This window comes from Pseudoalteromonas rubra (assembly GCF_000967655.1).
GTDB lineage: Bacteria > Pseudomonadota > Gammaproteobacteria > Enterobacterales > Alteromonadaceae > Pseudoalteromonas > Pseudoalteromonas rubra_A.
The window spans coordinates 115343-173013 of record NZ_JXYA01000002.1 but is presented as its reverse complement, the minus strand read 5'-3'; the positions used below and the strand labels follow the sequence as shown (position 1 = coordinate 173013).

At 47.5% G+C, this 57671-nt stretch carries 45 protein-coding genes (1 of these 45 cut by a window edge); 30 read left to right on the top strand and 15 right to left on the bottom strand.

The annotated features are described in order from the left end of the window. Positions 1–60 precede the first annotated feature (60 nt). A complete protein-coding gene (gene trxB, locus TW77_RS01585; protein WP_046003205.1) occupies positions 61–1014 on the bottom strand; it encodes a thioredoxin-disulfide reductase in 954 nt (317 codons plus the stop codon). Positions 1015–1272: 258 nt separating this feature from the next. On the opposite strand from trxB, the gene pssA reads away from it, so the two are divergent. Beyond that, complete coding sequence (gene pssA, locus TW77_RS01580; RefSeq protein ID WP_046003204.1) at positions 1273–2598, top strand: CDP-diacylglycerol--serine O-phosphatidyltransferase; 1326 nt, start codon at positions 1273–1275, stop codon at positions 2596–2598. A gap of 51 nt (positions 2599–2649) precedes the next feature. Here pssA and asnB read toward each other — a convergent pair whose 3' ends face one another. The 7 genes from asnB to TW77_RS01545 form a co-directional block, all read right to left on the bottom strand. Further along, a complete protein-coding gene (gene asnB, locus TW77_RS01575) occupies positions 2650–4323 on the bottom strand; it encodes an asparagine synthase B (protein WP_046003203.1) in 1674 nt (557 codons plus the stop codon). A gap of 168 nt (positions 4324–4491) precedes the next feature. Beyond that, entirely contained in the window at positions 4492–5154 is a 663-nt protein-coding gene (gene pcp, locus TW77_RS01570; RefSeq protein ID WP_046003202.1) for a pyroglutamyl-peptidase I, read from the bottom strand. Continuing rightward, positions 5147–6166 carry a DUF979 domain-containing protein gene (locus TW77_RS01565; protein WP_046003201.1) on the bottom strand — a complete coding sequence of 340 codons (1020 nt, stop codon included), beginning with the start codon at positions 6164–6166 and terminating at the stop codon, positions 5147–5149. The genes pcp and TW77_RS01565 overlap by 8 nt, the downstream gene beginning before the upstream one ends. Further along, positions 6163–6900, bottom strand: a complete 738-nt coding sequence (locus TW77_RS01560) for a DUF969 domain-containing protein (protein WP_046003200.1) — start codon at positions 6898–6900, stop codon at positions 6163–6165. The genes TW77_RS01565 and TW77_RS01560 overlap by 4 nt, the downstream gene beginning before the upstream one ends. Then, complete coding sequence (locus tag TW77_RS01555; protein ID WP_046003199.1) at positions 6897–7832, bottom strand: biotin-dependent carboxyltransferase family protein; 936 nt, start codon at positions 7830–7832, stop codon at positions 6897–6899. The genes TW77_RS01560 and TW77_RS01555 overlap by 4 nt, the downstream gene beginning before the upstream one ends. Further along, the gene (gene pxpB, locus TW77_RS01550) at positions 7826–8482 is read right to left on the bottom strand and encodes a 5-oxoprolinase subunit PxpB (RefSeq protein ID WP_046003198.1); all 657 of its coding nucleotides are present in this window, start codon (positions 8480–8482) and stop codon (positions 7826–7828) included. Before pxpB ends, TW77_RS01555 begins: the two co-directional genes overlap by 7 nt. 207 nt (positions 8483–8689) lie before the next feature. After that, positions 8690–10204 (bottom strand): leucyl aminopeptidase, encoded by a 1515-nt coding sequence (locus TW77_RS01545; RefSeq protein WP_046003197.1) that lies wholly within the window; start codon positions 10202–10204, stop codon positions 8690–8692. Positions 10205–10452: 248 nt separating this feature from the next. Here TW77_RS01545 and msrA point away from each other — a divergent pair, with 248 nt between their 5' ends. Next, complete coding sequence (msrA, locus tag TW77_RS01540; protein WP_428838735.1) at positions 10453–11688, top strand: peptide-methionine (S)-S-oxide reductase MsrA; 1236 nt, start codon at positions 10453–10455, stop codon at positions 11686–11688. Between the two features lie 35 nt (positions 11689–11723). Here msrA and TW77_RS01535 read toward each other — a convergent pair whose 3' ends face one another. Both TW77_RS01535 and TW77_RS01530 read right to left on the bottom strand, forming a co-directional pair. Continuing rightward, positions 11724–11918, bottom strand: a complete 195-nt coding sequence (locus tag TW77_RS01535; RefSeq protein ID WP_046003195.1) for a hypothetical protein — start codon at positions 11916–11918, stop codon at positions 11724–11726. A gap of 587 nt (positions 11919–12505) precedes the next feature. Continuing rightward, on the bottom strand, positions 12506–13060 hold the full coding sequence (locus TW77_RS01530) for a TetR/AcrR family transcriptional regulator (RefSeq protein WP_052712997.1): 555 nt from the start codon (positions 13058–13060) through the stop codon (positions 12506–12508). Positions 13061–14373: 1313 nt separating this feature from the next. Between TW77_RS01530 and TW77_RS01525 the strand changes: the two genes are divergently transcribed. From TW77_RS01525 to TW77_RS01450, 16 genes are all read left to right on the top strand, one after another. Further along, positions 14374–15675 carry a beta-ketoacyl-[acyl-carrier-protein] synthase family protein gene (locus TW77_RS01525; protein WP_205623839.1) on the top strand — a complete coding sequence of 434 codons (1302 nt, stop codon included), beginning with the start codon at positions 14374–14376 and terminating at the stop codon, positions 15673–15675. 2 nt (positions 15676–15677) lie between these two features. Continuing rightward, positions 15678–16469, top strand: coding sequence for a MaoC/PaaZ C-terminal domain-containing protein (locus TW77_RS01520; protein WP_046003194.1), 792 nt, complete (start codon positions 15678–15680; stop codon positions 16467–16469). Positions 16470–16513: 44 nt separating this feature from the next. Beyond that, positions 16514–16774: an acyl carrier protein gene (locus tag TW77_RS01515; RefSeq protein WP_046003193.1), complete on the top strand. Its 261-nt coding sequence runs from the start codon at positions 16514–16516 to the stop codon at positions 16772–16774. 169 nt (positions 16775–16943) lie between these two features. After that, positions 16944–17840: a diiron oxygenase gene (locus TW77_RS01510; protein ID WP_046003192.1), complete on the top strand. Its 897-nt coding sequence runs from the start codon at positions 16944–16946 to the stop codon at positions 17838–17840. A 14-nt stretch (positions 17841–17854) separates the two neighbouring features. Next, positions 17855–19411 carry a phytoene desaturase family protein gene (locus TW77_RS01505; RefSeq protein WP_205623838.1) on the top strand — a complete coding sequence of 519 codons (1557 nt, stop codon included), beginning with the start codon at positions 17855–17857 and terminating at the stop codon, positions 19409–19411. Then, positions 19404–20240 carry an alpha/beta hydrolase gene (locus tag TW77_RS01500; protein ID WP_046003190.1) on the top strand — a complete coding sequence of 279 codons (837 nt, stop codon included), beginning with the start codon at positions 19404–19406 and terminating at the stop codon, positions 20238–20240. The genes TW77_RS01505 and TW77_RS01500 overlap by 8 nt, the downstream gene beginning before the upstream one ends. An 8-nt stretch (positions 20241–20248) precedes the next feature. After that, positions 20249–21004, top strand: coding sequence for a 3-oxoacyl-ACP reductase FabG (fabG, locus tag TW77_RS01495; protein WP_046003189.1), 756 nt, complete (start codon positions 20249–20251; stop codon positions 21002–21004). 3 nt (positions 21005–21007) lie between these two features. Next, positions 21008–22546 carry a phytoene desaturase family protein gene (locus tag TW77_RS01490; protein WP_046003188.1) on the top strand — a complete coding sequence of 513 codons (1539 nt, stop codon included), beginning with the start codon at positions 21008–21010 and terminating at the stop codon, positions 22544–22546. A gap of 107 nt (positions 22547–22653) precedes the next feature. Continuing rightward, positions 22654–22977 carry a ferredoxin FdxA gene (gene fdxA / locus TW77_RS01485; protein ID WP_046003187.1) on the top strand — a complete coding sequence of 108 codons (324 nt, stop codon included), beginning with the start codon at positions 22654–22656 and terminating at the stop codon, positions 22975–22977. A 38-nt stretch (positions 22978–23015) separates the two neighbouring features. Next, complete coding sequence (locus tag TW77_RS01480; RefSeq protein ID WP_046003186.1) at positions 23016–24665, top strand: phytoene desaturase family protein; 1650 nt, start codon at positions 23016–23018, stop codon at positions 24663–24665. Between the two features lie 20 nt (positions 24666–24685). Next, positions 24686–25684, top strand: a complete 999-nt coding sequence (locus TW77_RS01475) for an efflux RND transporter periplasmic adaptor subunit (protein WP_162197932.1) — start codon at positions 24686–24688, stop codon at positions 25682–25684. 11 nt (positions 25685–25695) lie between these two features. Further along, positions 25696–28770, top strand: coding sequence for an efflux RND transporter permease subunit (locus TW77_RS01470; RefSeq protein WP_046003184.1), 3075 nt, complete (start codon positions 25696–25698; stop codon positions 28768–28770). Beyond that, positions 28770–30632, top strand: a complete 1863-nt coding sequence (locus TW77_RS01465) for a 2-oxoacid:acceptor oxidoreductase subunit alpha (protein WP_046003183.1) — start codon at positions 28770–28772, stop codon at positions 30630–30632. The genes TW77_RS01470 and TW77_RS01465 overlap by 1 nt, the downstream gene beginning before the upstream one ends. A gap of 10 nt (positions 30633–30642) precedes the next feature. Beyond that, a complete protein-coding gene (locus tag TW77_RS01460; protein WP_046003182.1) occupies positions 30643–31674 on the top strand; it encodes a 2-oxoacid:ferredoxin oxidoreductase subunit beta in 1032 nt (343 codons plus the stop codon). 111 nt (positions 31675–31785) lie between these two features. Further along, entirely contained in the window at positions 31786–32712 is a 927-nt protein-coding gene (locus tag TW77_RS01455; protein WP_046003181.1) for an ABC transporter substrate-binding protein, read from the top strand. A gap of 95 nt (positions 32713–32807) precedes the next feature. After that, positions 32808–35111 carry a methyl-accepting chemotaxis protein gene (locus TW77_RS01450; RefSeq protein ID WP_046003180.1) on the top strand — a complete coding sequence of 768 codons (2304 nt, stop codon included), beginning with the start codon at positions 32808–32810 and terminating at the stop codon, positions 35109–35111. A gap of 9 nt (positions 35112–35120) precedes the next feature. Here TW77_RS01450 and TW77_RS01445 read toward each other — a convergent pair whose 3' ends face one another. Continuing rightward, on the bottom strand, positions 35121–36143 hold the full coding sequence (locus TW77_RS01445; protein ID WP_046003179.1) for a LacI family DNA-binding transcriptional regulator: 1023 nt from the start codon (positions 36141–36143) through the stop codon (positions 35121–35123). A gap of 388 nt (positions 36144–36531) precedes the next feature. On the opposite strand from TW77_RS01445, the gene glk reads away from it, so the two are divergent. From glk to TW77_RS01410, 7 genes are all read left to right on the top strand, one after another. After that, entirely contained in the window at positions 36532–37548 is a 1017-nt protein-coding gene (gene glk, locus TW77_RS01440) for a glucokinase (protein WP_046003178.1), read from the top strand. 14 nt (positions 37549–37562) lie between these two features. Then, complete coding sequence (locus TW77_RS01435) at positions 37563–38576, top strand: LacI family DNA-binding transcriptional regulator (RefSeq protein WP_046003177.1); 1014 nt, start codon at positions 37563–37565, stop codon at positions 38574–38576. A 261-nt stretch (positions 38577–38837) separates the two neighbouring features. Next, the gene (gene edd / locus TW77_RS01430; protein ID WP_046003176.1) at positions 38838–40691 is read left to right on the top strand and encodes a phosphogluconate dehydratase; all 1854 of its coding nucleotides are present in this window, start codon (positions 38838–38840) and stop codon (positions 40689–40691) included. Between the two features lie 23 nt (positions 40692–40714). Then, complete coding sequence (locus TW77_RS01425; RefSeq protein WP_046003175.1) at positions 40715–41335, top strand: bifunctional 4-hydroxy-2-oxoglutarate aldolase/2-dehydro-3-deoxy-phosphogluconate aldolase; 621 nt, start codon at positions 40715–40717, stop codon at positions 41333–41335. A 17-nt stretch (positions 41336–41352) separates the two neighbouring features. Further along, on the top strand, positions 41353–42357 hold the full coding sequence (gene gap / locus TW77_RS01420; protein ID WP_046003174.1) for a type I glyceraldehyde-3-phosphate dehydrogenase: 1005 nt from the start codon (positions 41353–41355) through the stop codon (positions 42355–42357). Positions 42358–42562: 205 nt separating this feature from the next. Continuing rightward, entirely contained in the window at positions 42563–43990 is a 1428-nt protein-coding gene (locus TW77_RS01415) for a YfcC family protein (RefSeq protein ID WP_046003173.1), read from the top strand. A gap of 145 nt (positions 43991–44135) precedes the next feature. Continuing rightward, the gene (locus TW77_RS01410) at positions 44136–44411 is read left to right on the top strand and encodes a hypothetical protein (RefSeq protein ID WP_156158572.1); all 276 of its coding nucleotides are present in this window, start codon (positions 44136–44138) and stop codon (positions 44409–44411) included. A 323-nt stretch (positions 44412–44734) separates the two neighbouring features. Here TW77_RS01410 and TW77_RS01405 read toward each other — a convergent pair whose 3' ends face one another. Further along, the gene (locus TW77_RS01405; protein WP_046003171.1) at positions 44735–46951 is read right to left on the bottom strand and encodes a TonB-dependent receptor; all 2217 of its coding nucleotides are present in this window, start codon (positions 46949–46951) and stop codon (positions 44735–44737) included. Positions 46952–47442: 491 nt separating this feature from the next. Between TW77_RS01405 and TW77_RS01400 the strand changes: the two genes are divergently transcribed. After that, on the top strand, positions 47443–48342 hold the full coding sequence (locus TW77_RS01400) for an EamA family transporter (protein WP_046003170.1): 900 nt from the start codon (positions 47443–47445) through the stop codon (positions 48340–48342). Between the two features lie 199 nt (positions 48343–48541). Beyond that, positions 48542–49186, top strand: a complete 645-nt coding sequence (adk, locus tag TW77_RS01395; protein ID WP_010385354.1) for an adenylate kinase — start codon at positions 48542–48544, stop codon at positions 49184–49186. Between the two features lie 223 nt (positions 49187–49409). On the opposite strand, the gene cmoB is transcribed toward adk, so the two are convergent. Further along, positions 49410–50378, bottom strand: coding sequence for a tRNA 5-methoxyuridine(34)/uridine 5-oxyacetic acid(34) synthase CmoB (gene cmoB / locus TW77_RS01390; protein ID WP_046003169.1), 969 nt, complete (start codon positions 50376–50378; stop codon positions 49410–49412). Between the two features lie 10 nt (positions 50379–50388). Next, on the bottom strand, positions 50389–51114 hold the full coding sequence (gene cmoA / locus TW77_RS01385; protein ID WP_046003168.1) for a carboxy-S-adenosyl-L-methionine synthase CmoA: 726 nt from the start codon (positions 51112–51114) through the stop codon (positions 50389–50391). A 125-nt stretch (positions 51115–51239) separates the two neighbouring features. Between cmoA and TW77_RS01380 the strand changes: the two genes are divergently transcribed. Continuing rightward, positions 51240–51926 (top strand): DUF3334 family protein, encoded by a 687-nt coding sequence (locus TW77_RS01380; protein WP_046003167.1) that lies wholly within the window; start codon positions 51240–51242, stop codon positions 51924–51926. Between the two features lie 66 nt (positions 51927–51992). Here the strand turns inward: TW77_RS01380 and TW77_RS01375 are convergent, their stop codons facing one another. Beyond that, positions 51993–55853: a PAS domain-containing hybrid sensor histidine kinase/response regulator gene (locus TW77_RS01375; RefSeq protein ID WP_052712996.1), complete on the bottom strand. Its 3861-nt coding sequence runs from the start codon at positions 55851–55853 to the stop codon at positions 51993–51995. Positions 55854–55961: 108 nt separating this feature from the next. Between TW77_RS01375 and TW77_RS01370 the strand changes: the two genes are divergently transcribed. After that, positions 55962–57074, top strand: coding sequence for a response regulator (locus TW77_RS01370; RefSeq protein ID WP_046003166.1), 1113 nt, complete (start codon positions 55962–55964; stop codon positions 57072–57074). Positions 57075–57253: 179 nt separating this feature from the next. After that, a protein-coding gene (locus tag TW77_RS01365) for an isopenicillin N synthase family dioxygenase (RefSeq protein ID WP_046003165.1) crosses the window boundary here: on the top strand, positions 57254–57671 show its 5' end (the start). 425 nt of this gene lie beyond the right edge of the window; only the first 418 of its 843 coding nucleotides appear in the window; the start codon lies at positions 57254–57256; its stop codon lies beyond the right edge, outside the window.

Genomic DNA, 57671 nt, shown 5'->3' with positions numbered 1-57671 from the left:
TGTGACGTGGGGATTTTGTGATTGAAGACGTGCAAGCAAGCGCACGTCTTCAAACCTTTGTTACTTAAGGTTATCTAAGTAACGCTCAGCATCCAGGGCAGCCATACAGCCCGTGCCTGCTGAGGTAATTGCCTGACGATAAATATGGTCAGACACATCACCTGCGGCGAAGACGCCTTCAACGCTGGTTTGTGTGGCATTGCCGTTCAAGCCTGATTGTACAACCAGGTAGCCGTCTTTCATTTCCAGCTGGCCGGCAAACATGTCGGTATTTGGTTTATGGCCAATGGCAATAAAGACACCAGCAAGGTCAAGCTGCTCGGTCGCATCTGAGTCTGTGTCTTTGATGCGAATGCCAGTTACGCCCATGTCGTCGCCCAGTACTTCATCCAGGGTTTTGTTCAGGTGCAGAACCACGTTGCCATTGTTTGCTTTTTCCATCAGACGGTCAGACAGGATCTTTTCGCTGCGGAACGTATCTCGTCTGTGGATCACGTGGACTTCTTCAGCAATGTTTGACAGGTAAAGGGCTTCTTCAACCGCCGTGTTACCACCGCCAACAACCGCCACTTTTTGTCCGCGATAGAAGAATCCGTCACAGGTTGCACAAGCTGAAACGCCACGACCCTGGAAGTTGGTTTCAGATTCCAGGCCCAGGTACTTAGCAGAAGCGCCTGTCGCAATGATCAACGCATCACAGGTATAAGTCCCCTGATCACCCGTTAGCGTGAAAGGACGCTTAGTGACATCAACTTTATTGATGTGATCAAAAATGATCTCGGTTTCGAAGCGCTCAGCGTGCTCTTTCATTCGGTCCATCAGCGCAGGACCCGTCAGGCCGTGGGCATCGCCAGGCCAGTTTTCTACTTCAGTTGTTGTGGTCAGCTGACCACCTTGCTGCATGCCCGTGATAAGTACTGGGTTCAGGTTTGCACGCGCGGCGTAAACAGCAGCTGTATAGCCAGCAGGGCCGGAGCCCAGGATCAATAGTTTGCAGTGTTTTGCATCACTCATTTAAATAATTCCTACAAGTAAACTTCTATCTTCTCTAGTTAGTGCTGCCGATTCTATGAAATTCAAGCCAGAAGTAAAATAAATTACAAAAATCGATTTTTTATAAATTCATAAGCTGTCAAATATACTGTACTTGCTGACAATTTGTGCCACAAACGCGTAAATGAACGGTATTTCATGACCTGAGAGTTTTTTTTTGCTATGTTCTAGGGAATTTTTCTCTGTCTATTTGACGTTAGTCTGTTTTTAAAGGTAGTTATGGCATTTTGGCAGGATAAACCTGGGTTTGCACTGGAAGCACAAAGTTGCGCAATACTGACTGATGCGAAGCAATATCGCACGCAACTGTTATCGCTCATTCGGGGTGCGCAACATCGCATCTACTTAACCGCATTGTATTTGCAAGACGATGAGGCAGGTCGTGAAATTCTGGCTGCGCTACATGATGTGGCATCGCAGCGGCCGCATTTGCAAATTCACGTACTGGTTGATTTTCATCGCGCCCAGCGAGGGTTAATAGGCGAGGCCAAGTCTGAAGGCAATGCGAAACTGTATTGCGATATGCAAGCTGAGTTTGGCTCTAACGTAAAAGTATATGGCGTGCCGGTTAAGGCAAAAGAGCTGTTTGGGGTGCTGCACCTTAAAGGATTCGTGATCGATGATACCGTATTGTACAGCGGTGCCAGTATCAATAATGTGTATTTGCAGCATGGCGATAAATACCGCCTTGACCGCTATTTTGTGATCCAGAATCCAGCACTGGCGGCCAGCTTTTGTCATTTCCTGGATACTTACTTGTTGTCCAGCGAGGCCGTGCCACGGTTGGATCAGCGTCCACTTAAGCCCTTTTCTGAGCTAAAAGTGGCGCAAAGGCAGCTGATGAAACAGCTTAAAAAAGCAAATTACGACATGAGCGCTGCGAGGGCAACGAATGGCTTAAATGTGCGTGCGTTTTTGGGCTTTGGCCGTCGTACCAACAAACTGAATCGTTTGATTAAGGCGCTGTTTGATACCACAGAGCGTGAGCTGTTGTTATACACGCCTTACTTTAACTTTCCGGCGCCTTTGTTACGCTCATTACGCCGATTGCTCAAAGAGGGTAAAACAGTCACCATTGTCATTGGTGATAAAACGGCGAATGATTTTTACATCGCGCCAGATCAGCCCTTTAGCCGCATTGGTGCTTTACCTTATTTGTACGAAACCATTTTGTACAAGTTCTTGAAATCGCAAAAGCGCTACATCAACTCTGGGCACCTTAATGTGTATCTGTGGCGTGATGGCAATAATTCATTTCATCTCAAGGGCATTAACCGCGATAATCAGGCACATCTGATGACCGGGCATAATCTAAATCCGCGTGCCTGGGGCCTGGATATCGAAAATGGCATTTTGATAGAAGATCCCGAGCAGAAACTGGAGCAGGCGATTAATGCCGAGCGCGAAGCGATTCTGGCCAACTGCACTAAGTTGACCGGTGCGCAGGATCTCGAAACTGTCGAAGACTACCCGCCACCAGTCAAGAAAATCCTGGGCCAGGCAAAGCGGGTAAAAGTGGATTTTATCATCAAAAAATTCATTTAAATCATCTAAATAAAAAGGGCCTTCAGGCCCTTTTTACTTTTCTATTGAAGGTCAGTTTTGGTTGTCATAGGCATGGCTGTGCACATTGGCTGCGCGTCCGGATGGATCGGCATTTTGCTCGAACGATGCATCCCAGGCCAGCGCCTCGGGTGTGGAGCAGGCAACCGATTTACCATGAGGCACGCATTTGGCCGCCGCATCACCGGGAAAGTGAGACTCAAAGATACAGCGGTAGTAGTAGGCCTCTTTGCTGTCGGGTGTGTTGATAGGGAAGCGATACTCGGCGCTGGCGAGCTCCTGGTCGCTGACCTTTTCGTCGACATACTCTTTTAGAGAGTCAATCCAGGAATATCCCACCCCATCGGAGAATTGCTCCTTTTGACGCCACAAGACGTCGTCAGGCAAATAACCATCAAATGCTTCACGGATGATATGCTTTTCAATGCGGCCTTCTTTACACATCTTGTATTCGGGGTTGGTTCGCATGGCAATATCGACAAATTCTTTATCCAGAAAGGGGACCCTGGCTTCGACGCCCCAGGCCGCCATCGACTTGTTGGCACGCAGGCAGTCGAACATATGCAGCTTAGACACTTTACGATTGAGCTCTTCATGGAATTCCTGGCTGTTGGGGGCCTTGTGAAAATACAAATAACCCCCAAACAACTCATCGGCACCTTCCCCTGAAAGCACCATTTTTATTCCCATGGCTTTGATGTAACGCGCCATCAGGTACATTGGGGTAGACGCCCGGATTGTGGTGACGTCATAGGTTTCAAGGTGGTAAATGACTTCCTTGAGGGCATCGATCCCTTGTTGCACCGTAAAGTGAATTGGGTGATGCACGGTACCAATCTGATCGGCAACTTTCTGCGCCGCAGCCAGATCGGGAGAGCCCTCCAGACCGATAGAAAAGGAGTGTAATTTGGGCCACCAGGCTTCTGTGGCGTCGTCATCTTCAATACGCCGCGCTGCAAACTGTTGGGTGATGGCGGAAATAACGGATGAATCCAGGCCTCCGGAGAGTAGTACACCGTATGGCACATCGCACATCAGCTGGCGTTTGACGGCGGCTTCTAAAGCCGCTTTAACCGTGTCCGCAGAGGCGTCGTTGTCCTTCACCGCGTCGAATTGCTGCCAGTCACGCTGGTAATAGGGGCGCAGGGTGCCTTCTTTTGAATACAGATAGTGCCCAGGTGGAAACTCCTCAATCTGATTGCAGATGGGAGTGAGTGCTTTCATTTCGCTGGCAACATAGAAATTACCATGCTGATCGCGGCCGGTGTAAAGCGGGATAATGCCGATATGATCGCGACCGATGAGATAGGCATCCTCTTGTTCATCATACAGACAAAAGGCAAAAATCCCGTTCAGGTCGTCTAAAAATTCCGGGCCTTTTTGCTTGTACAAAGCCAGTAATACTTCACAATCTGACTGCGTCTGGAAGGTAAAGGGAACACTTAGCTGCTGAGCCAGTTCTTTGTGGTTATAGATTTCTCCGTTGACTGCGAGAATATGCGTCCGCTCAGGGTTGTACAAAGGTTGTGCACCACTGGATACGCCAACAATGGCGAGCCGCTCATGCACCAGGATGGCGTTATCACTGGCGTAAACACCGGACCAGTCGGGTCCGCGGTGGCGTAATCGCTTAGACATTTCTATTGCCTGCTCGCGCAGGATGGCCGGATCGGATTTAATCTCCAGCACACCAAAAATTGAACACATAATGACCTCATTCCTGTTAACTATTATTGTCGAGCATGCGCAGTGGCGCTGGCTCGTGCTGTTAGTACTATCAGAAATGAACGGGCAAGTCACATAAAAAACCGTGATTTTACTGAGTAAATATTGCCCTGTTTTGGTGCATAAATGAACCAAAACAGGGCAAGCAGATCAGTGCGTGGTACCTGCAGCAATCTGCAGATCAGTATCATGGGTCAGGGCAGAAGAAATCATCACTTTGAGCGCGTCAATCACCTGCGGGGCACTCATGCTTGGTGCACCGCTGTGGTGCATGGCTTGCTCGGGTAAGTAGGGGATATGAATAAAACCGCCCCGGCAATTGAGCTGATGCTCGCTGATATAATGAAGTAATCCGTACATCACATGGTTACAGACATAAGTGCCTGCAGTGTTCGAAATGCTGGCCGGGATTTGTGCCTGGCGAAGGTCGTTTAGCATGTGTTTTACGGGCAGGGCGGCAAAATAGGCCGCAGGCCCACCGGAAAGTACTGGCGTGTCTATCGGCTGGGCACCGGCATTATCCGGGATACGGGCATCGTTAATATTGATAGCCACACGCTCGATAGAAATATCTGCGCGGCCACCGGCCTGACCGACACACAAAACCAGTGCGGGCGCATATTTGTCGATGGCCCGGTTAAGTTGTGTCAGGGCGTGATCAAACTCACACGGGAGCTCTTTGGTCCTGATTGTGTGCCCGGCAATATGACATCCGTCGAGCTGATGTACTGCCTGCCATGAGGGATTAATCGATTCGCCGCCGAAGGGCTCAAAGCCCGTCAACAATACGGTTTTATGGGTGCCTTTAGTCATTGAAGATGATTCCATACATAAGCAAAATATTAATGAACAACAGCGATAGCGCTGTCGGGATCTGTACTTTGATCACCTGATACTTGTCTTTCAGGTTTAACAGCGCGGCGGGCACAATATTGAAATTGGCGGCCATCGGGGTCATTAGCGTCCCGCAGTAACCTGAATACATGCCGATGGCAACCAAAGGCGCGGGGCTTGCGCCGTGACCCTGAATGAGAAAGGGCACTGCAATACCAGCCGTCATCACAGGGAAGGCGGCAAAAGCATTGCCCATCACCATAGTAAATAAGGCCATACCGACACAATAGATAACAACCAGCATAAAGCGATTGTCGGGCGAGACAAACAAGGTCACCAGATCCTGAATCGCAGTGCCGGTATTCGCGACAATGAAAACGCCCCCCAGCATCGCGAGCATTTGTGGCAGGATAGCTGCCCAGCCAATAGAATCGACCAGTCGACGTGATTCGCCTAGCGCCTGAAGTGGGCTGCCGCCGGTGAATTTCCAGCTGACTAACAAGGCGATGGTACAGGCCAGCGTCAGTGCAGCCAGGGTTACATGGCTTTGATCGAATACATACAGGCTGCCAAGCTGGATATCCTTCAGCAAGATAGTACACACCACAGTGACGACTGGAATTAGCACAGCGGGAATAAACAGCTTGTTACCAATGCGTCGGGCACTGGCAGTTTGCACCTCATCACTGGGTACGTCGTAGCTGCCCATAGAGACCTTGCCCATGCCAGCCAGTAACGCAATGGCGATAACACAGACTCCCACCCAGCGATAGGTCAGGCTCTCTCCTAAATAAGTAACAGACAAATCGCCAAGCAGAAACACACTGCCAAACAAGCCCCAAAACAACGCGGTGGTCAGGCGCTTGGGATGATCTTTGTCCTGTAACGTTTTAATGACCAGAAATAACACCACAAAGCCTATCAACAAGTAGATATTACCAATTGAGAGCAGGGCTGGTTGCGCAGTGGCGGTCGTTGTCATTGCGCTCATGCCAGCTCCTCCCTGGCAGTTGGGCCGTCTGAGTCTTGTTGTTCGGTGTGTTGGGCTATCTGTTGTTGTATTTTAGCTTCCAGTCTGGCAAGTCTAAACAGGTGCACAATTAACGCGGCAATAGCCGTAGGGATAGCCCACAGACCAATATGAAGTGGTTCAATCCCGGCGATGCCGTTTTCTCTTAAAAAGGCATCCATCAGCAGCACTGCACCAAAGGCAATGAAGATATCTTCACCAAAGAAAACGGCAATGTTGTCACATGCCGCGGCATGTGCACTGATCATATCCCGGATTGGTTTTGGCAGGTCGCCATGCAGGTTGCTTGCCGCACCAAGCGCCATCGGGGCCAGTAAAGGACGTACCGTTTGCGCCTGGCCAGCCAGGTTAATCAGCCCCAATGCGGCGCTGCATTCACGCACCACAAAATAGACGCTCAGGATCCTGGCCGTGGTGGCCCCTTTGATACTGGCTATCCAGCTTTTGGCATGCTGTTGTAAACCATATCGCTCCAAAATGGCGATGACGGGCAGGAGTAATAAAAAGCTGGCCAGCTGACGCGAGTTGAGAAACTTCTCGCCAAAGGTTTCCAGCAAAGTCAGGTAGTCCAGGTCGACGGCCCAGCCGGTTACGATACCTGCACAGGTCACGACCAGCAGGGGATTAAACCGCAAGGCAAACCCGAGGATCACCACCAGAATGCCACTGAGGGGCAAAAAATTCAGTTCGTTCACGAAATACTCCTGTCGTGATGTGTCAGCGCAATGCGCAATTGGTTCAGAAGGTAATTTTGTTGTTGTGTATCCTGGTGTGCCTGAGCAGGGGTGGTGAGTGTAAAGCTGATCTGGTCACCGGCACTCAGTTGCGCAAAATGGCGCAGATCAGCTTGAATGACCTGAGCTATCATCGGGTAACCGCCCGTGGTCTGACAATCATTCAGCAAAACAATCGGCGCACCATTGGGTGGCAGCTGAATGGTGCCAGGTAAGACGGCCTGAGAGTTGATTGAGAGCTGATGGGTGATTAGGTCTGGGCCGGTTAATCGCATTCCCATTCGGTTGCTGTCAGGTAATACTTGCCAGGACTTTGCAGACAATAATTGCGCTGCTGAGCTATCCAGTTGCGTGCAATGAGGGCCGCTCAGGATACGCACCTGTTTGTAGTATCCCGGTTGCAGTGCACCCACACTGTGTCGCTCAGGGCAGCTGGAATAGTGCAGTTGATCTCCCGCAGCCAGTGGTGAGCCATTGATACCGCCAAACCCCGCCTGGAGATCGGTCGCGCAGGAACCCATCACGCTTTGCAGGTCAAAGCCGCCTTCAACACTGACATAGGCACGCAGTGCATCGGGGCTGGATGCAAAGCTAAGTAGCTGTCCGGGTTTAGCATAATAGCGCCAGCCCGGTGTCAGTGGCGTATCGTCAAGGCACGCTTTGAGGTCGCCTCCGGTTAACGCGAAATTAGTAGCGCTGGTAAATTGTAGCTGAGTCAGTCCAACGGTGATTTCAAGTACTGCAGTATTAAGGGGATTGCCTAACAGGGTATTGGCTATCCTAACGGCGAGGGGATCTAATGCGCCACTTTGAGATACGCCCAGATGACGATGGCCGTGCCGACCCAGATCCTGGATACACAGCTGCACGCCGGGCTTAATAACTTCTAACACAGGCCCTCCTTTTGCGGTACAAATTTTACATTATCGCCTGGCTGAAACAGACAAGGTGGTTGGTTATGGGGGTTGAATAACTGTGTTGGGCTGTGGCCCAGCAATCGCCAGCCACCGGGGGAGGTACTGGGATAAATCGCACTTAAATCTTCAGCGATAGCAACCGATCCTGCCGGCACATGAGCTCTCGGCGAGTCAAGCCGCGCAACCCTGAGCCGCTCAGGTACGCAGCCCAGATAGGCAAAGCCTGGCAAAAAGCCCAGAAACTTAACCTGATAGAGCGGTGCGCTGTGCAGTTCTATAATGTCGCTTTGTGACAGGCCCAGTTGCACAGCCAAAGGAGCCAGATCCGGACCTGCGGCTTGCCCATAAACGACAGGTATTTGGTGTGTGGTGGGGTGAAAGTCTTCAGCACTGAGCTCTTCCCAGAGTAACAGAAGCTGGTCCTGCCAGCTTGCGCATTGTGTCGGGTCTTGTAAAACCAGAGTCAGGGAGGTTTTTCCGACCACAATATCCGTATATTGGGCCTGTTTTTGCAAGTGGCGGTGCAAAGCAAACAGGCGATTCTGTTGCGTGTTATCGAGTCGCGCGCAGTTTAAGTCGAGCACTACCGCCTGCTCGCCAAGCAGATAAGTCTGTTCTTGAGTCATGGTATGTTATTTTTCATTTTGTTATCGGCAGATTTAATCCCTCTGATTGGTTATGCGTTGATGGGGCGGTATTACACAGAGGGACGCCCGGGCAAAGCATAGCAAGCTTATCTGCGGCTGTCTTGCCAAACCTGTTAGTGGCCAGGCTGATTGATGTTAAAAAAAAGCCATGCAATTATTGCATGGCTCAGTTGGGTTGGGATGTTGTTAGTTACTCAGCAACCATTCGCTCAGCAGGCGTACACCAAACCCGGTACCGCCCGCAGAAACTTCGCCTTTACCTGAAGAGGCCAATGCGTTGCCTGCAATATCGATATGTAACCAGCGGGTTTCACCGGCAAAGTGCTGCAGGAATGAGGCCGCAGTAGTCGCGCCCGGACCACCTGAACCGACATTGGCAATATCTGCGATGTCAGATTTCAGCATGTCTTTGTAGCCCAGCGGCAGTCGCCAAAGTGGTTCATTAACGGCTTTACCGGCAACGGTAAATTCCGAGATCAGGTGTTCATCATCTGAGAATACTGCGGCATAGCGATTGCCTACAGCACGGATCTTAGAGCCCGTCAGTGTTGCCAGGTCAACCATCACCTCAGGCTTATAATAGGTGCGTGCATACCACATGGCATCGCTCAATACTAAGCGACCCTCTGCATCGGTGTTGAGGATTTCAACGCTCAGGCCTTCTGCTGTGCGCAGCACATCACCCGGTGCAATCGAGTTTTCAGAGACCATATTGGCGGCCATACCCATTACTGCAACAACGTTAACATCGGCCTTCGCCAGCGCCATGGCTTTTACCGTGCCCAGAACAGCCGCTGCACCGGCCATATCTGATTTCATGCGGGCAATGGACTTGCCGGTTTTAATGCTGTAACCACCAGAATCAAAGGTGATCCCTTTACCTACCAGTGCGATAGGGGTGTCGTTATTGCCCTTATAATGTGCAACAACCAGGCGTGAGCCTTCTTTACTGCCACGGCCAACCCCTTCCAGTGCATTCATACCCAGGGATTTAAGCTGCTCTGGCTCCAAGATCTTCACTTCAACACCATACTGCTCGAGTTGTTTGGCAGCATTGGCAAAGTCAACCGGCGTCATTTCAGTCGGGACTTCTGAGGTTAAATCACGTGCCAGAAATACACCCTGTTCAATGTGACTTAACGTAGTGTATTCGGCTTGCGTCTGACCCTGGTCGTCTACACTCAGGTTGTAGGTCATACTGTGTGTGTTCGGCTCTTTCTTATACAGCTCAAACGTATGGTCGCGCAGATTGGCACCGTGCGCATATTGCGCCGCCAGTTCATGGTTGCTGAGCTGGCCATTTACGCCTTTGAATGCAACGCTGACTGTCGCCGCTTCTTTTTGTTCCAGTTTTGCGTGCAGGTTACCGCCGAGCTTAGCCATTTTGGCACTGTCCAGCTCGTCGCGCTCACCCAGACCAACCACAAGAATACGTTGGTGTTTAGAGTCAACGGGTGCCAGTACTTCGACCACCTTACCGTAATCACCAGAAAACTTGTCAGCTTCCATTGCTTTGTTCAGTTGTTTTCGGGTATCTCTGTCAAGAAATTTAAATGCATTGCTTTGCTCACTATCCTGAAACACAACCAGAGCATCGGTTTTTTCGTTCAGTTTGCTGGTGAACTGGATGTCGGCTGCCAGCGCCGAGGCTGAACCGAAAAGTGCGACACTGAGTGCGCAAAGACGAGTAGATAACGGCATTGAATAAACCCTCAATAACTAATTTGGGCTTTGTTTTACCTTAAACACGCAGATTAATTAATTAAATGTCGTTGAATGACACAGAATCCTAGTTGAAGTGCGAACCGGCTGATTTTTTCACACTCGGCGAAAGTATGGCGTGGCTGCCACGGTCTTGGTAGTTAAGAGAAATCAATTTAAAGGAAGTCGGAGTGAATAAACGATTAATTGTACAGATAACGCTCTCGAGTTTACTTGGGCTTGCCAGCATCAGCCATGCGGCTGTGCTGAATAGCAAACCAGAACAAGCCAGTTCGCATATCAAAACACTGGTGCTGGGATCGGGCTGTTTTTGGGGCGCAGAAAAACGCTATGAAGCGCTGCCTGGGGTAATAGATGCTGAATCCGGATATGCAGATGGGCGAGGTTTTAAGGCAAGTTATAAGGCAATCACAGCGTCAAGCCGACGTTTTGACCCCAATAATTACGCAGAAGTCGTACGGGTAACTTACAACGCCAGCCGCCTATCGACAGAGTCGTTGTTAAAAGTCTATTTTGAAAGCCATGACCCAACGCAGAAAAATCGTCAGGGTAATGATGTGGGTACACAATATCGCTCCACTATCCTGTATACCGATGAGGCGCAAAAAACCACGGCAGCTTCATTAAAAGAACAGTACCAGGCGCTGCTGACGCAAGCCGGTTATGGCCAAATTCAAACGACACTTAAGCCACTGAGCGCTTTTGTGCGGGCAGAAGAATATCACCAGAATTATCTGGTAAAAAACCCTAACGGATATTGCCCGGATCACAGTACAGGCGTCACTTTTGCGGATGTGCAAGAGCAGTCGGTTGATAATAAAGCATTGTTAACGGGCAAGCACATTGTCGTGATTGATGCACCGTACTGCCCTTATTGTGACAAGTTTAAGCAGCAAGTGGTGAATGATTATCAAGGCAGTATTGCATTGCACTTTCGTCGGGCCAGTCAGCTACAGGACCTGAGTATCATGTCTGCAACCTGGGCAACACCGACCATTTTATTTATGGAAAATGGTAAGGAAGTTGCGGGCTTTCAGGGGTATATGGACCGTAAAACGTTTTACCGGGCACTGGGCGCGTTTAAGCTGGGTGACAGTGATGCCTATACCACAGCGTTTGAGCAGGGCACAGATCGGCCGTTTTGCAAACAATATGATTTATTTAAACAAACCGGTGACGGGGTATTTATAGATAAGCTCAGCGGGCAGGCCTTGTTTGATACCAAAGACCGATTTAACTCAGGCACAGGCTGGTTGTCTTTCAAGCATCCGGTGGCGGGCAGTGTGACTTATCATGAAGACAATAGTCACGGCATGCAACGCACTGAACTTCGTTCCAGCTCATCGGGCATTCATCTGGGACATGTGTTTGCGAATGAAGGACCAGGTGGAAGCGATCGCTACTGCATTAATGCGACCGTATTGGAGTTTAAATCCAGGCAGGACTACCAGGTAAGTCAGTAGAAACCCCGAATTTACATCAAATGGTTGCTAACGGATTAGCATCCAAATGCCATAGTATAAGGGCAGTTGCCAATAGAATCTTCCCAGCACATTCGGTTTTCTGTTGGTGCACAGTTATTGAAATAGCTTTTGGGAGCACCACCGGCAACTTGCGGCGTTGCTTGCAATGCCAAAGTGGCTTTGTCTGCACTGAGTCTTTTGATGTTCTTTTTGTTCAGGTTAAGCTTCATTTTGATATTCCTTTTAAAAAGTCGTTAGGTTCACAAATTGAACGATCCTTAAGTTAGTACATATGCATCAATGTTGTTAAGTTGTTTATACTATGTAATTGTAAGTAATTGTGTCATAAAACTTACACGAATTTTTTTGCAGACCTAAAGCGGGTTGGCAACTATATCAAGCAACCCTTCTTTAATGAGAATAAACTGGACACCCGACGCGTAAAAATGGTGCTATCAGCAAGCACATGATAGCGCCGAACTGTATCCTTCGTGCCATCTAGTCGGTGTGATGAGGCCATAAGTTGGTCAAGCTGAGCTAAGCGGTGAATTCGACAGCAATATTACCCGATAAAGGAATGCTAATGAAGAAGGTGAATTGCAAAGAGGTTCGTGGGCACAGTGAAAGCAGGTCGAGCGTGAAGCCGCAGACCGCTTTGCCCGGCTTGATACGAACCTCTGCAAGTGAGTTAGCTTTGTTCGGACTGATATTTCAGTTTAAAGAGTGAGCATTATTCATCCCTATTTGAGCAATGCTGCGCGGCTCAAGCAAGTCAGCCAAAGTTATTCCTCTAACGAAATGCTTACCTTGTTATGCACTAATTTGTGCCCAGATAACGAGTTATTACCTCATGTAAACTGTTTCTGAAGTGCTCTACTTTTTCACCGTCGAACTTAGGTTGGAATGACTGCACACCAATAAAGCTCAAATAAGCTACTTTTGCTGCAATCGAGACTCGCTCTGCATTTTGCTCAGTTTGGAAGCTCTCACTGTAGACTTCTTCTAAATAGGCGAGTCGGTCTTGATCCACTCTTTCCTGAAAAGCCCTTGCCTGTGGGCTATGGAGAGACCAGGCTCTTATTGCGACATCCAGCTCATGGTTTATTGCCCAGGCGAAATAGCGTAGCTTTTCGAGTCGGGTCTCTCCTTCCAGGGACTTATTCTTTGCTACAGTACCTATTGTGCTGTTTTCGTACCATGTTTCTAAAATGGCCTGGTAAAAACCGTCTTTGGAAGCAAAGTGATGATAGAAAGAACCTCTGCTAACTCCTAGCCTTTTACCTATCTTTTCAGCAGACAAAGCACTTTGCCCTTGTTCAATTAAGAGGCGAAATGCCTCTTCTATCCATTGTTGTTTGGTTGCTCTGGTCATTATTTATATCTTCTTTTGAAATTAAAGGCTTGAGTTTAAAAGTCAACACTTGCCAAAAATAGTCAAACATCGTGTTAATCGGAAATGGATGTTAACAGATTGGTACAGAGTAAAGCTAGTTCCATGGAAGCGCTCTGAAGAATTACAATAAAAAAATTGAATATCTTAGTTGCATTGTGGATTTCAATGTTCCCGTAATGGGTTCGCCATTACCAGTATAAAGTCAAAAAAAATCATTCATTTAATCTCGCGCCTTAAGCGTAAAAGCTATTGCAAAGCAAGTTGGTTAATAAATAACATCTGAGTCGTAAAAAATCTGCCTGAGTTAGGTGGGTAAACGCCTTTTTTATAGTCATATATAATTTCTGTCATATTTTTATACTAAACCAAAAAGCAAACAGTGGCGCGACAACCGAGCTTTGGAGCGTGGTTTTTTTGCTCTATACGTACAGGTGTCTGGATAACAGTTAAGCTGGTGCTTTGTGTGAAAAAATTGACATTTTTACAAGTTTGTTACGACCTTTGAAAGGGCCTATTAAAGGCTGTTTCAGATCGACTTGGTGCGTGTGTTTAGTGGTGCCAGAGATTTTCCTAATGTACAAGATGCAATGGCATTCCAGGTGCTGTGCTTTTTTGGCATTCCCTGAATAATGAGGTAGTAAGGTGCCATGAGCTACTTTTTCATATTTCACGGGTATAGAAAACATCGTTACAAGCAATTTTATGTTGCTGATTTATAAGTGCTATCCAGTTCTGTGGTGTTGGTGTTTGTTTGTTTTCAATCTATTAGTAAATAGAAATCATTGTCATGCGCGTTAGTGTTACTGTTAAATGGATTGGGTAAGTAAATTTACATTTTTACCTAAAATAAAAGCATACAGGGTTGTTTGTTTTTATTTTGTCGGTTATATTGAGTTGTAACAATTAAAGGTAAATGTGTATCTCAGTGGTTGCGCCTTGTGTTGCCGACGGCTTCTTATGTTAATGGTGTAATGAAATTTTAACCTCGTTAAGCGGTGAGATTACCTGAGTGGATAGGGCGAAATGTGCTCATGATCTTTAATATTAAAGCAGTGCCGTGTTTTAGGTTTTAAATAGGCTGGAGTTGATTTCTTTCGGTTCTATAAACGTTTGATAGTCAGTTTTACTTATGCCTTGTTTACTTTTTACAAAGGCTCAGCGTCGTGCTTTGGCGAGTTGTGATGTGCCAACGTATATCTGATTCTTTGAGTATAAAGTGTTTTGGGCTAGCGCACCTAATGGTGCTGACTAGTGGATATGTTGCGCTGGCAAAGCGCGATTAGGTGAATTTTGTGGGTAATTCCCTAAATATTGAGGTTTTTATGGAAACTAAGGATAAACAAAAGAGTCGTCGAGTTGTTATCACCGGATACGGTGGTGTTACGTCAATGGGTAATAACATGAATGAAATCTGGGGAAATCTAATGGATTACCAGGTTGGCTATCGACACACTAAAATGGATGATGACTCAATTAACGCCAAATATTTTGGTTTCATGGATTTTGACCGAAAATTGATGCGTCCATTCTCAAAGCGTATTTTAAAAATGCTACCTCAGTACGCTAAATTTAGTTTACTGGCGTGTGATGAAGCGCTCAACATGGCCTTTGGTGAGACCGATTTGGATGAGGTTGTTTCTCCGTTTGAAAGAGGTGTTGTAATAGGCACTGGCTGGGGTGGTTTAGACACAGCAAATGAGAACAACAACGATTACCGTGAATCAGGGCTAACCACATCTTTCGCTACGGTCATGTCAATGTGCAATGCAGCAACCGCTGCAGTATCAATGAATTGGAATTTTCGAGGCTATCAGAATAGTCCTGTTGCAGCTTGCGCTACGGGTACCATGGCGATAGGTGAAGCCTTTGATGCAATCCGCTGTGGAAGAGCAAAAGTTGTGGTTGCAGGAGGCAGTGAGTCGCTGCGTGAGCAGTTTAATATTTGGTCGATTGATGTCATTCAGGCATTGAGTAAAGAGCAAGAAAATGAGCGCCTCGCATGTTGCCCGTTCTCGAAAGGTCGAAGTGGCTTTGTATTGTCCGAAGGGGCAGCGGTACTGTGCCTCGAAGACTACGAGTTTGCCAAAGCGCGTGGCGCCAATATACTCGCGGAAGTAATCGGCTATACCAACTATTCAGATGCATATGATATGACTGCTCCGGCAGAGGATATGCAAGCGCGTATTCATGTTATTCGGGAGTTATGCACTCAATCCGGAGTCGCATTTGACGAGATTGATTACATCAACCTTCATGGTACCTCAACACCATTGAACGATCTCAATGAGACAAATTCCATCAAGTCTGCGTTAGGTGACGCTGCCTACTCAATACCCATGTCGAGCACAAAATCCTATACCGGTCATCTGATTGGCGCGGCGGGTTCTCTTGAGGCGATATTCTGCCTTAAAGCGATGGAAAACAATACTATTCCAGCCACTATTCATATGGATGAGCCAGACCCAGAGTGTGATCTGGATTACGTTCCAAATAAACACCGATATGACCAGAAACTAGACATCATTATGAACTTGAGCTTTGGCTTTGGTGGCGCGAATGCTGGTGTATTGCTGAAACGTTTCGAGGAGTCATAGTGATGGAGCTTTCATTTACCGCCGATGACATTGAGAAGTGGGCGGTTTTCTCCGGAGATCGTAACCCGATCCACTTTGATATTGAGGCTGCTGCACGTTTGGGTGTTGATAAAGTGGTAACCCACGGCATGCTTGCGCTGTTGCAGGTGAAGCAGACGGTGGTCAGTAAGTTTGTAGCCGACAATGGCGGTTGGACCCAGTTTAAGACGTCGCTCAAAGCGCCTATTTTGTGTGATGACAAGGTTACGATGAGCGAGACGGAGCGGCGTAACAAACTGTGTTTTAAAGTAAATAGTGTGGCTAGTTCAAACCTGCATTTGGTTGGTTCTGTAAGCAGTGTTGAGCAAACGCCGTGGCAATCACTAGAAAAAGTACACCATCTGGACGCGTCTGACGTTGAAGAGAAATTCCGGTCATTTTATCAGTCATTTGATTCGGGTTTTGACGCCTGGGTTTGGGTCGATGCTTTGGTTTTCGGACATTTTATCTCTAATCAGATCAGCTTCATTATGTCCTCCTTGAATCATAATGAAGGCCCTGATGAGGCAAATTGTCTTACTGAATTGGCGCAGCATACGGTCGTACAAATCAGTCATCTAACGCGTATATGTCCATCGCTTCAGAGCAGTAAATACACAGTTGATTCCCTGCCTAGTGTGGCTTATCAGATTGACAATATGAGCCTTACCGAAGAGGAAGAGTCTGCATTTGGTGTGCTTGAACTGGCTGTTTTTCTCAATGGCCAACACGAAATGACAATTGAGTTAGGTTTACTGATTAAATTCAATAACTAATATTATAAAGCAAAAGTTTAACCCGTTAATGATAGGAGATTAAAATGGCGGATTTTAAAGAAGTATATGAGGAAATTGTAGAGCTTATTTTGGAGCTTAAAGACTTTGAAGAAGAGGATATTTCTGCGGGAATGTCTTTTGAAGAGCTAAGTTTAGACAGCCTGGATTTCATCGAGATGCAGGTGAGTATGAAAAAGAAGTTCCAAGTTGTAATAAAGCCAGAAGTGTTTGAATCTGGTGAAATTTCGACACTTAGCCAAATGTGTGATTATGTGGTGAGTTTGCAAGAAGAAGCGGTTGCTTAATTTTTTCTGACTCCCTTATGAATTTATACATATTCGTGTGATATCGAAAGGTATTTAATTGCTACTAAGGTATGAGTGAAGTAGTAGCGGTTAGCCTTTTAATGCTAATCAGGTGGCTGGTGTTATTTTTATGCTGGCCTCGAATATAATCAGTTAAAGGAACTATTTTATGACTGTTGCCGAAAAAGAAATATTAACATTAACAGAGGCACGGAAAGCTAAAGTAGCCAAGCTTTGTTTGACTTCCCATGCACATGCAATGGATTTGGAAACCGTATTACCTTGGGATAAAGGAATAGATAAAAGCCAGTGGCCAAAGGAAAAAGACCATCTGTGGATATATGGCACACCTTATTATGATCAACTCACCGAAGAACAGCGTTTAGAAGTCGCTTGGCTGGAAACAGCGCGTGATATATCTATGTTTATTTGGCTGGAACAGACGTTACCACCACTCTATATGGGTTATATCAACAAGTATTATGACCGTCTTGATGAAATCACAACTGAATACTTAATGGTTTTTTCGAAAGAAGAAATTGTGCACACCATGACGTTCAAACGTTTTATGGAGCTTGCGGACCTTAAAATATGGACTCCACCCGATGGCTTACATGAATTACTCATTGAAACTTTACCGAATATGCAGCCAGCTGCTGGGGTATTGTTTACATTACTGATTGAGTGGGTTGCTGAGTTGGGTGCGATGCATACCTCTCAGGGAAGCGATATCGAGCCGATGACACGTCAATTGTTTAAAGCACATCACTTCGATGAAGCGCGCCACATTGCTTTTGGTCGTTGGATCTCAGAAAACTACTTTGAAACCGCGCCGAAACAAGAGCAGGAACAACTTCGGGCAATGGCTAAAAGCGTTGTTCCTCAGTTCATTAATATGTTCACTTATAACAATGAGATTAGTAAGCATACTTCTTTTGAGTTTCCAATTCAGAGCCATGAGCAGGAAAAAATTAATGAAATCTGGGCGTCGGAAAATAATATCCGGATAAATAACGAGCGCTTCGCAGAGTTCTACGCCTGGCTAGATAAGTTAGGGCTGAGATAATGTCAGAGACTCAATTGAAAGTAACTGCACAACAGTCGGGTGAAGCAGGCGATGTGCAATGGGATGCAATTTTTGTTGGGGCAGGGATTACTACGCTGGCATGTAGTGCTTTGTTACTTAAAGAAAACCCCGCACTGCGTTTATTAGTCATTGACAAGCATATTGTTCCGGGTGGCTATTCAACGGTGTTTCGTCGTCCAAAGGCAGGTGCCACTTTTGATTGCAGCTTACACAAACTCAGCGGTATGGGTGAGGGGGGGAATCTCAACAATATTTTTGAAAAGCTAGGTCTTTATGAAGAGCTAGAAATGAAATACCCCAGTGATTATTTCTGTTGTTTCAAGGATAAATCGGGGTGCCCCTTACCGAATGATGCGACACAGACGCAGGAAGTGCTGAAGCAAGCTTTTCCAGCACAGGCTGATGCCATCGATACGTATTTTGAACAAGTCGCTATCTATGGTCGAAATGGCTATTACCAGTTCCAGATGCTCGATGGCACGATTGAGCCTGATATTGAGCAGCTGCGTTATGCGCACAAGCATCTAAAAAATATTACGGTTGAGGAAGGATTGAACGCCCTGTTTGATGATCCTTATTTGATCGAAATATTGGCAGCGCCAGGCATCTATGTTGGCGGTTACCCTGAAGACCTGGGGTATTTGTATTACTTGCATGTTGTGTATGCAACATTGAATAAAGGCAATGCCTATGTAGTGGGTGCCTCACAGAAGTTATCCGATGTATTAGCAAAGAGAATTACGGACTCAGGCGGCAAAGTTGTTTTATCAAATCCTGTGACCGAAATTTTGACGGATGAGCACAATCAGGCGTATGGCGTACGTTGTAAAAAAGGGGAATTTTATTCCAATAGCATTTTTATTAATACGTCACCGCATTATGCACTTGAAAACCTATTCAACACGAATGTCGATTTTTCAACCGTACTAAAAAAGCTCGAGGCGTTGAAACCCGCACGAGCAACCACCACGGTTTATTTGGTCACGGACTTACCCCCTGAGCAGTTGGGTTTAAACCATACTGAATCAATGATGTTTTCAGAGGCGCCAGGTGAAGCTGGAAAGTTGCGAAAGGCCGCTGAACAGTCTGGATTTGACGAAGCATTGTGTGAGCAAGCGTTTTGGCAAAACTCGCCGATGGAAGTGACCAATTATCATTTATTAGATAGCGATGGCGGAAAGGTCATTTGCCTGAACGTGCTGGATTCTATTGATCACTGGCCGCAACGACGCACGCCAGAGTACCGAGAGAAAAAAGCGCGGGCCGGGGAAGTGCTAGTAGAGCGTTTGTTACAACAAATACCATCACTGCGTGGGCATATTGAGTATCAAGAAGTGGCATCGCCCAGAACCTATGTGCGCTTTACCAATAATACTGATGGTTCTGGATACGGTGCGATGGTCGGCACGGACATCAGCGGCCATGTTTTTCACCACAAGTTTCCAATTAAGGGTATTGAGTTTGTTAGTGCCTGGGTGGCTGGGCCTAGCTATGAAGCTGCGTTTGGTTATGCACAAGTAAAAGCCAAAAAGTGGGGGCAGTATGTCTAGTAATACAGAGCAGTTAGGCAAAGCAGGTATCTTATTTTCACGAGCGTTTATGCGCGTGATGTTCGCATCGGTTCAGGGTTGGAAGAACAATGTCAGTGGCGATGTAGAGCAGTTTCAAATGGTAGGCCTCGATGGCAGTAATTTGGAAGTATCACTGCAACACAGCACAAGCAGTGAAGTGAAAGGGGTCCTGTTACTGTGTCATCCGTTTTTAAAGTATGGATTGCACTACTTTCACAAAAATGAAATGAGTCAGGCGTTTTGCGACGCCGGTTATCACGTCCTGTGCTTTAACTTTAAAGGCTTTGGCCGCTCAAATATTAAAGGGCATGCATTTTGGCAAGATGTTCTGTCTGTGGCAAATATGGCGCAGCAGCGCTTTGGCGGCTTGCCCATTCATTTACTGGGCTGTTCATTTGGTGGTTTTCATTTAACGCACGCCCTGGCGGAGGATAAATCGCCTTTCAGCTCGGTGGTACTGGATTCAGTCCCTCCCTCGGTCACTGTGTTTTTCAAAGGCGGCTTGATAGCCAAAGCGATGCGGTGGATCAGTAACAGCCGATTATCTACTGCGACCGGAACCCGGCCGATTGTGCATTCTTTAAAGCAAGTCAAAGGATTACCCATTGTCTTTTTTTATGGCGATGCAGATGAGTACATGCCTCACGAGGATGTTCGTGAGCTGAAGGTGCAATGTCCCGAAGTTTCCTTTGTGAAATTTGCTAACTGTGGGCACTTAGAAATTTACAAGCTGAACAAACAAGAATATGTCGATGCTGTGACCTCATTTTTTTGTCATGGCAAGCTTTCAGATGAAGGAAAAAGGTAAGACAGATTATGGCTAATTTAGATCACAAGAAAAAGGACTGGGTGCTGGTTACTGGTGGTACTAGGGGGATTGGTAAAGCACTGGTACTGGCTTTGGCAAAGGCAGGTTATCGCGTGGTATTTACTTATCAATCATCTTCAGCACAGGCGGACGTACTGTCTGCTGATATAGCGGAATTCGGTGGTGAGGCGTTTGGTTATCAGTGTGACGGTAGTCAGTATGAGCAGGTTGAGCAGTTATGTTCAAAACTTGTCGAAGAATACGGTAACCCGTTTGGTCTGATCAACAATATGGGGATCACGGGAGATCAACTCATTTTCTCCATGGATATGGACCTTTATCACAAAGTAATCAATACCAACTTAAACTCTGCGGTTTATTTCAGCAAGTGTCTGGTGCCAGCGATGGCAGAAGAGGGTTGCGGCAGGATCATTAACATGTCTTCGGTGACCGGTTTGAAGGGGAATAAGGGGCAACTTGCCTATGCTGCTACTAAAGCGGGCATGTTGGGGTTGACTAAAACGCTGGCGCTTGAAGTGGCTCGTTTCAATATGACAGTCAATGCCGTCGCGCCTGGTTTTATTGCAACAGAAATGGTCGACAACATTGATGAAAAAGCTAAAAAGCAAATTACCAAACAGGTACCGCTTAAACGGCTAGGTACAGTGGAGGAAGTTGCGGCCATGGTGGATTTCTTACTGGGTGAAACTGCTGGGTATATTACCGGGCAGACCTTTGTCATTGATGGTGGTTTGACGGTTTAAGCTATGGTTTCCAATATAAAACAAACAAAAAAAGTAGATAGCCAATACGATGTTATTTTTGTCGGCGCTGGGCTTGGGAGTTTATCAGCCGCTTCGATGATTGCTCAAAAGGGAAAAAAGGTCCTGGTTGTTGATAAGCACAATATTCCAGGTGGCTATGCGACAAACTTCTCACGAAAAGATTTTGACTTTGATGTTTCATTACACTCCTTTGATGGTGTGGTCAAAGGCGGTGATTCATACAAAGTAATTGAACTGACCGGGGTAGCAGATAAGGTTGAATTTTTGAGTCACAAGACGCTTTATCACTTTCAACAGGGTGATATAGATATTAAAGCGAAGCACCGTGACATCGAAGATTACAAAAACCAGTTGTTTCACTATTTTCCTGAAGAAAAAGACAACATTATCCGCTTATTTAAAGAAGCTGACAAAAACTACAAGGACATGTGTGGTTTTCTGTTTGCTAAATTGCCTTTCTGGTTAAGGTTTTTAGCGACGCCGTTTTTCTTCAAGCGAATACTTAAGTATGAAAATGATACTGTGGATTCGTTTTTCTCCCGTTTCACACAAAACGAGCGCTTAAAAGCCGTCTTGTCAGCGCAGTGGAGCTACTACGGTTTGCCTGCCAAAGACTTGGCATTTGGTTATTTCTCTTATCCTTTTATAGATTATCTGCGTAATGGTGGTTATTCGATTAAGGGGGGCTCACAAAAACTGTCTGACGCGCTAGTTGAAGTGATTGAAAGCAATGGGGGAACTGTGCTTCTTTCATCTCCAGTGACGGATATTATTGTCAATGAGAAAGGACGTGTCGAAGGCATTGAGTCTAAACGCAGTGGCGTGGTTAGCGCCGACAAGGTCGTTTGTAATATCAGCCCACACGCAGTCGTTTCACTGGTCGGCAAAGACAAGTTTAAACCGCGTTTCCACACCAAGCTTGAAGCACAAAAAATGTCTATTTCGGGGTTTCAGGTATATCTGGGACTAGACTGCAACCTGGCTGATTTAGGGGTAAAAGAAGATGAGTATATTCGCTTTTTTGCACCCATGTTGAGTCAAAGAGAGCAGTTCGAATGTCTCCAAAAAGGGGAAGTGTTCGATGGCAAAACAGGCTGGTCTATTAACTATTTCTCTAATGTTGATGACACTTTGTGTGCACCTGGCAAATCAAGTCTTGGGCTATTTACGTTAATTGGCTCTATTGATTGGCACAGTCTCAGCAAAATGGAATACAGAGAGAAAAAGCAACAATTAACACAGATGTTAATTGATAAAGCAGCTGAACAAATTCCGAATCTGAAAGATCACATTGTTGTGTGTGAAGCAGGCTCACCCAGAACAATGACCAAGTTTACCAACAACCCTGGTGGGTCGATTTATGGTTTTGAGCAGAATCTGAAACAGTCTGGCTTATTTAGACGTTTTCCGCAGAAGTATCCAATCAAAGGGTTGTACCAAGTGGGGGCGTATACATTCCCGGGAGCGGGGTTCATCGGCACTATGTTGTCAGGAAAGACTTTGGTTGATAGGTACTTCTAACAGCAGCTTAGGCCTACCACTGATGTTACCCGACAAACGTCACTCATAAAATAACTTCATAAATTTTAGGAAATTATAAGTTTATCTTTTAAGGAGAGAGTAAAGCTATGGCTTACGTTGTTACTGACAACTGCATTAACTGTAAACACACAGAGTGCGTTGATATATGCCCAGCAGATGCATTTCGTGAGGGGTCCAACTTCCTGGTGATTGATCCGAATGAATGTGTTGATTGTGGCTTGTGTGTTCCTGAGTGTCCTGAAGAAGCAATTTTTGCGGAAAGCGAATTGGATGACAGTGATATTCATTTCGTTGAACTCAATGCCGACCTGGCCGTGAAATGGCCTGAAATCTTAGAGTCAAAAGAGCCACTTTCTGATCACCAGAAATGGAGCGGACAACCAGAAAAAATAGAATTTTTGGTTAGCTAATAAAATTAATCATCTAAAAAGATACGAACGAGAATAAAATGAGCAATTTAAAAACTCCAGATAGAATCAAGACGCTCGATGATGATCGGTTTGACGTGATTGTTGTTGGTGCGGGAATTGGCGGTCTGACTGCCGCAGCGACGCTTGCCCACAGAGGTAAAAAAGTACTGGTGCTGGATATGCACTATGAAATGGGAGGATGTGCGACTGTCTTCCATCGTAAAGGTAAAGCGTATGAATTTGATGTTGGGCTTCACTATATCGGCGACTGCGGGCCGGAGGGGCTTATCCCTCGGATCCTGCGAGGCGCGGGCATTGATTACAATGAAATTGAGTTCTTAGAGCAAGATCCTGAAGCGTTTGATACCTTATGTTTTCCGGGCTATCGGTTCGGTATTCCAAGAGGGTTTGAGCGCTTTAAAGAAAAGTTACTGGCTGAGTTTCCACAAGAGCGAAAAGGTATTATTCGCTATTTCAAATATCTGGATCAGGTATGGAAATTCATGGGGATCCACTCTAACCCTAAGTCTGCGTTATGGATCCTGCCGCAGTGTTTATTGCTGGCCCGATATGCCAACGCCACGGTAAAAGAGTTTCTTGATACCTGTACGCAAGACAAAAAGTTACGTGCCATTTTGACCGGTCAGCTGGGTGTTTATCATCAGCCACCGAGTCGTGCATCAATGGCTGGCCATGCCGGTGTTACCAACCATTTCTTGCAGGGTTCTTTTTACCCATCCGGAGGGGGGCAGGTGTTCTCTGACAAGCTGGGTGAAGCGGTAGAGCGCAATGGCGGAAAGATTCTTTTACGTTCAAAAGTAACCAAAATTTTGGTTGAGAATGGTGCTGTTAAAGGAGTCGAGTTCGAGAACAAAAAGCTGGGAACGAAAACGGTCTATGCCGACAATGTCATCGCAAATGCAGATATTAAGCACACTTTGCTTGAACTGGTAGATAGCAAATGGTTGAAGCCAAAAACACTGAAAAAGACCCGGGATTATGAAATGTCCCCTGCAATGGGCATAGTGTATTTGGGTATTGATCTAGACATGATCAAGGAAGGTCATAAGAATACCAACTACCGCATTTACCCTGATTATGATTACGAAATTGCTTATTCAGCCATTTTCAAAGAAAAGTTCCCGGAAAATCCACACGTCTTCATTGGTAATGCAACCTTAAAGGATCCTCAAAACAAAAACCTGGCGCCGGAAGGTATTTATAATTTGCAGCTGATGTCCGTTACGCCGGCTTCTCCAGAAGCATGGGGATTGACAGAAGAAGAGGTCAAAGACGGTTCATACAGGAAAAACCCAGAGTACTTAAAGAAGAAGCAGTGGTACGCAGAACAATTGATAAAAACGGCAGAATCCGTGATCCCGGGTTTGTCCAAACATATCGTATATCAAGATGTTTCGACTCCTTTTTCAGTCACCCGGTTTATCGGTTCATCCGGCGGTACGTCCTATGGGATTGCATTTACACCGGAGCAGTTTTTGCATCGCAGACCAAGCGAAAAAACGGAAGTAAAAGGACTGTATTTATGTGGTGCGTCGACACGTACCGGTCACGGTATTTTTGGTGCCATGACAGGTGGAGTGGAAGCGGCCGCAGCGGTCGCTGGACGGAATGTTCGTTATGACGTTTTAGACTTGGGTAAACGCGCGGTAGCGTCTGCGGAGGCCTAAATATGCTGACTAAGTGGATTATGTGTTTAGTACTGTTCATTGGTTGTTTTGAGCTCCAATGCGCCACACTCAAATCGGTCACCACCACAGAGATTAAACGTAGCCACCGTAGCCAGCCTGTAAATGTCAGTGGCAAACTTGCACGCAAGACTATTGTCAGACTTGCGTTCAATATTGATGGTCTGGTTGACAAAGTGAATGTGCAAAAAGGGGATGTACTGGCGCAAGGGCAACTGCTGGCCACATTGGACAGCAGAGAAATACGCGCGAAGGTACAGTCTGCGACTTCGGCACATAAAACGGCGTTAGAGGATCATCAGCGCATCTCTGACTTATACAACAAAAACTTGTTGCCTCTGTCTGAAGTTCAGCAGAGCCAAAATCGCCTTGAAGCTGCGTCTTCAGCTCTGGAAATAGCGGCCTTCAACGAAAGCCTATCTACTATCCGCGCCCCGATGGGGGGCGTGGTGGTAGAGAAGCTCGTGGAAGAAAACGAACTGATTAAGGCGCAGCAAACAGCATTCATGATAGCGGTTGATGAAAACGGCTGGATCGTAACCGTCGAGGTTCCGGATCATGATGTTGTGCGCATGAAAATCGGCGATCCCGCAACCGTGACACTCAGTGCCTACAATAGCCAGACCTTTGACGGTCATATAAGCGAAATTGCGGGCCAGGCAAACGCGCAGGGTTTGTTCTCTGTTGATGTTAAATTAAACCAGCATCAAGAGACTTTCCGGGTTGGTTATTTGGCCAGCGTGGAGATTTTACCTCAGGACCAACAGTTGTATAGCTATATCAGTCTTGATTCAGTTGTTGAGGTGAACCAGCGCAAAGCAAAATTCTTCACGATTGACAGACATTCCAGCAAGGTCACGAAAAGAGTATTAGAGGTCGCTTTTTTAACAGACGACGCGATTGCTGTAAAAGCAGCCATGGGCGAGCATGAAGAAGTGGTCACACAAGGCGCTGAAATGCTGGAAGATGGTGAAGAAGTCGTTGTATTGGAAGGCTTGTAAGGAATGCTCGGATGAAATTTGTCAGTAGTGCACTCGATAACTATCGCTTTACTTTGGTCGTTATCACCACAGTCATCATTTTGGGCGTAGTCTCTTTTTTCACGATGCCTCGTACCGAAGATCCACAGTTGTCATTTCCTATTAATTACATAGTGGCGTTACATCCTGGTACTGCGCCTCTGGATATGGAGCAAATGGTTGTGGACCCGCTGGAAGAGGCTATCAATGAAATTGATGCTTTGAAGGAAATCAGAACCGATATTAAGGACGGGTTGGCAACGTTTCGTGTTGAGTTCGATTACGGCACCGACCCGAACGAAAAGTACAATGAGTTACTGGCTGCCGTCAATGCCGCAAAAAGCAGGTTACCCAGTGATATTGCTAAGCTTGATGTTAAGAAGCTCTCGCCCACAGATGTCAATATTGTGCAAATTGCCTTGGTATCAGAAACAGCGAGCTACCGGCAACTGAGACTCTATGCCGAACGGTTTGAAAAACGATTGGAACGTATTAGTGGGATCCGTCGAGCTGACGTCTGGGGCCTGCCCGATCAGCAGGTACAGATCACACTGGACTTTGACAAAATCCAGCATTACGGCATTTCGCTAACTGATAGCTATCAGGTATTGGTTGGGGAGGCCAGGAATCTTTCAGGCGGTCATGTGAATACAGGGGCCCGAAGACTGACGGTACGCACCAGCGGGCGATATGAAGATTTACAAGCCATTCGCAACACACTTATCCGTTCTAAAGATGGTCAACCCATTTATTTGAAGGATGTGGCAACGATAGAGTTTGTCGATGCAGAGCCCAGGTATATCGCGCGTTTTAATGGCAAGCGAGCGGTTTTTGTGACCGCAATGCAAAATGAAGGGATCAGTGTGTTCACTGTTATGCCCAGAATAAAGAAGTCGTTAGAGCGTCTTAAGCAAACTTTACCTGATGATGTCGTTGCTGAAATAGCGCTTGACCAGTCTAACAGCGTGGCCACTCGGCTGGGTGGCTTTTTTGATAACCTGATATGGGGTTTATCAATGGTAGGACTCATTGTACTGCTGTTCATGGGCCTCAAGAACATGTTCATTATTGTCATTACCATACCTATTTCAGTATTTATCGGCTTTGGATTATTAGATCAGTCTGGCTTTGGAATAGAGCAAATGTCGATCGTAGGCTTGATCGTTGCGCTGGGCTTACTGGTCGACAACGCCATTGTGGTGACAGAAAACATCACCAGCAAGAAAGACAAAGGCATGAAGAGACAGGAAGCCGCAAAAACAGGGGTGATGGAAGTCAGCTGGGCGGTAACCAGTGGCACTATCACCACTGTGCTGGCTTTTTTGCCTATTTTGTGGATGCAAACCAATGCCGGAGACTTTATCCGCTCTTTGCCCGTTACCGTTGTGTTTACTCTGGTTGCGTCTTTATTCATTGCATTGCTATTCACGCCCTTGTTTGCATCGTTGATCTACAAATTTGAAAGCAAAAAGCGGATCAGCAAACCCGTTTTGGGAAGCGTACTGTTGCGTCGTTTTGCACAGGGACCTTATCAGTTGGTGCTCAAGTGCTGCATGAAATATTCGAAGAGCTTTATTTTTGTTAGTTTGCTGGGCTTTTTTGCCAGCCTTTCGCTGTTCAGTAGCATCGGCTTTAGCTTTATGCCCAAAGCAGAAAATAACCGTTTACTGGTGAATATTAAATTGCCAGAAAATGCGTCTTTGCGACAAACCGAGCAGGTACTGGACAGGGTGGAGAATGAACTGAAGGACATCGACTTTATTGAGCACTATGCCAGCAATATTGGACATGGTAACCCCAGGATATATTACTCAGAGACGCCAACAGCAGAAATGCCGAACCGGGCGCAAATTTTTGTTCAGATTGAAGCGGCAAATAGTCATGAATTTTGGGATGCAACGCAAGTATTAACTGAGCGCTTTAGAAACTTCCCTCTGGCAGAAGTAACAATAAAGGAATTTCAGCAAGGTACACCGATAGAAGCCCCTATTGTCGTGCGCCTGTTTGGTGATGACTTCGAAGTGTTAAATGAGGTATCGCAAACGATCGAACGTCTGGTTGAGCGCACACCACACACCACCAATGTGCAAAACCCGCTTGGCGATCGAAAGCTCGATTTAAAAGTCAGTATTGATTACGAGCGTGCAGCGCAATTGAACCTGCCGGTTGCCAATATAGATGCGGCTGTAAGGATGAGCCTGGTTGGCAACTACATCGGCCAATACCGGGATAAGTATGGCGATGATTTCCCTATCGTTATTAAATTATCCAAACCCTCTGGCGCGACCATTCCCGACATCAGCAAAATCAAAGTTGAGAATGTATACGGGCAATTGGTGCCTCTTATGCAGGTGGCGAAACTGGAGCTTGTGACGGTTGCGGCGCATATTCAGCACTACAACACTCAGCGATCATCGAAAATTACCGCGGATGTAGAGAAAGGGCACAATGTACAAGCGGTTACTCAGCAGGTGCATGAGCAGTTAAAACTCCTGACGCTACCTGATGGTGTGCACTACGAAATTGGGGGTGAACAAAAGTCACAAGGAGAGGCATTCAGAGGCTTTATCAAGTCAATCATTATCGCGCTCTTTGGTATTTTTACCGTCCTGGTGTTTCAGTTCCGTTCATTCAGCCAGCCAGTGATTGTCTTTATTTCAATCCCTTTTGCAATTAGTGGTGCGGTATTGGCCTTGTATGTCACGGGCTACGAGTTTTCCTTTATGGCATTTCTGGGAGTAGCAGGGTTGATAGGTATTGTTGTGAACAACGCGATTATCTTGATTGATTCTGCAAACGGTTATCACGGCGGGGGACACAGTAAATACCAGGCTTGCCTGCAGGCGAGTATTGGGCGTTTACCGCCCGTCATTCTGACGACTATGACAACGATTGTAAGTTTGTTTCCCGTGGCGATGCAAGGGAGTCTGACCTGGTCTCCACTTGCATGGGTAACCATTGGCGGGCTGGCAGTATCGACTTTGATCAGTTTGTTATTAGTACCTGTATTGTATTCATTTTTTGCCGATAAATCGGTGCCAATTTCCCATTCACTTAAGGACGCATAATGATAGAAGTAAGCAAGGCAGAAGCTACAAACCGTGAGGTATTGGAGGAAGTAACAATACTGTTTTCCGGAGATTCTGGGGATGGCATTCAGCTCATTGGCGACAGATTTGCCTATTCGTCTTCTGTTAAAGGCAACGACATTAGTTGCTTTCCGGATTTCCCCGCAGAGATCCGCGCACCGGCCGGCACAACAGCTGGCGTATCAGGGTTTAAACTGTGTTTCTCCTCTGAGCCTATTTTAACTCCGGGAGATCATCTCGATGCAATGGTGGCAATGAATCCGGCGGCATTGAAACAGAATATCAGTGAGCTAAGCGACAATGGCATCTTGATTATAAATAGTGACAGCTTTAAAGAGAAAGACTGTGTTAAAGCCGGTTATCAGGAAAACCCGTTAAAGACGGGGGAGTTAGACCGTTTTCGATTGGTAGAGATACCGTTGACACAATTGACGCTTGACGCACTAAGCTCCTTGAATTTACCAAGAAAAAAAGCGTTGCTGTGTAAAAACATGTTGTCATTGGGGGTCGTTTGTTGGCTCTATGAACGTCCAATCGAAGAGCTTGAGAACTGGCTTGACGCTAAATTTGGCAAGCAGCACTTGTTGAGCGAAGCCAATAAAAAGGCGCTGCACAGCGGTTACAATTATGCCGATACGATTGAGCTGTTTGATGCCGGGTTTCGTGTACCAAAAGCAAACTTGCCGAAGGGGAGATATCGCCATATTACGGGTAATGAGGCCTTAGCGCTTGGCGCCGTGGTGGCTTCTATAAAATGCAAAAGAGAACTCTTTTTTGCCAGTTACCCAATCACACCGTCGTCAGATGTACTGCACAGCCTGGCGCGATACAAAAACTTCGGCGTTAAGACCTTTCAGTCAGAGGATGAAATCTCGGCGATGGGCGCCGTAGTTGGCGCCTCATTTGCCGGTAATTTGGCATTAACGAGTACCAGTGGGCCGGGGTTAGATCTCAAGCAAGAAATGCTCGGTTTGGCGGTTATGGCGGAGCTTCCTGCCGTTGTATTTAATATTCAACGTGCAGGGCCTTCTACGGGTATGCCTACAAAGACGGAACAAACCGATCTGCTCGCTGCCTTATATGGTCGTCATGGCGAGTGTGAAGTGCCTGTTTTAGCGCCTTCTACACCGGCAGACTGCTTTACTATGGCGATTGAAGCATTTCGGATTGCAGTCACCTATATGACACCTGTCATTGTGCTAAGCGATGGTTACCTGGCCAACAGTGCCGAGCCTTGGCAGATCCCCACAGACGAAGACATTGATGGTTTTTCTGTTGCCAATTTACCTGCACAGAGTGACGGTGCTTTATTTCAGAGATGCCCCAACACGCTGGCTCGATCTTGGGTGTTACCAGGTCAAAAAGGGCTTGAGCACCGTTTAGGTGGACTGGAGCGAGACTACGACAAAGGCGCCATCAGTTATGATCCTGATAACCACTTTAAAATGGTTTTGACGCGCAAAGAAAAAATAAAGCGCATCAGTCAAGACATTTCGCCAATCAGTGCAGATGAGTACAGTGGTGCAGATGTGTTGGTTGTGGCGTGGGGGTCGACTCATGGCGCATTACACACGGCCGTACAACAACTTAAAAGTGAAGGATATGCGATAGACCATCTGCATTTGCGTAATTTAAATCCATTGCCGGAAGGGTTGGGTGATTGTTTGCGCCGTTATCGCAAAGTGTTAGTCGCAGAGCTCAATTTGGGGCAGCTCAATAGTGTTTTAAAAAATCACTGGTCAATTGAAACTGAAGTCTTACAAAAAGTAAGTGGTATGCCATTCAAAATTGATGAAGTTTACCAGCACTGCAAACAACTTCTGACAGACAATAGCCAGTAAAGGAATAACCATGAGTATTGTAGAGAAAATAGACGTCGTAACTAAGTTGAGTAAAGCAGACTTCGCATCTGATCAGGAAGTGAGATGGTGTCCGGGGTGTGGCGATTACGCCATTTTGGCTGGAATACAAAAAGTACTGCCAGAGTTAAATACGCCGAAGGAGAATTTTGTTTTTGTATCGGGTATCGGCTGCTCAAGCCGGCTGCCTTATTACCTGAGCACCTATGGCTTTCATACATTGCATGGCCGAGCGCCCACTGTTGCAACTGGTATCAAGCTGGCAAACCCGGAACTGTCAGTCTGGGTTATCACCGGGGATGGAGATGCACTTAGTATCGGCGCAAATCATTTATTGCATTTATTAAGACGCAATATAAATGTGAATATTCTGCTGATAAACAACCGAATTTATGGACTAACCAAAGGTCAATACTCACCGACTTCAGAGCAAGGCAAGGTCACAAAGAGCAGCCCTTTGGGCAGTATTTCCGGGCCGGTTGACCCAGTGTCGTTTGCGTTAAATGCGGGTGCAACCTTTGTGGCAAGAGCAATTGATAAAGATGCGAAAGGGTTGCAGAAGATCTTAAAACAGGCTGCAGAACACCAAGGTGCTTCGTTTGTTGAAATTTATCAAAATTGCCATGTCTTCAATGATGGCGCTTTTGAAGCCGCAACAGCCCGGGATACAAAGGACGATGCAACGGTTCAGCTTGTGGACGGTGAGCCCTTAGTGTTTGGGAGTAAGGATAAAAAAGCCATTGTTTTGGACGGGCTGGAAGCAAAGGTTGTATCTGTCAACACTGAGTCTTTACCTGACAACGCACTGGTTCATACGACCGGCAGTGATAATGAAGCATATGATGCCTTGCTTAGTAGTTTCCAGCATAAGGGATTACCTTTGCCGGTAGGGGTTTTCAGACAGTTGAGAAAGCCGACCTACGAGCAGGGGATGATTGAACAGCAGCAAAGCAGCATTGCAAGTCAAGGACAAGGCAATATTGAGGCGCTATTGACGGGTGGTAGTTATTGGTTTCATGAGTAATGCAGGATTCTGATGTGTGAACGAAACTGTATAGGCTTCTTTAAATAGGAGGCTAACTCATATATTTGGCCTATACTGGTTGCAATAGTTCGTTGTGAAATAAACATACACATGGTTACTTCCATAGGCCTTTGGGTGTTGTCACTACAGCTGAATATCAGCACCACGCAACCAGTACAGCTCCTTTATAACGACTGGACCAGTCAGCAAGTGCTTTCCCACATTGTTGCAAATATCTTTACTGAGTTGGGTTACCAGACCGAGTTTATTGAGGCAAAAACAGACGGCCAGTGGTTTTTGCTTAAAGCCGGGATGGCAGATGTGCAGGTTGAAGTCTGGGAAGGCACGATGGCAGACAAATACGCGCAGCTGATGCAAAGCCAGGTGATTGTTGATCTGGGTGACTATAGTTTAAAAACCCGCGAGGACTGGTGGTATCCCTTGTATGTAAAGCAGCATTGTCCCGGGTTGCCGCATTGGCAGGCATTGCTTCAGTGTGCTGAGGTGTTTGCCAGGCCTGGCTCTCAGGGGAAGGGCGTGTACATTGCGGGTCCCTGGGAAAAGCCAGACAGGGCCAGGATCCGGGCATTGCAGTTGCCGTTTGTGGTTGAACAGGTCGAAAGTGGTGAGGCTTTGTGGAAAAAGCTCGCCATTGCGCACAAAATCAAGCAACCCATATTAATGTTTAACTGGACGCCAAACTGGGTGGGCGCGGTCTATCCGGGCGAATTTGTTGAATTCCCTGACTTTGACATACGCTGCGAAACAGAGCCTGGCTGGGGCGTTAATCCCAAATTTTTGTTTGACTGCGGTAATCCCAAATCTGGCTGGTTAAAAAAAATTGTCAGTACAGACTTTTTTGACCAGCACCCTTGCCTGGCAAAGGGCCTACGCCAGTTTGACATGAACAGCACCACGCTTGAGCAGCTGGCTGCCATGGTTAACCTGGAAAACTTTACGCCAGCACTGGTTGCAAAACACTGGCTTGAAAACAATCAGGCCAAATGGCGTAAGTGGTTTGTTGCGTGTATTAATTAGCCCGACATAGTTAAATAAAACAACATGATTGCAGATCTTGATCTAAGCTTTTAGTACCTGTCGATTTTACAAGTCAGGATGACGCTGGAGGTGCTGTGAGCATCAAATTAAAGCTTATTGTAAGCGTCTCAACTCTGATAACTATTGCGCTTGTTGTTCTATCCGTGAGTGTTGGTATTGTGACCCAAAAAGATGTGGTCAACACGCTGACCAGCCAGATCCAACATCGTCTGGTGGGCCTCAGAGATGCAAAGAAAGAGCAGTTAACGGCGTACTTTGACTTCATCAATGGCCAGTTGCTCACTTTGGCCAAAAGTGAAGCCACTCGTGATGCGGCAATTCAATTTACCAACACCTTTAAGCAAGTGGGTCCACAGCCCGATGAAGGGGCTCTGAGTCGTTATTATCGTGACGAGTTTGGGCAGGTATTTGCACAAAGAAACGGTACATCCACGGATACGCGACGTCTGTTGGGGGCATTGGATAAACCTGCCAGATACTGGCAGGACAAGTACATTGCGCAAAATACCCATCCACTGGGCAGCAAAAACGCCCTGAGCGGTTTGCAAGATGGCAGCAGCTATGACACGGCTCACCGGCTACACCATCCCTTTTTTAATGCCTTTTTAGAGCGCTTTGGCTATTACGATATCTTTATTGTCGACGCACAGAGCGGTCATGTGGTGTATTCCGTATTTAAAGAGCTGGACTATGCGACTTCTCTGTTGCGCGGGCCTTATGCGCAAAGTGGGCTTGGGGAGGTGTTCAGGGCCGCCAGAGCACTCCCTTCGGGTGAGGTGGCTTTTGTCGATTTTGCTCCTTATTTGCCTTCTTATAATGCGGCTGCGTCCTTTGTCGCGACGCCAATAGTTAAAGACGGCGACACCCTGGCTGTGCTGGTTTTTCAAATGCCGATTGACAGACTCAATGATATTCTGACTTATAAACAGAACTGGCAAGCACGGGGGCTTGGAGAGTCCGGCGAGACCTACCTGGTGGGCAGTGACTTTAAAATGCGCAGCATGAGTCGCTTTTTACTGGAAGATAAAGCCGGTTATTTGCAGGTACTCAAAAACGCGAATGTGGATCCACAAACGATTGCCGCAATAGACAGGTTCGACACCTCGGTTGGTTTGCAAAGCGTTCACACCCAGGCAGTAGAAGCGGCACTGTCGGGTCGCTCTGGCTTTGCCATCATTAAAGATTATCGCAATGTTGCGGTGGCATCTGCTTATACCTATGTCGAAATTAACGGTAAAACCTGGGCGCTGTTGAGTGAGCTGGATCAGTCAGAAGCCTTTGCGGATGTGGAGGAAATAACATACCAGATCACCACCATGGCGACCATTATTACAGCCATTCTGATAGTCATTGCGTTATTCTGCGCCTGGCTGCTAGGTAACATTATAGCGACGCCCATTCAAAAGATGAGCCGGTTCATCAATCGGGTTGCGACGTCTCTGGATTTAACTCAGCGGTTTGATGAGTCAAATAGCCAGGATGAAATGGGGCAGGTAGAGCGCGCGTTAAACTCTATGTTTGAAACCTTTGCCGATACCTTGAACCAGGTGAATAGTAGCGCCGAAACGCTGTCCAGCCAGATGGGCCAGCTACAAGCCAATTTTGCACAGCTGACGAACAAGAGCGACACGCAAACGGATTTAACGGTGCACATTGCTGCGGCAATGGAGCAAATGGCCGCGACCTCAGAAGATGTGGCAAAAAATGCGCAGTTCACCAGCGAAGCCAGTCACGATGCAGTGAGTGCGTCTGAGCAGGGGAAGAGTAACGTGGCCAAGAATATGCAGTCATCCCGCAGCCTGGAGCAGGCGATGGACCTGACCATGCAACAAATGACGGCGTTACAGGAACAATCCAATAACATCAGCCAGGTGCTGGAGGTGATCCAGACCATCGCCGAACAAACCAATTTACTGGCATTGAATGCCGCGATAGAAGCCGCGCGAGCGGGAGAGCAGGGTAGAGGGTTCTCTGTGGTGGCTGATGAGGTCAGGTCTTTGGCGCAAAGAACACAGCAGTCGACAGAAGAAATCAACCGCATGATCCAGGGTCTGCAAAGTGGCTCGGCAAGTGCGATGTCGGCGATTCAGGAAGCGCATGCACTAACAGAAAACAACTTATCCTCAACGGATTCCACACGGGACTCTTTGCAGCACATTAACGACCAAATTTGCAAAATTGAAGCCTTTAATGAACAAATGGCAACAGCGGCGACAGAGCAAAGTGCGGTGGCCAAAGACGTTACCCAACAAATATCAGACATTACAAGCCTGGCGCAGGCTAACTGCGCGATTATCACACAGGTCAACGAAATGGCCTCTGCTGCGGATGAGGATGCGCGATTGCTCAAGCAGCAGATCAGTAAATTTCATTTATAGCGCAGGCGCTCACGCGGATCTACGCACAATCAGTTTGGGTGGTAGCAGAGTATCTGTTACCGCTTCCCCTTTGATTAAATTAAGCAGGTTGTTAACCAGCATTTGTCCTGCCAGAGTGGTATTTTGCTGCACTGTAGTCAGTGCTGGTGAAATAAAGCTGGCTGCGGCGATATTGTCAAAGCCGACAACGGCGACATCGCCAGGCACATCCTTACCGGCCTCTTTCAGTGCTTTCAGGGCACCTATGGCTATCAGATCGCTGGCTGCGAACAGGGCATCAAACTGAATATTGTTTGCCAGCAAGGAGCGGGTAGCATGATAACCAGACTCTTCGGTTGAGATAGCGTTGGCGATTTGACGCTCGGATAAGCTATGGCCCTGGGCTGTCAGGGTATCCCGAAAGCCTTTGAAGCGAGCAAAAAACTCCGGACTGTGGTCAGATGCATCACCGATAAATACATATTGTGAGCGGTTTTGCTGTAACAGGTGTTCGGCTGCCAGTTTGCCGCCGCCATAATTATCACAGCTTACAGTTAAATCTTCACGGCCGTCGACCGTTGCACCCCAGCAAACAAACTTGGTGTCCTGAGCAAGCAGTTGCTGAAGCCGGGACTGATAGTCCATATAATCACCATAACCCAGTAAAATAATGCCATCGGCACGGTGACTGTCTTCATAATCTGCTCGCCAGTCCTGACTGGAGGATTGAAAGGAAACCAGCAGGTCGTAGCCCTGTTTTGCACAGGCACGGGTGATGCTCCCCAGCATGTTAAGAAAGAAAGGGTTGATCTGCGATTCGTCCCCGGTCGGATCTTCAAACAATAACAGCGCCAGCGTGCTGCTTTGCTGAGTCCGCAGGTTACTGGCATTTTTGTCGACCTTATAATTGAGCTGCTTTGCGACTTCCCAGACGCGGCGCCGGGTCTCTTCATTTACCAGCGGGCTGTTTCGCAACGCGCGCGACACGGTAGACTGAGAGACACCCGCAAAGTGGGCGATATCAAAAGAAGTGGCTTTGCCTTTTGGTTTCATAGTGTATTTGTTCTGAGTGATAACCTGATTATTGTCAGCGAATGAATAAAATTTGCAAGCGCAATCTCCATCTTGCTGCCCAGCGAGCCTAATTGACCGACCTGATCATTAAAAATAGTACCGCGCTGCAAAATAATTGCTGTGAAAATGCTCAGTTAGTGAATGACGCACCGATTGGGCAAAAATTTTTATTGCCTCCATCTGACACCGGTGTCATAATGTCACTGTTTTATCATTTTGTTGTCAAAACGTATTGGCTGTCCCTCCGGGGGCAGCATTTTTTCAGCTGAACGTGCAAAGTTATCTTGCTGAATCTTGGCATCATCACCCAAGCCAGTTACCTTGGAAGTTGTGCACTCAGTGCACCCGGATAAAAGAGAAAAACAACATGAGCCAGACAACACCTCATAGCTCGAATGACAAAGACCAGGCTTTTGAGCCCATTGTCGTTGCCGATATTGGCGGCACCAACGCCCGCTTTGCTGTCGTAACCCATTACGATTCGAGCACCAATCAGTTTATTATTAGTCATCAGTCTACGTATCCCAGCGCCGAATTCCCTTCTTTTGAAACTGCCATCAGTCGCTACCTTAATGAACTGCCAATCGCCAAACCAACACGCGCGTGTTTGGCTGTTGCGGGTCCTGTAAAAGCACAGCAGGTTTATCTGACCAATCTGGGTTGGCAGTTCAATAGTCAGGATATTAAACAGCAATTTGGTTTCAATGAATTGGCCGTCATCAATGATTTTGCTGCCTTTGCCTACGCCGCACCTTACCTGGATCCAAAACAAAACATAGAAATAAAATCAGGTCAGGCCCAGGCGGGAGCCAATATTGCGGTAATGGGGCCGGGGACCGGGTTTGGCGCAGCGTGTCTGGCCCGCGACATTAACGGCAGCGCGGTGATGAGCTGTGAAGCTGGCCATATCAGTCTGGCCGCTGTCACTGAGTTGGATCAGCAGCTGCTGGCCGCGCTCAAGCAGGAGATTGCCCATGTCTCTGTTGAAGAAGTGTTTTCAGGTCGTGGTCTGGCGCATTTATATCAGGCAATGGCAAAAGTAAAAGGTGTGCCTGCTGAGCGATTAAGTGCAGCGCAGATCAGTGAACGTGCCGCTGAGTGCGATATTTGCGATGCTACCTTAAATCATTTCTGCGACTGGATTGGCAGTGTGGCGGGCGATCTGTCTTTAACCTTCGGTGCGCTGGGTGGGGTGTTTATTGGCGGTGGTATTTTACCGCGCATGGCCGAGCGACTAAAATCAAGTCAGTTTACAGAGCGCTTTGTTACCAAAGGACCGATGAGCCAGTATGCAGGCCAGATCCCCGTTACCTTAGTGGTGCAGGAAAATATTCCTTTGATTGGTGCTGCGGCGTGTTTACATGAGCGCGCGAGTACCAGATAGTCAGGACAAGTGTAATGAAGAAAGTGACCATTAACAGTGTCGCACAGTATGCGGGGGTGTCGAAAAAGACCGTATCCCGCGTACTGAACAATGAGCCCAATGTCAGCCCGGCAACTCGAGAGAAGGTGCTCAAGGTGTTTAAAGAGCTCGACTACCGACCCAACCCCATCGCCCGGGGACTGGCGCGTAATAAGAGCTTTATAATTGGCTGTTTGTACGACAACCCGAGTAAAAGTTATATCACCCGGGTGCAAAGTGGTGCTCTGGAGGCGTGTCATAAGCACAATTACAACTTGCTTATTCATCCGTGCGAACTCAGAGGCGAAGCATTGATTGATAATATCGATCAATTGCTGACTACGTCTCGTCTCGATGGACTGGTGTTGACGCCGCCGTTTTCGGACTCTCGGGAATTAATCGAGTTTCTAAAACAAAAGAACATCAATTACGCACTGGTGGCATCCGCTATCCAGGACGATGAATCGATTTCTGTTTGTAGTAATGACGAGCAGGGCGCCTTCGAGCTAACCGAGCACCTGATAACGCTTGGACACACCGACATTGCGTTTATTAAAGGCCATCCGGATCACAGCGCCACAGAAAACCGTTTTAACGGATATAAACGGGCGCTTGAACAGCACCAAATTCCATTGCAAGAGCGACTTGTCGCCGAGGGTAACTTCAGTTATCACTCCGGGGCTGACAGCGCCAAAGCGATATTAGATTTGACCCCCAGGCCCTCTGCGGTATTCGCATCAAACGACTATATGGCGGCAGCGGTACTGAAGCTGGCGACACAACGCCAGTTACGGGTACCGGAAGATTTGTCCATTGCAGGGTTCGATAACGCGCCGATCGCCAGACATATCTGGCCGGGTCTGACGACTATTGCACAACCAGTGGAAGAGATGACTCGTCAGGCGGTAGAGCAACTGATATTGCAGATCTCAGAGCCGCAGGACACGGTTTATCAGTGTGTCCTGGAGGCGCGCCTGATCACCCGTGAATCAACGGCCGCAAACCACTAAATCCCATTTTTATACTTGCCCAAAGCCCGGCCATCATTGGTCGGGCTTTTTTTGTTCATTATTTGGTCATTGATGAAATTTAGACTAAATTTAATGTAAGGGTTGACACCGGTGTCAGAAACATGAGTAAATATAGTGACACCGGTGTCAGGTTGGGGTGAGAGACAACCTGACAGCGTACCTTTGAACGGGTAAATCAAAGCTGCTCAGTACAGGGAGAGCTGTACTGAGCCTTTTCCTCTAACAATAGAGAGTTGAATTATGTTGCATCCTCGAATTCATGAAGTCACTCAACGCGTTATCACCCGCAGTCAGCAATCTCGTCAGGCCTATCTTGAGCGCATAGAACAAGCAAAAAAACAAACTCGCGTCAGAGCCGGACTAGGCTGTGGTAACCTGGCACACGTGATGGCGGCCTGTTCGAGCAGTGACAAAGCCAGATTAAAAGCCGATGAGCAGCCAAACCTGGCGATCATCAATGCCTACAACGACATGTTGTCTGCCCATGTGCCTTATAAAGAATACCCAGATCAAATCAAAGCCATTGCTGAAAAGTTTGATGCCACAGCGCAGGTTGCCGGTGGTGTCCCCGCGATGTGTGACGGTGTAACACAAGGCCGTGATGGCATGGAGTTGTCGCTGTTCTCTCGTGACGTCATCGCAATGTCGACGGCGGTTGCCCTGTCACATGATGTGTTTGACGGCGTATTTTGTCTGGGCGTATGCGACAAAATCGTTCCGGGGTTACTGATTGGCGCGCTGTCATTTGGTCATCTTCCTATTTACTTCCTGCCTGCCGGTCCAATGCAGTCGGGTATTCCAAACAAAGAAAAGGCACGTGTCAGACAGAAGTTTGCCCAAGGGTTGGTCAGCCGTGAAGAGTTACTGGAAGCAGAAAGTGCGTCTTACCACAGTGCGGGGACTTGTACTTTCTATGGCACCGCCAACTCAAACCAGATGCTGATGGAAATCATGGGTCTGCATTTACCGGGCAGTTCATTTATCAACCCGTACACTGAATTGCGTGAAGGCCTTACAGCCAGTGCGGTTGAGACCATGTTGAAGCAACTGTTAGGCGATGGTCCGGTTAACAGTCTGGCGGATGTCGTCAGTGAAAAAACCGTCATTAACGGCCTGGTTGGTTTGCTGGCAACGGGTGGCTCTACTAACCATGCTATCCACCTGGTGGCGATGGCCAAGGCTGCAGGTGTTCAAATCACCTGGAAAGACATGGCCGACTTGTCTGAAGTGGTGCCATTACTGACACGTATTTATCCCAATGGTTCAGCGGATGTGAATCACTTCCAGGCTGCCGGTGGTATGGGCTTCTTGATGCGCGAATTGCGTGATGCCGGTTACCTGCACAATGATGTTAAAACCATCGTCGGTGAAGGTTTAGATGCCTACACCCAGGAGCCAGTACTGGATGTTGACCCGACGCTCATCATGACTGACAGCACGGGTCCTGCGAAAGTGAAGTGGGTAGATTGCCCGGCAGACTCTTTGGATGACGAGGTACTCAGACCAGTATCGAATCCATTTAACAAACAGGGCGGTTTGCAGCTGCTAAGCGGTAACTTAGGCAAGTCAGTGATCAAGGTGTCGGCGGTTGCAGAGCAACATCAGGTGGTCTCGGCGCCTGCTAAAGTGTTCAGTTCACAAGCTGCACTGCAAGAAGCGTATACCCGTGGCGAGCTAAATCAGGACTTCATTGCCGTACTGAAAGAGCAAGGTCCGAAGGCAAAAGGGATGCCTGAGCTACATAAGTTAACGCCAGTGATGGCAAGCTTGCAGGACGAAGGCTTCAAAGTCGCCATCGTTACCGACGGCCGGATGTCAGGTGCATCGGGTAAAGTGCCTGCGGCGATTCACCTGGCACCAGAAGCCGTTGAAGGCGGGCCGATTGCAAAAGTGCGTGAGGGCGATTTGATCACGCTGGATGCACCTAAAGGTGAACTAGTTCTGCATGTAAGCGATGAAGAGCTGGCACAGCGCGAAATTGAACTAACGGAAGTAGGGCCAACTTTTGGTACGGGTCGTGAACTATTTAGCGGCTTCAGAAATATTGTCAGCAGCGCCGATTTAGGTGCAAGTGCATTCGGCATAGAAGAATAACAGCAACTGGGAATGAGGACATTATGAGCATTAAAGAGATTTTATCAGCGGCGCCGGTCGTGCCCGTTATCGTCATTGATGACCTGGAAGATGCCGTGCCACTGGCACAGGCGCTATATCGTGGTGGCCTGCGTGCACTGGAAGTGACGTTGCGCACACCGGTTGCTGCACAAGCGGTTAAAGCCATGAAAGAAGCCGTACCTGAAGCCTATGTGGGTACTGGAACGGTTGTCGACAAAGCCTCGTTCGATGCTTCCGTCGAGGCCGGTGCTGATTTTATGGTGAGCCCGGGCGTCAGCTCTGAGCTACTGGCGCTGGCAAAAGACTCGGACATTCCGTTTCTGCCGGGCGCCGCAACGCCAAGCGAAGCGATGGAACTGGCTGCACAGGGCTTTAAATTTCTTAAGTTTTTCCCAGCAGAGGCTGCCGGTGGTACTGCCATGCTCAAATCAATCGGCGGTCCGCTACCTCAGGTGACATTTTGTCCAACCGGTGGAATAAGCCTCGAGACAGCGCCTAATTATCTGGCACTTAAAAATGTGATCTGTGTTGGCGGAACCTGGATGCTGGATAAAACACTGATCGCAAACAAAGACTGGCAAGCCATTGAAGCGCTTGCTCGACAAGCAAGTGAAGTAAACTAATTTAGGGGAATAGGGTTATGATTAATATTGCAATTAATGGCTATGGCCGTATCGGTCGAAATGTACTCAGAGCACTGTATGAATCAGGTCAGAATGATCAGGTAAAGATTGTTGCCATTAACGACTTGGCACCAGCGCAAACCAACGCACACCTGACGCAGTTTGACTCTGTACATGGGCGTTTTAACTTCCCGGTTGAACTAAAAGACAATACGCTCGTCATCGGTGAAGACGAAATCACACTGACTCAGGAGCGCGACCCTGCCCAATTACCCTGGCGTGACCTGAACGTAGACATCGTACTTGAATGTACTGGCCTGTTTACTTCACGCGAAACGGCGGGCAAGCACATCGCTGCGGGTGCGAAAAAAGTCATCGTATCTGCCCCTGGCACAGATATGGATGCCACTGTTGTGCATGGCGTAAACAGTGAAGTGCTCAATGCGGATTGCAATATCATTTCAAACGCGTCTTGTACAACCAACTGTTTGGCACCAGTGGCCAAAGCGCTTAACGATACTATCGGCATTGAACAGGGTAGTATGACCACCATTCATGCCTACACCAATGACCAAAACCTGTGTGACGTGTACCACAAAGACCTGTACCGTGCGCGCAGTGCAACACAGTCGATGATCCCGACCAAAACCGGTGCTGCTAAAGCGGTAGGCCTGGTGTTGCCTGAACTTGCGGGTAAACTGGATGGTATGGCTGTACGTGTACCAACCGTGAATGTATCTTTGGTTGACCTGACCTTTATTGCCAAGCGTGAAACTTCTGCTGAGGAAGTCAACGAGATCCTAAAAGGCGCAGCTGAAGGCGCAATGGCGGGCATTCTTGAATATAACACCTTGCCGCTGGTTTCTGTCGATTTCAATCATCATCCGGCATCGTCAATCTTTGATGCGACTCAGACTAAAGTGGATGGCAAACTAGTTAAAGTAATGGCCTGGTACGACAACGAATGGGGTTTCTCAAATCGTATGCTTGATCAGGTAAAAGTACTGGGTGGCTTTTTATAAGCTAAGCTCGTAAGTAAGTGTTTCTTGCGCCATATCAGCCCTGCATAATGCAGGGCTTTTTTGTGGCCGGTTAAGCACCCTAGCTCACACTGGTTTGTTTACCTTTTTTAACGCCAAAGTTGGGCTATTAGCCGCGTGGTGTTTGCACCATAGGGTCAATTTTTATTACACTGCGCACAATTTTAGTTAACGACAAAGAAATAACATGAAAGAAGGGTTTAAAGTTCCCCATACGCTCATCCTGCTACTGTCTATGATGTTGGTGGCTTATCTTGCGACCTGGTTGGTCCCGCAAGGTTTCTTCGATACTGTCACACTCGATAATGGTCGTCAGGCCGTTGTGCCAGGCACCTATGCGCTTGCCGAGGCGCAAACTCGCTTAACGCCCATGGACTTCCTGGTTGCCATTCCGCGCGCGTTTGCCGCTGCACAGGATGTCATTTTCTTTGTTTTCATTGTCGGTGGTGTACTGGCCATCGCGCGTGCTACCGGCACTATTGATGCCTTGATTGGTCGTTTGCTTGAGCGCTTTGGTCACAAGCCAAACATTCTGATCTTTATGGTGGTGTTTTGTTTTGCGCTGGCTTCAGGTGCGATTGGTACAGCGGGCGAGTATATTCCTTTTGTACTAATCCTGGTGGGCCTGTGTAAGGCAATGCGTCTGGATGCCATGACCGCCGTGGGCATGGTGGTCGCGGGCTACGGTATTGGTTACGGCGTATCTGCCTTTAACCCGTTTACAGTGATGGTGGCGCAAAAGGTGGCAGACATTCCGGTTTATTCGGGTATTGAGCTGCGCCTGGCGATTTTCCTGCCGTTCGTATTAATTGGTTTCCACCATGTATGGAGCTACGCTAAAAAGGTCCAGGCCAACCCGGAATTATCTCTGACCAAAGGCCTGCCTTGTCCTTTAGCCGGTACCGCTGAGGCAAATTATCCGACACTCAATAAACGTCATCAAATGATCTTATTTGGCCTGATTGCGGCCATTGTCACGGCGGTTTGGGGTATCTCTCAAAAAGGCTGGTATCTGTATGAACTGGGTGCTGTGTTTATTTCGTGGGGCATATTTACCACAGTAGTGGGCCAGATCGGCGCAGATCGCGCAGCAAACGAATTTATCGAGGGCGTTAAAGACCTTGCAAGTACTGCGATTCTAGTCGGTGTCGCACGGGGGATTGCACTTATCATGGAAGATGGTCAAATACTGCATACGCTGGTTTACGCCATGTCATCGCCTTTGTCGCATTTAGGCGCTGAACTGGCAGCCGTGGGCATGTTCATTATGCAAACCTTGCTAAATCTGTTTATCCCTTCGGGCAGTGGTCAGGCCTATGTGACTATGCCTCTGATGGCGCCCGTAGGTGACATTATTGGTGTGTATCGTCAGGTCGCAGTCCTTGCCTATCAGTTTGGTGATGGCTTCTCGAATATGATTATTCCAACCAATGCGGTTCTGATGGGGATCATAGGTATGGCAGGTGTGCCTTACCACTTGTGGTTCCGATTCTGTCTGCCCCTGTTTGGCAAACTGATGCTCGCCGCCTCTGTCGTACTCGTACTGGCGGTCACGTTTGGATACGGTGAAGATGTGCAGCCAAAAGTAGAAACCACTGCGCAAATCCAGTCTTAATCATAACAACACATCCCGCAGAGCCTCCGCTCTGCGGCTATCCTCTGCGCTTGAGAATCGAGCAATCCCACAATTACTCGCGTCTTGCGACATTCTTCACTTGCTGATGTAGCCGTTTAACAACCTGGCTTGACTGCGTCTGGGTTTGCCTGAGCAATCACCGGGGAGTCAGGATGGCTACACGGACCACTTGATGCTCAGCTACAAGTTCTGGGATGAAAAAGCCAATGCCGGAAGCGGTCAGTGGAAACTGCATATTACAGACATGAGTAATGAAACACGCGTACTCGGCATTTATGAGTTAAATACGGGTAGCCGATACCATCAGTTAGACAATAACCAAGAAGCGGGTGTGCTACAAAGCTGGTCTATCCGTATTCTTGGTCATAAGAGCAAAGTCACAAAGAAAAAAGTGCTGTAGGTTTGGTGCGGGATATGAGGCTATTTAGTTAGCTTATACCAATTTCACTTAATACCTGTTCAATTTGACGGAGCAAATATGACGCTAACGGCGTTAAAAATTTTTAATTTAGAACCTTTACCTAAGGTATGAGTTCGCAAATTTTTGCCTCGCCTATATGGATGTAGGTGCCTCAGCGATAGCAGGACGCGGGAGCGGTGTTATCGACCGTATTTTCTCGCCTCAAAATTGCACACTTAATTAAGCAAATTGCTATTAAAAAAGCAGCGCTCAATGAATTGAAGCGCTGCTTTTTTTATGCCTTTTATAACGACTTATCGGGCTTAGAATGTTGCGCGGTAGCGAACGCCGAATTCGCTGGCATCATTGCTCTTAATAACCAGGATGTAGTCGCCGGTGTTGAGACGTGCATCGTCGTAACGCTCATCAAAGATGTTGCGGCCATACAGCGAGATATCCCAGTTCGCGTTGGCTGGCGCGTATGAAATATCAAAGTTTACTGTGGTACGGTCATCAATTTGAGTCATACGGCGCGGATCTGAGCTAGGCTCACCATACATGCTGTCGCGGAATGAAACATCAAAACGGGTGTTTACCGTTGCGTTGTTGTCCAGTTCAAATTCATAAGACGGGCTGATTGATGCAGTCCACTCTGGCGTCAGAGGTGCAACCGGCTTGATGCCATTTTGCTCTTCTACATCTACATCCATAAAGCCGAAGCTTGAGTGCAGGGTAAATTGGTCTGTGACGTAGTAGGTGCTTTCAAATTCGATACCACGTGACGTTTGTTCAACGATCAGGTTGTTGGTGTCGAAGCCTGAGTCTGTTACTACGTTAACCTGATACGGCAAGTCTTCATATTCAGTATTGAAAAATGCCACGCTCATGCTGAAGTCGTTAGTCAACTGGCCTTTGAAACCCGTTTCATAGTTGATTGCACTGATGTTTTCGCTTGCCATGAAGGCGTTATTTGCGCGTACAGCTGCTGCGGCATTAGGGTTATCAAAACCACCTTCACCAAAGAACTGACCGATCAGGAAGTATGGACGAGCAGGGTATTGACCAGACTGGTAACCAGTCTGAATGGTACCGTACCAGTTAAGGCCATTCTCAAAGGTATAATTGGCTGCAACTTCCCATGAAATCTCATCCCAGTCTTTGCTTGAATAAATGGTGCCAACAGGGTCGAATACATTCGTCGATGCGGTTTTTTCATCTTCTGTGTAACGCACACCACCACTGAGGCGCAAGTCATCTGTCAGGTCATAGCCCAGGTTGAAGAATACTGCGCGGCTGGTCGTTTCCTGATCCAGCTCCAACTTAGTCGGACCACCATCAAAGCTTGCTTCGTCCGGGCTTTGACGGTTGCTACCTTCTTCATTAAACCAGTAAATGCCGGTTACAAAGTCAGCACGGCCCAGGTAGCCTGTCAGTTGCAGTTCAACAGAGGTTTGATCGGCCTCACCACGCTCAGGGTAGTGGTCAAGGGCGACTGCGGTGCCGTCATCATCCAGACCCGCTTTATATTCTGATGAGCGCTTACTGAAGATAAACTTAGTACCATAATCGGCGTTGATGTCGTATTCAGCAGTCAGTGAGAGTCCGTTTGCTTTGTTTGAAACGGTTGCGGTGTTGATGCTGCTGGTCGCGTTGTCGTATGGATCGGCGGCAACCATTGAATTGCGCAAGCCGGCTTTATACAGACGGCCTTCCGGCATTTCGTCGATTAACACAGTAAACGGACGAGTACCACCTTCACCATCGTTGGCGTCAGCCGTCAGTACCAGGCGCAGGTCATCAGTAGGGGTGTATTTAACAGATACACGGCCGTGGAATTCCTGGTTCTCACCCACATCGTACTCAGCATTTGGCAGGTTGGTGAATTCACCTAAACCACCGCGGCGGTTAAAGCCCATGTTGAAGTTAAACGCCAGTTCATCGGTTACGGCCTGGTTGGTAAACATGCTGGCTTTAACACGTCCACGTGTGCCTGTCTCGGCGCTCACCTTAGTCACAGCTTCCTGATCTGGTTGCTTAGTGATGATGTTAATTGCGCCACCAATTGAGTTACGGCCATAAAGCGTACCCTGAGGACCACGTAGTACTTCAATACGTTCGATGTTAGCCAGGTTCCAGTTTTGGCCAACCTGGCGGCCCAGGTAAACGCCATCAACATAAACGCTTACGCCAGGATCTGTGGTGATCAGGTGGTCCTGTAAACCAATACCGCGAATAAACGGGTTGGCAGAGGAGTTGTGACCAGCTGAGAAGCCAGTAATATTCAGGTTTGGAACAAATTTGCCCACATCAGTGATGTCTGAGATACCTTGTGCATCCAGATCATCTCCTGAGAATGCACTCATAGCGATCGGTACTTCATAGATAACCTGTGAACGCTTGGTCGCGGTTACCGTGATAGCTTCGATTTTTGATTTCTCAGCTTGTGCTTCTTCAGCCAAAACTGGGGCTGAAGATAAGCCGGCCATTGCCAGTGCCATGGCGGTTGCGATCGGAGTAAGATTGCGTGCTGTGGTGCTCATGTATGTTCCTCAAGTTAGAAACGGTTAATTTTAAATCTCGTGTGTGGTGGTTTCTGCGAGGGTAGTCGCCAACCTGGTTGAATGGCTATCGCTGAGCTGACTTTTGACATTTATAAAATTGACGCGCACAAAAAAGCAATCACCATATGGGGACTGCACGACTTTTATTAACAAGAATTTTAAGAATGAAAGGTCAGCAAAAGCTGCTATTCGGTTGGGCGTGCATTCTACAATGGAATGAAATAATTTTGCAATGAAAAATGGTTTAATTTTTTTATTTTGGCGAATTATTGCATTGCTTTGTCTGCTAATTAGGTAAATTTACATGAATGTACCTTTTTAGTAAAAAGTGGCAGTAATTAAAATGATTATTTCAAAAATAGAAGCAAACGGCGTAACCCGTTTTGCTCTTGTCGTGAAATTTATGCTAGCGTGATGCTGTGCATTGGACCCGAACTAGGGTTAAAAAGTCGTAAGGTTAGGAAGGGAATATGGATTTAAAAAGCACTTTGTGTGCACTGCTGGTCGTGGCGGTGTGGGGGATAAACTTTTCAGTGATCAAACTGGGCCTTGCCGAGTTACCGCCTATTTTATTCTCTGGCTTACGCTTTTTAATTGTGGCACTGCCCGCCATATTTTTTATTCCCTTTCCCAAGACGCCGGTGTGGCATGTGCTGGGTGTGGGCTTGTTTCTGGGTGTGATTAAGTTTGGCCTGCTGTTTGTGGCAATGGAAAAAGATGCCTCAGCGGGCATTGCATCGTTATTACTGCAGGCCCAGGTGGTGTTTACGATTGTGCTCAGTGCGCTGGTGTTGAAAGAACAGGCAAGTCGTTTTCAGGTCGCCGGTGCGGCCATTGCGTGCAGTGGGTTTGGTATGTTCTTTTTGAGTGAGACAGGCAGTGTCACTTTGTATGGCATGGCGTTGATCCTGTGTGCTGCTTTGAGTTGGGCGGTGTCCAATCTCATTATGAAACAGCTGAAGCAAGTAAACTTACTGCATTTTATGGTCTGGGTCAGCGCTGTCGCACCACTGCCTTTGTTCGTTTTGTCTTATAATCTTGAAAGTAATGCACCCATTGCCCTGATCCAAAATACCAGTGCGCAAACCTGGCTAGCGTTACTCTATGTCGGGCCCGTTTCTACCTTGCTGGCGTTTGCTTTGTGGGGCTGGTTACTTGGCAAACATCGCGCAGCGGCAGTGACGCCGTTCGCTTTGTTAATCCCTTTGGTGGGTATGATAGGGGCCAGCGTGATCCTGGATGAACAGATAAGCCTGTTTGAGGTGGTTGGCGGTGCCGTGATCCTCTGTGGCCTGACATTTTCGGTTCTGGGCGAGCGGTTGCGTTTGTTTTTCTCTGCCAGAACTGGGTTAAAGCGAAAAGTCAGCTGACAATGAGACCGGGCAAAGGTGAGGTTAAATTGAGCAATTTGCCGCGCCTATTCGAATATTATGACAAGGTGAGCGAATTTTGTTCGCCTTGTTGCAATCAGCGCTAGACAATTGGTCTAAGTCCCTTGAGTATCCCTGCCCAATGTGAAAAAATTCGACACAATTAAAATCCAGTTAACTCACATACGAGGAACACACTATGCGCATTATTTTGCTAGGCGCGCCGGGTGCAGGTAAAGGCACTCAAGCTCAATTTCTAATGGAAAAGTACGGTATTCCACAAATTTCAACGGGCGACATGCTACGTGCTGCTATCAGCGAAGGCACGCCACTGGGTCTGGAAGCCAAAAAAGTGATGGATGCAGGACAGCTTGTATCTGATGACATCATCATTGGTCTGGTAAAAGAGCGCGTTGCAAAAGAAGACTGTGCGAATGGTTTCCTGTTAGACGGTTTCCCGCGTACTATCCCTCAGGCAGATGCAATGAAAGAAAACGGCATTGCGGTTGATCACGTTATCGAGTTCGACGTTGCTGACGAAATCATCGTTGAGCGTATGAGCGGCCGTCGCGTACACCCGGCTTCTGGCCGTGTTTATCACGTTGTGTACAACCCGCCTAAAGTAGAAGGCAAAGACGACCAGACTGGTGAAGACCTGATCATTCGTGCCGATGATACAGAAGAAACAGTACGTAAGCGTCTTGGCATTTACCACGACCAGACTAAACCTCTGGTAAGCTACTACCAGTCAGAAGCGGATGCAGGCAATACTCAGTACCACAAACTGGATGGTACTCAGGCTGTTGAAGCGGTAAGCCAGCAACTCGCTGAGCTGTTGGGCTAATTTACAGCCCACATAATCAGAAAAAGCCAGCTTAGATGCTGGCTTTTTTGTGTTTGAGCATACCAATTTGCTTAATTGAGAGCTCTATTTTGAGGCGAGAAAATAGGGTCGATAACGAGGCAAAAATTTTGCTATTTAGTTTCTCTAAATGAAAAATTTTTAACACAGTTAGCGTTCTATTTGCTCCTTCAAATTGAGCATGTATTAAGTGAAATTGGTATTATTAGGCTTTTGCGACAATAATTGCTCTAAGCGGAGCAGGGTAACCCTCAATCGTCTTACTGGGATCGTTCGGATCCAAAAAGTCGGCCAGAGATTCGGTCTGCATCCACTCGGTACGTCTTTGTTCATCCAAAGAAGTGATGTCTTTATCCACCACTTTGATGTCTTTAAAGCCCACGCGTTGTAGCCACAACGCAAGCGCGTCACAGCTGGGAATAAACCAGACGTTACGCATTTTGGCATAGCGATCTGTCGGTACAAGCACCGTGTTTACATCGCCTTCAATGACCAGGGTTTCGAGCACTAACTCACCGCCTGGGCGCAACTGAGCTTTTAGCTGAGCCAGGAAGTCGATGGGGGAGCGACGATGATAAAGCACCCCCATAGAGAAAACGGTATCAAAGGCTTTCAAATCCGGGAGTTGCTCCACACCCAGAGGTAACAGATGGACATTCGGATCCGGATTAAAGTGCTTGATGGCCTGAAATTGACTCAGGAATAAGTCTGAGGGATCGATCCCCACGACAAACTCAGCCCCCGCACCGCGCATGCGCCACAAGTGATAGCCAGAGCCACAGCCGATGTCGAGCACGCTACGGCCATGTAAATCGCTGATATGCGGTAACAAACGATCCCATTTCCAGTCGCTGCGCCATTCGGTGTCAATGTCGATACCATGAATATGAAACGGGCCTTTGCGCCAGGGCATCATGCGTTTGAACAGATGTGTCAATTGCTTCTGATGTCCCTCAGAGAGTGGCTCCTGACGGGTAAAGGACACTTTGTGCTCAATGTCTATCTGATCGGCAGGCAAATCAGGGAGGTTTTTGAGTACCTTTTCCCATTGTGACCAGTCGCCGTGCTGGGCTTCTTTTTGCCAGTGAGACAGTTGTGACGGCAGTGTTTCCAGCCAATGGCTGAGAGGGCTTTTCGCAATAGCAGCATAAAAATCGGTAAACCAGGAATTCATAGTCTTTCTCTTATTTAATCGCTACCAGGGAGCAGAAGTTAAAGCACTGATACCACACCTGAGTATGGGCAAATCCTATCTGTTCCAGGCGGTTTTTGTGGGTGCTGAGGCTGTCGGTGCGCATTACGTTTTCAATGGCAGTGCGCTTTTGGCTGATCTCCAGCTCTGAATAGCCATTGTGGCGTTTGAAGTCGTGGTGCAGGTCAATCAACAAATTATCTTTGATGTCGTTTTCACCTTTGATCTTCTCCGAAAGCAGCAATACGCCGCCGGGTTTCAGCCCCTGATAAATTTTTTCAAGCACAGCGTCTCTTTGTGCCTGGGGGATAAACTGCAAAGTAAAGTTCATGGCAACAACGCTGGCGTTGCTTATCTCTAACTCGTTAATGTCGCCCAGTTGTACGTCTACCGGTACGTCTGATTTGAAGCCTTTCAGATGCATCTGGCAGCGTTCGACCATAGGCTGGGAGTTGTCTACGGCAATAATGCGGCAATTTTCTTTGTCGATATTGCGGCGCATACTGAGGGTGACAGCCCCCAGTGAACAGCCCAGATCATAGAGGTTTGAATTACTCTGCGCGTATTGTCCGGCCAGTTTACCCATGGTACTGACGATGGTGGCATAACCCGGCACGGAGCGCTGGATCATGTCCGGAAATACTTCTACAACGTTTGCGTCGAAGGTGAAGTCTCTGACTTCTTGCTCTGTGGCATATATACTGTCTTTGCCCGTCACACTGCTAGTCCAATTTGTCTTACAAAAAAATAATCATGCTATTTTAGCATTTTATACTAGATAGTCAGTGATAAATTGAGTAGCTTGGCTAGTATTAACAATAAGAAGTAAGTTAGAGAACCAACATGGCGAAAAATAAAGTGATCAGCACAGAAGATATCCTATCCACATTATGTCACTCGGTGACTGAGGTTTTATCCTCGGCCAGTGGCAATCAGATTGCCTACTCGGCAATGGTACAGAAGATCACCCGTACCTGTATGCGTCCAGACATTGGTTGTTTTGTTCTGTTTGACGGTGGTTTTACCGGTCTGGTTGTCACCAACTTCACCGCACAGGCTGCAATGGAAGTTTATCAGGACTATATGCGTTCTATGGGCATGCCGGAAAACGAAATTGCACAAAGCCACTTGTCGGATGACGTATCCAATGTGATGGGTGAGCTGATGAACCAAATCGTTGGTGATTTCACCAGCAAAGTGCGTGAGCAGCTTCATACCTCTATCACGCAGAACCAGCCCAAAATGATGGCCATTAACAAACAGGTTCAGATCTCGGTGGATACCACAATGGACAGGCCACAGGCGCGCCGCGTGACCTTCACCACTCAGGGCCAGAATATTTTCTATCTGGAACTGGCCATGGACAAGACCGAGTTCATTAAGTTGCACGATTACGACATCACTGAAGCCGTTGATCCGGATGATATTATTGCCAGCCAGAGAACCAAAAAAGCGGAGGCGGCTAAAAAAGCGGAATCATCAGCAGAAGATGTCGCAGACGACGACTTTATGGCTGATCTCGGCCTGTAATTAGGTCTCATCTATATCTGTGTAGCCCCGATTGCAAAAGGGCTGCACAATTCCTATCACCTCTGCTTATGGTTCTGCATGCTCAGGTATGTAAGGCGCTAACAGCGTATGTGCTTTTTCAAATTCGAACTGGATAACCAGGTCGTTAAGCTCATTCAATATTGCTTCAGGCAAGGGAGCGTCCACCTTTAGAGAGGCGACCAGCTCAGTTGCACGGGCATCATAATCTTGTAATGCCCTGGCAAGGGTTATCAGGCTTTCCCCGTAGTGCTCCGACTGGGGCATGGCATCTGCCTTTTGTTGGGGCTGTGAAGCACGGGCATTCAGGTAGCGGCTAATTTGCTCATGACACGCTCTGATGTAGTCCAGTAATTCGTCTATCTTCACCAGGTCAATACGGTCTTCTTTTATTTGAGATTCCAGTGCAGTACATTGGTTGCTCAGATAGGTCATAGACAGGTTTGCACTGGCACCTTTCAGGGCATGTAACAGGTGTTCGGCCAGCTCAGTGTTTCCTATGGTAATGGCTTGTTTCAGGTTAATAAGCTCTTCTATTTGCTGTTTTACGAATTTTTCAAGCAGCGAAAAGTATACGTCGCGGTTGCCGGCTGCCCGATTAATACCAGCATCAATATCAATGCCCTCAAAAGCAAATTCCTCATGTTCAACGTCGGGCTCAGCTGAGCTTTGATGCTCGGGTATTGGCGGTGCCGTCTTTTCACTCTCGGCCTCATGTTGCTGAGTATGGAGCAAAATGGTCTCAATCATGTTTTCTACATCAATAGGCTTAGCAATATGGCCAACCATACCGGCATTCAGACAAGTTTGGATGTCGGTTTGCATAGCATTGGCGGTCATGGCCAGGATGGGCGGCTGTGCTATCTCGGTGAGTTTACGAATAGCCCGCGTTGCTTTTATTCCATCCATCACCGGCATTTGCATATCCATTAAGACAATATCAAAGGCGGTGGACTGCACGGCTTCAAGCGCTTCCTGGCCATTGTTTGCAACCGCCACCGCCGCCCCATGAAAAGACAGTATTTCAACAGCGATTTCCTGATTGACGGGTTGGTCTTCGGCCACCAGTATCGTCAATCCAGACAGCCTGCTATCGCGAGCCATTTCAGCACTGTTGAGTTGCTGTGGGTGCGGTGCCAGGCAGGCTTGCAGGCAATCGAATACGCTTGAGGGGTTGATGGGCTTTAATAACACACTTGAGATGATGTGTTTTTGCTCGTCTTTAAGTCCCAACTCGCGTCCATATGCCGTCACCAATGCATACTGGCTTGCAGGAGAGTGGGTATGCAGCTCCATGATGGTGTCTATGCCGTCTTTTTGTGGCATGTGCCAGTCAACAAAGGCAATATCAAAGTGGGGTTGCTGATTGCTGACGTATTCTATGCAGGCATCGCCGGAAGAAAACAGCTTAGAGGCAATACCAAACTTCTTCAGCATGGCGGCCATGACTTCACGGGCCAGTGCATTGTCATCCACAATCAGGGCGAGCTTGTCTTTAAAATGCTCTGCCGGCTGGCTGACAAGGCGGGTGGTTGTGGCAAAGGGCAAGGGCAGCGAGAAATAGAATGTAGACCCTTTACCCAACTCACTCTCAACAAAGATCTCACCGCCCATAAGCTTCACGAGATGCTGAGATATGGTTAACCCCAGCCCGGTGCCGCCGTATTTGCGAGTAATAGAGGTATCCGCCTGAGAGAAAGACTGAAACAGTTTTGTTTGTTGCTCGCTGCTTAATCCTATCCCGGAATCAATCACACTAAAGAGTAACCTTGCACTTTGCTCATCCTCACTTTGGTAGCAAATATTGATCGTCACATGGCCCTGCTCAGTGAATTTAACGGCATTGCCCGCGAGGTTGATCAACACCTGGCTGATACGCAGGGGGTCGCCAATATAGTCATTGGCCACATCCGGGTGAACGTCGAAGATAAGCTCCAGTTGCTTTTCTTCTGCCTTGAGCCCGACGATTGTGGCGACATTATCCAGGATCTTATCCAGGCGAAAATGGGTGGATTCTATTTCGACTTTACCGGCTTCAATTTTTGAAAAATCCAGAATGTCGTTAAGTAGTTTGAGCAGCTGCTTGGCGGCGTTGTCTATTTTTTCAACGTAATTGCGTTGTTTGGTAGTCAACTGCGTATTCAGTGCCAGATGAGCCATGCCAATGATGGCGTTCATCGGTGAGCGTATTTCGTGGCTCATATTGGCAAGAAACTCACTTTTTACTTTGGCATTTTTGTCGGCAAGCTCTTTGGCTGCAAGCATGTCTCGTTCCAGCTCATTGCGCTCTGTGATGTCTAAAAAGGTGCCGACAACACCGCCAACCTCCTTAAAACCGTCAAAAAATGGTGCCTCATGTACAATCAACTCACGGGACTCCTGCTGGCCGTTTTTCAGGGTCAGTTCAAACTGGTGTTGTGCTTGCTGTTCAATCGTAAAGTTAGATTTTTGCTCCAGATAGCTGGTGGTGTAGACATCGAACACATCCTGAATGCGCATGCCGGTAACTTCGGCTTCAAACAAGTCCAGAAAATCAAGAAAAGCTCGGTTTACACCTAAGAAGGTGCCCTGAGTATCCCGGTAATAAGTGGGGTTGGGAATGGCATTGAGTATATGTAGTGTCATCTCCAGGTGCTGTGAGAGCGCTGTTTCTGCGGCGAGCTGCTGCTGGGCGTTTTCACACAGTTGGATCTGGATAGCGAGATCTTCACATAGCTGCTGAATACTGGTTTGTTGTTCACCGTCGAAGCGATCGACACTGGCGATATACAGTGCGCCTTTGAGCTGGTTATTAACAATCAATGGATACAGCGCAGCGCTTTTTATGGCAATGGTGACTGCACCGGCTTTCAACTCAAAGGTTGCGTCTTTAGACGCCAAACACTGGCGCGTCAGGGTTCGTCGCAATTGTGTGTATTGAATACTCAGCTTATCCAGACAGGGCGGACAACCAATTGTTTGTATTGGCGTGAGTGCCTCATTATCGGTGCAGCAAATGGCCACACTGGGAGCGGCATAATAGGTGGCGAAAAACTCCAAAGCGAAGCGCCGCAGCTCGTCCGGATCGCGGCTATGTCGGATCCCCTGGTTAAACATTTCTCGCAACTTGGCGATTTCGACCCGGTTGTGGAGTTTGTCGTATATTTGACCAACGACATTAGCCAGTCCGCTGAGCTCGGCGCCCAGCTGGTCGGGCAGTTGCAACTGAGAGTTGCCCGTTTGGTTGGCTTCATGTAACGCGTTTTGCAGGCGCTTAAGCGGTTCAAAAAGCCGTAAATTGCACCACCACAGAGCTACTAAGGTGGCGATGCCAAGGAGCAGCAGGGCCCACATAATGTGCTTACTCAGGTCTGTAAAATGAGTGTCTTTAGTTGCCACAAGTTGGCGGATTTGCTCAGTGAACATGCTATCCAGTTGCGCCAGCTCACCGCTAATTTGTTGCAGCGCGCTGTGATAAGCTGCCAGGTTAAAGTGTGATGTCAGAGGAATGCCCGACTGAAACTGAGTCAGCTCGGTGTAGGTCTGGACAAAAAGCTGCTTCAGTTCACTGTGTATCACAGCCAGCTGAGTTGCTGAGGGCTCAATGGGCAGTGCGGCGATTAAAGGGCGCATTGCTGCAGGCTCTGAGGTGTGTGCTTTTACCGTTACCGTCAACGGTGACTGGCTGAACCTGGCTAACTTTTCGAGTTGCTGTGGCTGCGGGTCGTTAAGGTATAAAGCAAGTTGAATAGTGTGGTCTTGAGCATGTTCCCTAAGGCTGGCAGAGAGTGTGGTCAGGGTTTCAAGGTTGTCGAGCTGTTTATTAATGGGCTCGAGCTTGGTGAAACTGAGAAAGAGTAATAAGGCTGCAATAAATAAACCCGACAGTATTACTGAAAAGACTACATTTACTCTAAATTTTAGACCCATATACACGCCACACTGTTGAGTTTACTAACATAGTAACCATAGTCGCGTGCGGTCATTTCTCAAGCTATGCTTAGTGAAAGTAAATAAAGCGACGAAGAGGACAAAGGAATGGCAGATATTTTGGTGGTTGACGATGTGGCTGAAAACCTGCACATGCTGCAATTGATCCTGCGCCAGCAAGGTCACACGGTGCTTGCCGCCATTAATGCCGAGATTGCGCTGAGCATAATCCAGCGTAAACCGCCTGAGCTTGTGATCACCGACATTAAAATGCCCGGCACATCTGGTATTGAACTGTGTAAGCTACTAAAGGCAGAGAAGCATACCAGCCATATACCGGTAATTTTTGTCAGTGCCCACAGCGACACCGACTGGATAGTCGAAGCACTGCATGCCGGCGGCAATGACTACATTACCAAGCCCTTTATTCCAGCTGAGATCCTCGCCAGAGTGGATACTCAGATCAAACTACTGGATGCGCAAAAAAGTGCGGTAAAGCAGCAGCTCTCTCAGGTGATGAACGAAATGGTCATTGGTGTTGCACACGAAATAAACACGCCGCTGGGCACTGCCATCACGGCTGTCAGTCATTGTGGTGATACGGTGAATAAGCTGGTTGCAGCACTTGAAGCGGGCAGGGCAGACACCGCCATGTTTACCGACAAGTTGAGAGAATGCGATACCAGCTTGGCACTTAGCCAGAGAAATTTAAACAGAGTGGCCAAATTTGTCTCTATGGTGAAGCAAATTGCCCGGGTTGAATGTCCTGTGTCGCCTACCCGAGTGAGCCTGCTAGAGTTTGCTGAAAAAGTGCAATGTGCCTGGTCGGACAAACCCGTCGAGTTGCACCTCGTCGTGCCCAAAGATCTGGTGGCTGTGTTTGATGGTGGGCTGTTAGCATCTGTGCTGGACACGCTGATAGCAAATTCCCTAGCACATGGCCGCCAGCAAGGAACATTGCAGGTGACTATCACCCTGGATATAGAAGAAGGGAAACTCTCCGTGCGCTATCAGGATAACGGGCTCGGACTTGACGGGATCTCAGAAGAAGACATGCTGAAGCCCTTTGTTACAACGAAAAGGGGCAACACCGGTCATGTCGGGCTGAGTGCATCGGTGGCAGCCAATTTGATTGTTAATGCACTGGAGGGAAATTACTGTGTACAAAACAATGAGGATGGCCTCCTTTGGCAGATAACTTTACCGGTCGAGCCTGTTTGATCTGAGTCAAACCACAGGATAATTGATGAGGTGGGCGGACATAAGTCCTTATCTGTGGCGGTGGATTTCTCTAAGCTCGCGAGCAAGATTTTATCTTAATTCAAAAAGTTAATTTTCAATGTTCGAGTTGCAGTTAATTTCTTGAATTTAAGTCACGTAAATATATCGGTGGAACCATTATGCAACAGCTACCTACAGTTGACTATCAAGCGCCTGACGCGGCGAAACTATTTGTAGAATCTCTGCGCTCAACGGGCTTTGGTGTACTAAAAAACCACCCAATTCCTCAGGAACTGGTTGAGTCTATTTATAAAAACTGGCAAGAATTCTTTAACTCAGAAGAAAAGCACGCGTTTTTATTTAACAAAGAAACGCAAGACGGTTACTTTCCGCCCGATGTATCTGAAGTTGCGAAAGGCTTCACAATTAAAGACATTAAAGAGTACTTCCACGTTTATCCAAAAGGGCGTGTGCCTGCACAACTGGATGCTGAAATTCGTGAGTACTACCGTCTGGCCAATGAGTTTGCAGCGCAATTGTTAAGCTGGGTTCAGGCTGAAGCACCAGAAGATGTGCGTGCCAAGTTCTCAATTGATC

Coding starts and splice junctions, on each gene's coding strand:
- trxB (WP_046003205.1), bottom strand. CDS start 1,014: ATGAGTGATGCAAAACACTGCAAACTATTGATCCTGGGCTCCGGCCCT.
- pssA (WP_046003204.1), top strand. CDS start 1,273: ATGGCATTTTGGCAGGATAAACCTGGGTTTGCACTGGAAGCACAAAGT.
- asnB (WP_046003203.1), bottom strand. CDS start 4,323: ATGTGTTCAATTTTTGGTGTGCTGGAGATTAAATCCGATCCGGCCATC.
- pcp (WP_046003202.1), bottom strand. CDS start 5,154: ATGACTAAAGGCACCCATAAAACCGTATTGTTGACGGGCTTTGAGCCC.
- TW77_RS01565 (WP_046003201.1), bottom strand. CDS start 6,166: ATGAGCGCAATGACAACGACCGCCACTGCGCAACCAGCCCTGCTCTCA.
- pxpB (WP_046003198.1), bottom strand. CDS start 8,482: ATGACTCAAGAACAGACTTATCTGCTTGGCGAGCAGGCGGTAGTGCTC.
- TW77_RS01545 (WP_046003197.1), bottom strand. CDS start 10,204: ATGCCGTTATCTACTCGTCTTTGCGCACTCAGTGTCGCACTTTTCGGT.
- TW77_RS01535 (WP_046003195.1), bottom strand. CDS start 11,918: ATGAAGCTTAACCTGAACAAAAAGAACATCAAAAGACTCAGTGCAGAC.
- TW77_RS01530 (WP_052712997.1), bottom strand. CDS start 13,060: ATGACCAGAGCAACCAAACAACAATGGATAGAAGAGGCATTTCGCCTC.
- TW77_RS01520 (WP_046003194.1), top strand. CDS start 15,678: ATGGAGCTTTCATTTACCGCCGATGACATTGAGAAGTGGGCGGTTTTC.
- TW77_RS01515 (WP_046003193.1), top strand. CDS start 16,514: ATGGCGGATTTTAAAGAAGTATATGAGGAAATTGTAGAGCTTATTTTG.
- TW77_RS01510 (WP_046003192.1), top strand. CDS start 16,944: ATGACTGTTGCCGAAAAAGAAATATTAACATTAACAGAGGCACGGAAA.
- TW77_RS01500 (WP_046003190.1), top strand. CDS start 19,404: ATGTCTAGTAATACAGAGCAGTTAGGCAAAGCAGGTATCTTATTTTCA.
- fabG (WP_046003189.1), top strand. CDS start 20,249: ATGGCTAATTTAGATCACAAGAAAAAGGACTGGGTGCTGGTTACTGGT.
- TW77_RS01490 (WP_046003188.1), top strand. CDS start 21,008: ATGGTTTCCAATATAAAACAAACAAAAAAAGTAGATAGCCAATACGAT.
- fdxA (WP_046003187.1), top strand. CDS start 22,654: ATGGCTTACGTTGTTACTGACAACTGCATTAACTGTAAACACACAGAG.
- TW77_RS01480 (WP_046003186.1), top strand. CDS start 23,016: ATGAGCAATTTAAAAACTCCAGATAGAATCAAGACGCTCGATGATGAT.
- TW77_RS01475 (WP_162197932.1), top strand. CDS start 24,686: ATGTGTTTAGTACTGTTCATTGGTTGTTTTGAGCTCCAATGCGCCACA.
- TW77_RS01470 (WP_046003184.1), top strand. CDS start 25,696: ATGAAATTTGTCAGTAGTGCACTCGATAACTATCGCTTTACTTTGGTC.
- TW77_RS01465 (WP_046003183.1), top strand. CDS start 28,770: ATGATAGAAGTAAGCAAGGCAGAAGCTACAAACCGTGAGGTATTGGAG.
- TW77_RS01460 (WP_046003182.1), top strand. CDS start 30,643: ATGAGTATTGTAGAGAAAATAGACGTCGTAACTAAGTTGAGTAAAGCA.
- TW77_RS01455 (WP_046003181.1), top strand. CDS start 31,786: ATGGTTACTTCCATAGGCCTTTGGGTGTTGTCACTACAGCTGAATATC.
- TW77_RS01445 (WP_046003179.1), bottom strand. CDS start 36,143: ATGAAACCAAAAGGCAAAGCCACTTCTTTTGATATCGCCCACTTTGCG.
- glk (WP_046003178.1), top strand. CDS start 36,532: ATGAGCCAGACAACACCTCATAGCTCGAATGACAAAGACCAGGCTTTT.
- TW77_RS01435 (WP_046003177.1), top strand. CDS start 37,563: ATGAAGAAAGTGACCATTAACAGTGTCGCACAGTATGCGGGGGTGTCG.
- edd (WP_046003176.1), top strand. CDS start 38,838: ATGTTGCATCCTCGAATTCATGAAGTCACTCAACGCGTTATCACCCGC.
- TW77_RS01425 (WP_046003175.1), top strand. CDS start 40,715: ATGAGCATTAAAGAGATTTTATCAGCGGCGCCGGTCGTGCCCGTTATC.
- gap (WP_046003174.1), top strand. CDS start 41,353: ATGATTAATATTGCAATTAATGGCTATGGCCGTATCGGTCGAAATGTA.
- TW77_RS01415 (WP_046003173.1), top strand. CDS start 42,563: ATGAAAGAAGGGTTTAAAGTTCCCCATACGCTCATCCTGCTACTGTCT.
- TW77_RS01405 (WP_046003171.1), bottom strand. CDS start 46,951: ATGAGCACCACAGCACGCAATCTTACTCCGATCGCAACCGCCATGGCA.
- TW77_RS01400 (WP_046003170.1), top strand. CDS start 47,443: ATGGATTTAAAAAGCACTTTGTGTGCACTGCTGGTCGTGGCGGTGTGG.
- adk (WP_010385354.1), top strand. CDS start 48,542: ATGCGCATTATTTTGCTAGGCGCGCCGGGTGCAGGTAAAGGCACTCAA.
- cmoB (WP_046003169.1), bottom strand. CDS start 50,378: ATGAATTCCTGGTTTACCGATTTTTATGCTGCTATTGCGAAAAGCCCT.
- TW77_RS01380 (WP_046003167.1), top strand. CDS start 51,240: ATGGCGAAAAATAAAGTGATCAGCACAGAAGATATCCTATCCACATTA.
- TW77_RS01375 (WP_052712996.1), bottom strand. CDS start 55,853: ATGGGTCTAAAATTTAGAGTAAATGTAGTCTTTTCAGTAATACTGTCG.
- TW77_RS01370 (WP_046003166.1), top strand. CDS start 55,962: ATGGCAGATATTTTGGTGGTTGACGATGTGGCTGAAAACCTGCACATG.